The sequence below is a fragment of the Pseudoalteromonas sp. A25 genome (assembly GCF_009176705.1).
Classification (GTDB): domain Bacteria; phylum Pseudomonadota; class Gammaproteobacteria; order Enterobacterales; family Alteromonadaceae; genus Pseudoalteromonas.
On sequence record NZ_AP021846.1, the window covers coordinates 280,001 to 337,671 of the forward strand.

General features: G+C 42.6%; 53 protein-coding genes and 2 rRNA genes (2 of these 55 running past the window's edge). 32 read left to right on the plus strand and 23 right to left on the minus strand.

Translation table 11 applies throughout. The features are described from left to right. From GDK41_RS01320 to GDK41_RS01335, 4 genes are all read left to right on the plus strand, one after another. Nucleotides 1-1,237: ribosomal RNA gene (locus tag GDK41_RS01320) — 23S ribosomal RNA — on the plus strand (it extends 1,648 nt beyond the left edge of the window). Nucleotides 1,238-1,428: 191 nt separating this feature from the next. Then, nucleotides 1,429-1,543, plus strand: a 5S ribosomal RNA gene (gene rrf / locus GDK41_RS01325). Between the two features lie 171 nt (nt 1,544-1,714). After that, the gene (locus GDK41_RS01330; protein WP_152084716.1) at nt 1,715-2,329 is read left to right on the plus strand and encodes a trimeric intracellular cation channel family protein; all 615 of its coding nucleotides are present in this window, start codon (nt 1,715-1,717) and stop codon (nt 2,327-2,329) included. A gap of 185 nt (nt 2,330-2,514) precedes the next feature. After that, entirely contained in the window at nt 2,515-4,026 is a 1,512-nt protein-coding gene (locus GDK41_RS01335; protein ID WP_152084717.1) for a YifB family Mg chelatase-like AAA ATPase, read from the plus strand. Here GDK41_RS01335 and GDK41_RS01340 read toward each other — a convergent pair. Both GDK41_RS01340 and GDK41_RS01345 read right to left on the minus strand, forming a co-directional pair. Beyond that, the gene (locus GDK41_RS01340; protein WP_152084718.1) at nt 4,023-4,727 is read right to left on the minus strand and encodes a response regulator transcription factor; all 705 of its coding nucleotides are present in this window, start codon (nt 4,725-4,727) and stop codon (nt 4,023-4,025) included. The two genes, GDK41_RS01335 and GDK41_RS01340, sit on opposite strands and share 4 nt — an antisense overlap. Before the next feature lie 230 nt (nt 4,728-4,957). Continuing rightward, complete coding sequence (locus GDK41_RS01345) at nt 4,958-7,411, minus strand: alpha/beta hydrolase family protein (protein WP_152084719.1); 2,454 nt, start codon at nt 7,409-7,411, stop codon at nt 4,958-4,960. 107 nt (nt 7,412-7,518) lie between these two features. On the opposite strand from GDK41_RS01345, the gene GDK41_RS01350 reads away from it, so the two are divergent. Further along, a complete protein-coding gene (locus GDK41_RS01350; RefSeq protein ID WP_172971526.1) occupies nt 7,519-8,583 on the plus strand; it encodes a hemolysin family protein in 1,065 nt (354 codons plus the stop codon). Here the strand turns inward: GDK41_RS01350 and GDK41_RS01355 are convergent. After that, the gene (locus GDK41_RS01355) at nt 8,580-9,788 is read right to left on the minus strand and encodes an EAL domain-containing response regulator (protein ID WP_152084720.1); all 1,209 of its coding nucleotides are present in this window, start codon (nt 9,786-9,788) and stop codon (nt 8,580-8,582) included. The genes GDK41_RS01350 and GDK41_RS01355 overlap by 4 nt on opposite strands. A gap of 134 nt (nt 9,789-9,922) precedes the next feature. Between GDK41_RS01355 and GDK41_RS01360 the strand changes: the two genes are divergently transcribed. Next, on the plus strand, nt 9,923-10,936 hold the full coding sequence (locus GDK41_RS01360) for a site-2 protease family protein (RefSeq protein ID WP_152084721.1): 1,014 nt from the start codon (nt 9,923-9,925) through the stop codon (nt 10,934-10,936). A 12-nt stretch (nt 10,937-10,948) separates the two neighbouring features. Here GDK41_RS01360 and GDK41_RS01365 read toward each other — a convergent pair whose 3' ends face one another. Further along, the gene (locus tag GDK41_RS01365; RefSeq protein ID WP_152084722.1) at nt 10,949-12,268 is read right to left on the minus strand and encodes a short-chain fatty acid transporter; all 1,320 of its coding nucleotides are present in this window, start codon (nt 12,266-12,268) and stop codon (nt 10,949-10,951) included. A 195-nt stretch (nt 12,269-12,463) separates the two neighbouring features. Between GDK41_RS01365 and GDK41_RS01370 the strand changes: the two genes are divergently transcribed. Continuing rightward, nucleotides 12,464-12,703: a hypothetical protein gene (locus GDK41_RS01370; RefSeq protein WP_152084723.1), complete on the plus strand. Its 240-nt coding sequence runs from the start codon at nt 12,464-12,466 to the stop codon at nt 12,701-12,703. Here GDK41_RS01370 and GDK41_RS01375 read toward each other — a convergent pair. Further along, complete coding sequence (locus GDK41_RS01375) at nt 12,683-13,594, minus strand: AEC family transporter (protein ID WP_152084724.1); 912 nt, start codon at nt 13,592-13,594, stop codon at nt 12,683-12,685. The two genes, GDK41_RS01370 and GDK41_RS01375, sit on opposite strands and share 21 nt — an antisense overlap. Nucleotides 13,595-13,689: 95 nt before the next feature. On the opposite strand from GDK41_RS01375, the gene GDK41_RS01380 reads away from it, so the two are divergent. Next, nucleotides 13,690-14,070 (plus strand): YacL family protein, encoded by a 381-nt coding sequence (locus GDK41_RS01380; protein ID WP_232056501.1) that lies wholly within the window; start codon nt 13,690-13,692, stop codon nt 14,068-14,070. A 16-nt stretch (nt 14,071-14,086) separates the two neighbouring features. Here the strand turns inward: GDK41_RS01380 and GDK41_RS01385 are convergent, their stop codons facing one another. Further along, nucleotides 14,087-14,791: a 2OG-Fe(II) oxygenase gene (locus GDK41_RS01385; RefSeq protein ID WP_152084725.1), complete on the minus strand. Its 705-nt coding sequence runs from the start codon at nt 14,789-14,791 to the stop codon at nt 14,087-14,089. Between the two features lie 28 nt (nt 14,792-14,819). On the opposite strand from GDK41_RS01385, the gene GDK41_RS01390 reads away from it, so the two are divergent. Then, nucleotides 14,820-15,209: an acyl-CoA thioesterase gene (locus GDK41_RS01390; RefSeq protein ID WP_152084726.1), complete on the plus strand. Its 390-nt coding sequence runs from the start codon at nt 14,820-14,822 to the stop codon at nt 15,207-15,209. Here GDK41_RS01390 and GDK41_RS01395 read toward each other — a convergent pair. After that, nucleotides 15,199-16,056, minus strand: a complete 858-nt coding sequence (locus tag GDK41_RS01395) for a hypothetical protein (RefSeq protein ID WP_152084727.1) — start codon at nt 16,054-16,056, stop codon at nt 15,199-15,201. The genes GDK41_RS01390 and GDK41_RS01395 overlap by 11 nt on opposite strands. A gap of 219 nt (nt 16,057-16,275) precedes the next feature. Beyond that, nucleotides 16,276-19,095: an excinuclease ABC subunit UvrA gene (uvrA, locus tag GDK41_RS01400; RefSeq protein ID WP_152084728.1), complete on the minus strand. Its 2,820-nt coding sequence runs from the start codon at nt 19,093-19,095 to the stop codon at nt 16,276-16,278. Nucleotides 19,096-19,283: 188 nt separating this feature from the next. Between uvrA and GDK41_RS01405 the strand changes: the two genes are divergently transcribed. The 5 genes from GDK41_RS01405 (at nt 19,284) to GDK41_RS01425 (ending at nt 25,179) form a co-directional block, all read left to right on the plus strand. Then, nucleotides 19,284-19,997 (plus strand): substrate-binding periplasmic protein, encoded by a 714-nt coding sequence (locus GDK41_RS01405; RefSeq protein ID WP_152084729.1) that lies wholly within the window; start codon nt 19,284-19,286, stop codon nt 19,995-19,997. Between the two features lie 50 nt (nt 19,998-20,047). Continuing rightward, entirely contained in the window at nt 20,048-21,415 is a 1,368-nt protein-coding gene (locus GDK41_RS01410) for an MFS transporter (protein ID WP_152084730.1), read from the plus strand. 20 nt (nt 21,416-21,435) lie between these two features. Continuing rightward, a complete protein-coding gene (ssb, locus tag GDK41_RS01415) occupies nt 21,436-22,107 on the plus strand; it encodes a single-stranded DNA-binding protein (RefSeq protein ID WP_152084731.1) in 672 nt (223 codons plus the stop codon). Nucleotides 22,108-22,379: 272 nt separating this feature from the next. Further along, a complete protein-coding gene (locus GDK41_RS01420; RefSeq protein ID WP_152084732.1) occupies nt 22,380-23,342 on the plus strand; it encodes a M1 family aminopeptidase in 963 nt (320 codons plus the stop codon). Between the two features lie 220 nt (nt 23,343-23,562). After that, nucleotides 23,563-25,179, plus strand: coding sequence for an EAL domain-containing protein (locus GDK41_RS01425; RefSeq protein WP_152084733.1), 1,617 nt, complete (start codon nt 23,563-23,565; stop codon nt 25,177-25,179). On the opposite strand, the gene GDK41_RS01430 is transcribed toward GDK41_RS01425, so the two are convergent. Next, nucleotides 25,165-26,079: a 1-aminocyclopropane-1-carboxylate deaminase/D-cysteine desulfhydrase gene (locus tag GDK41_RS01430; RefSeq protein ID WP_152084734.1), complete on the minus strand. Its 915-nt coding sequence runs from the start codon at nt 26,077-26,079 to the stop codon at nt 25,165-25,167. The two genes, GDK41_RS01425 and GDK41_RS01430, sit on opposite strands and share 15 nt — an antisense overlap. Before the next feature lie 214 nt (nt 26,080-26,293). Here GDK41_RS01430 and GDK41_RS01435 point away from each other — a divergent pair, with 214 nt between their 5' ends. From GDK41_RS01435 to GDK41_RS01480, 10 genes are all read left to right on the plus strand, one after another. Further along, entirely contained in the window at nt 26,294-28,333 is a 2,040-nt protein-coding gene (locus GDK41_RS01435; RefSeq protein ID WP_152084735.1) for a formylglycine-generating enzyme family protein, read from the plus strand. 70 nt (nt 28,334-28,403) lie between these two features. Then, nucleotides 28,404-29,447, plus strand: a complete 1,044-nt coding sequence (locus GDK41_RS01440; RefSeq protein WP_152084736.1) for a rod shape-determining protein — start codon at nt 28,404-28,406, stop codon at nt 29,445-29,447. Further along, nucleotides 29,447-30,289, plus strand: a complete 843-nt coding sequence (gene mreC, locus GDK41_RS01445; RefSeq protein WP_152084737.1) for a rod shape-determining protein MreC — start codon at nt 29,447-29,449, stop codon at nt 30,287-30,289. The genes GDK41_RS01440 and mreC overlap by 1 nt, the downstream gene beginning before the upstream one ends. After that, nucleotides 30,282-30,761, plus strand: a complete 480-nt coding sequence (mreD, locus tag GDK41_RS01450) for a rod shape-determining protein MreD (RefSeq protein ID WP_152084738.1) — start codon at nt 30,282-30,284, stop codon at nt 30,759-30,761. The genes mreC and mreD overlap by 8 nt, the downstream gene beginning before the upstream one ends. Then, nucleotides 30,761-31,339, plus strand: coding sequence for a Maf family protein (locus GDK41_RS01455; RefSeq protein WP_152084739.1), 579 nt, complete (start codon nt 30,761-30,763; stop codon nt 31,337-31,339). The genes mreD and GDK41_RS01455 overlap by 1 nt, the downstream gene beginning before the upstream one ends. Next, the gene (gene rng / locus GDK41_RS01460; protein WP_152084740.1) at nt 31,332-32,804 is read left to right on the plus strand and encodes a ribonuclease G; all 1,473 of its coding nucleotides are present in this window, start codon (nt 31,332-31,334) and stop codon (nt 32,802-32,804) included. The genes GDK41_RS01455 and rng overlap by 8 nt, the downstream gene beginning before the upstream one ends. 16 nt (nt 32,805-32,820) lie before the next feature. After that, complete coding sequence (locus tag GDK41_RS01465; protein ID WP_152084741.1) at nt 32,821-36,678, plus strand: YhdP family protein; 3,858 nt, start codon at nt 32,821-32,823, stop codon at nt 36,676-36,678. A 35-nt stretch (nt 36,679-36,713) separates the two neighbouring features. After that, on the plus strand, nt 36,714-37,538 hold the full coding sequence (locus GDK41_RS01470; protein ID WP_152084742.1) for a carbon-nitrogen hydrolase family protein: 825 nt from the start codon (nt 36,714-36,716) through the stop codon (nt 37,536-37,538). Continuing rightward, entirely contained in the window at nt 37,531-38,970 is a 1,440-nt protein-coding gene (gene tldD, locus GDK41_RS01475) for a metalloprotease TldD (RefSeq protein WP_152084743.1), read from the plus strand. The genes GDK41_RS01470 and tldD overlap by 8 nt, the downstream gene beginning before the upstream one ends. A 241-nt stretch (nt 38,971-39,211) precedes the next feature. Then, entirely contained in the window at nt 39,212-39,631 is a 420-nt protein-coding gene (locus GDK41_RS01480; RefSeq protein ID WP_152084744.1) for a BLUF domain-containing protein, read from the plus strand. A gap of 53 nt (nt 39,632-39,684) precedes the next feature. Here GDK41_RS01480 and yjgA read toward each other — a convergent pair whose 3' ends face one another. Beyond that, complete coding sequence (yjgA, locus tag GDK41_RS01485) at nt 39,685-40,206, minus strand: ribosome biogenesis factor YjgA (protein ID WP_152084745.1); 522 nt, start codon at nt 40,204-40,206, stop codon at nt 39,685-39,687. Nucleotides 40,207-40,336: 130 nt separating this feature from the next. Between yjgA and pmbA the strand changes: the two genes are divergently transcribed. Next, entirely contained in the window at nt 40,337-41,686 is a 1,350-nt protein-coding gene (gene pmbA, locus GDK41_RS01490) for a metalloprotease PmbA (RefSeq protein ID WP_152084746.1), read from the plus strand. A gap of 31 nt (nt 41,687-41,717) precedes the next feature. Here pmbA and mgtE read toward each other — a convergent pair whose 3' ends face one another. The 11 genes from mgtE to GDK41_RS01545 form a co-directional block, all read right to left on the minus strand. Beyond that, nucleotides 41,718-43,076, minus strand: coding sequence for a magnesium transporter (gene mgtE / locus GDK41_RS01495; protein ID WP_152084747.1), 1,359 nt, complete (start codon nt 43,074-43,076; stop codon nt 41,718-41,720). A 175-nt stretch (nt 43,077-43,251) separates the two neighbouring features. Beyond that, a complete protein-coding gene (locus GDK41_RS01500; protein WP_152084748.1) occupies nt 43,252-43,524 on the minus strand; it encodes an HPr family phosphocarrier protein in 273 nt (90 codons plus the stop codon). A gap of 3 nt (nt 43,525-43,527) precedes the next feature. Continuing rightward, the gene (gene rapZ / locus GDK41_RS01505; protein WP_152084749.1) at nt 43,528-44,373 is read right to left on the minus strand and encodes an RNase adapter RapZ; all 846 of its coding nucleotides are present in this window, start codon (nt 44,371-44,373) and stop codon (nt 43,528-43,530) included. 18 nt (nt 44,374-44,391) lie between these two features. Beyond that, nucleotides 44,392-44,844 (minus strand): PTS IIA-like nitrogen regulatory protein PtsN, encoded by a 453-nt coding sequence (gene ptsN, locus GDK41_RS01510; protein ID WP_152084750.1) that lies wholly within the window; start codon nt 44,842-44,844, stop codon nt 44,392-44,394. A 2-nt stretch (nt 44,845-44,846) separates the two neighbouring features. Continuing rightward, entirely contained in the window at nt 44,847-45,134 is a 288-nt protein-coding gene (hpf, locus tag GDK41_RS01515; protein WP_152084751.1) for a ribosome hibernation promoting factor, read from the minus strand. Nucleotides 45,135-45,161: 27 nt separating this feature from the next. Beyond that, nucleotides 45,162-46,670: an RNA polymerase factor sigma-54 gene (locus GDK41_RS01520; protein WP_152084752.1), complete on the minus strand. Its 1,509-nt coding sequence runs from the start codon at nt 46,668-46,670 to the stop codon at nt 45,162-45,164. Nucleotides 46,671-46,726: 56 nt separating this feature from the next. Then, nucleotides 46,727-47,452: an LPS export ABC transporter ATP-binding protein gene (lptB, locus tag GDK41_RS01525; protein WP_152084753.1), complete on the minus strand. Its 726-nt coding sequence runs from the start codon at nt 47,450-47,452 to the stop codon at nt 46,727-46,729. Between the two features lie 2 nt (nt 47,453-47,454). Then, nucleotides 47,455-47,982 carry a lipopolysaccharide transport periplasmic protein LptA gene (gene lptA / locus GDK41_RS01530; protein ID WP_152084754.1) on the minus strand — a complete coding sequence of 176 codons (528 nt, stop codon included), beginning with the start codon at nt 47,980-47,982 and terminating at the stop codon, nt 47,455-47,457. Beyond that, a complete protein-coding gene (lptC, locus tag GDK41_RS01535) occupies nt 47,972-48,526 on the minus strand; it encodes an LPS export ABC transporter periplasmic protein LptC (protein ID WP_152084755.1) in 555 nt (184 codons plus the stop codon). Before lptC ends, lptA begins: the two co-directional genes overlap by 11 nt. Nucleotides 48,527-48,626: 100 nt before the next feature. Continuing rightward, the gene (locus GDK41_RS01540; RefSeq protein WP_152084756.1) at nt 48,627-49,598 is read right to left on the minus strand and encodes a KpsF/GutQ family sugar-phosphate isomerase; all 972 of its coding nucleotides are present in this window, start codon (nt 49,596-49,598) and stop codon (nt 48,627-48,629) included. Nucleotides 49,599-49,608: 10 nt separating this feature from the next. Beyond that, nucleotides 49,609-50,565, minus strand: coding sequence for a calcium/sodium antiporter (locus GDK41_RS01545; RefSeq protein ID WP_152084757.1), 957 nt, complete (start codon nt 50,563-50,565; stop codon nt 49,609-49,611). Between the two features lie 180 nt (nt 50,566-50,745). Here GDK41_RS01545 and mlaF point away from each other — a divergent pair, with 180 nt between their 5' ends. Genes mlaF through murA form a run of 7 tightly spaced genes read left to right on the plus strand, consistent with a single transcriptional unit; the run spans nt 50,746 to nt 55,425 of the window. Then, complete coding sequence (mlaF, locus tag GDK41_RS01550; RefSeq protein ID WP_152084758.1) at nt 50,746-51,588, plus strand: phospholipid ABC transporter ATP-binding protein MlaF; 843 nt, start codon at nt 50,746-50,748, stop codon at nt 51,586-51,588. Further along, complete coding sequence (mlaE, locus tag GDK41_RS01555; protein ID WP_442960204.1) at nt 51,588-52,364, plus strand: lipid asymmetry maintenance ABC transporter permease subunit MlaE; 777 nt, start codon at nt 51,588-51,590, stop codon at nt 52,362-52,364. Before mlaF ends, mlaE begins: the two co-directional genes overlap by 1 nt. A gap of 16 nt (nt 52,365-52,380) precedes the next feature. After that, nucleotides 52,381-52,923, plus strand: a complete 543-nt coding sequence (gene mlaD / locus GDK41_RS01560) for an outer membrane lipid asymmetry maintenance protein MlaD (protein WP_152084760.1) — start codon at nt 52,381-52,383, stop codon at nt 52,921-52,923. A gap of 5 nt (nt 52,924-52,928) precedes the next feature. Continuing rightward, nucleotides 52,929-53,606, plus strand: coding sequence for an MlaC/ttg2D family ABC transporter substrate-binding protein (locus tag GDK41_RS01565; RefSeq protein ID WP_152084761.1), 678 nt, complete (start codon nt 52,929-52,931; stop codon nt 53,604-53,606). Continuing rightward, the gene (locus tag GDK41_RS01570) at nt 53,593-53,892 is read left to right on the plus strand and encodes an STAS domain-containing protein (protein WP_152084762.1); all 300 of its coding nucleotides are present in this window, start codon (nt 53,593-53,595) and stop codon (nt 53,890-53,892) included. The genes GDK41_RS01565 and GDK41_RS01570 overlap by 14 nt, the downstream gene beginning before the upstream one ends. A 5-nt stretch (nt 53,893-53,897) precedes the next feature. Continuing rightward, a complete protein-coding gene (gene ibaG / locus GDK41_RS01575) occupies nt 53,898-54,155 on the plus strand; it encodes a BolA family iron metabolism protein IbaG (RefSeq protein WP_152084763.1) in 258 nt (85 codons plus the stop codon). A gap of 10 nt (nt 54,156-54,165) precedes the next feature. Next, nucleotides 54,166-55,425, plus strand: a complete 1,260-nt coding sequence (gene murA / locus GDK41_RS01580) for a UDP-N-acetylglucosamine 1-carboxyvinyltransferase (protein WP_152084764.1) — start codon at nt 54,166-54,168, stop codon at nt 55,423-55,425. 61 nt (nt 55,426-55,486) lie between these two features. Here murA and GDK41_RS01585 read toward each other — a convergent pair whose 3' ends face one another. Both GDK41_RS01585 and GDK41_RS01590 read right to left on the minus strand, forming a co-directional pair. Next, nucleotides 55,487-56,572, minus strand: a complete 1,086-nt coding sequence (locus GDK41_RS01585; protein WP_152084765.1) for a trypsin-like peptidase domain-containing protein — start codon at nt 56,570-56,572, stop codon at nt 55,487-55,489. 96 nt (nt 56,573-56,668) lie between these two features. After that, on the minus strand, nt 56,669-57,671 hold the 3' portion of the coding sequence (locus tag GDK41_RS01590; RefSeq protein ID WP_152084766.1) for a DegQ family serine endoprotease. 350 nt of this gene lie beyond the right edge of the window; the window shows 1,003 of its 1,353 coding nt (coding positions 351-1,353); its start codon lies beyond the right edge, outside the window — the gene reads right to left on this strand; the stop codon is at nt 56,669-56,671.

Consider the following 57,671-nt stretch of genomic DNA (forward strand, 5'->3'; position numbering starts at 1 on the left):
ACTAGGCAAAATCGTACCGTAACTTCGGGAGAAGGTACGCTGACATTAGGTGAAGAGCTTCGCGCTTGGAGCTGAAGTCAGCCGCAGTGACCAGGTGGCTGGGACTGTTTATTAAAAACACAGCACTGTGCAAAATCGTAAGATGACGTATACGGTGTGACACCTGCCCGGTGCCGGAAGGTTAATTGATGGGGTTAGACTTAGGTCGAAGCTCTTGATCGAAGCCCCGGTAAACGGCGGCCGTAACTATAACGGTCCTAAGGTAGCGAAATTCCTTGTCGGGTAAGTTCCGACCTGCACGAATGGTGTAACCATGGCCACGCTGTCTCCACCCGAGACTCAGTGAAATTGAAATCGCAGTGAAGATGCTGTGTACCCGCGGCTAGACGGAAAGACCCCGTGAACCTTTACTACAGCTTGGCACTGAACATTGACCCTACATGTGTAGGATAGGTGGGAGGCTTTGAAGCACAGACGCTAGTTTGTGTGGAGCCGACCTTGAAATACCACCCTTGTAGTGTTGATGTTCTAACTTAGGTCCCTTATCGGGATTGAGGACAGTGCCTGGTGGGTAGTTTGACTGGGGCGGTCTCCTCCCAAAGAGTAACGGAGGAGCACGAAGGTTGGCTAAGTACGGTCGGACATCGTACGGTTAGTGTAATGGTAGAAGCCAGCTTAACTGCGAGACAGACACGTCGAGCAGGTACGAAAGTAGGTCATAGTGATCCGGTGGTTCTGAATGGAAGGGCCATCGCTCAACGGATAAAAGGTACTCCGGGGATAACAGGCTGATACCGCCCAAGAGTTCATATCGACGGCGGTGTTTGGCACCTCGATGTCGGCTCATCACATCCTGGGGCTGAAGTCGGTCCCAAGGGTATGGCTGTTCGCCATTTAAAGTGGTACGCGAGCTGGGTTTAGAACGTCGTGAGACAGTTCGGTCCCTATCTGCCGTGGGCGTTTGAGAATTGAGAGGGGCTGCTCCTAGTACGAGAGGACCGGAGTGGACGAACCGCTGGTGTTCGGGTTGTGATGCCAATTGCATTGCCCGGTAGCTACGTTCGGAATCGATAACCGCTGAAAGCATCTAAGCGGGAAGCGAGCCTCGAGATGAGTTCTCACTTTAACTTTAAGTTAACTGAAGGGCCGTTGAAGACTACAACGTTGATAGGCTGGGTGTGGAAGCATGGTGACATGTTAAGCTAACCAGTACTAATTACCCGTGAGGCTTAACCATACAACGCCAAAGTGGTTTTGCACGTTAGAAGTTAGTATTACTAGAGTAGTGTTTTACGAATTATCAGAATTTCCGAATTTAAGAATTAAACAAGGTGAACGACGAAGCGGTATCGCGAAATTGATTCACCTTGCGCAAATGGAATGCTCGTGCGATGCACGATGTCATTAAACATTTGCACTAAGAATTTGCTTGGTGAACATAGCGTTTTGGAACCACCTGACCCCATGCCGAACTCAGAAGTGAAACGAAACAGCGTCGATGATAGTGTGGCAGCTGCCATGTGAAAGTAGAACATCGCCAAGCACCTAATTAGAGAAAGCCCGATTCGAAAGAGTCGGGCTTTTTTGCGTTTGAGGGTTGTAGGTTGTGATAAGCGCGGCACTACCCATGTTTTTACCAATTTTGAGCTCCTAAACTCGTAATTTACGAAGTAAATGAATATCCTTATTGCAAGTTGTATTGGGAATATAAAAAATGTTTGAACTTATGCATTGGTTCGACTTGCTAGGGGTTATGGTTTTTGCCATTTCGGGAACTTTAATTGCGCATAGCAAGCATATGGATGGTTTTGGTGTGGTAGTTTTGGCTACGGTAACAGGTATAGGTGGTGGTACATTACGAGATATTATTTTGGATGTTCCCGTTTTTTGGTTGCACGACACCAGCTATTTTGTAGCAATATTTGGCGCAATCTTCATTTGCATCCTACTTTTAAATAGTCATAGAGTGATCCCTCAACAAATGCTACAAATTGCAGATGCCTTGGGCCTAGCATTTTTCGCTGTGATGGGCACGCAAAAAGCATTAGATATTGGTATGCCCGATACTACTGCTATTATTATGGGAGTATTAACAGCCTGTTTTGGGGGTCTGATACGCGATGTCGTTGCAAGGGAGGTACCGCTGTTGCTAAAAGGGGAGCTTTACGCAATCACATGCATATTAGGTGGGCTGGTTTATACGCAAATGTTGAAATCGTCTTTATCTATTGAAATCGCTATGGTATCAGCTATGTCTGTAACCTTGTTGATAAGGTTATTGGCAATGCGCTACAACTTGATATTACATGTTTTTAGATATACTAATTAATACCAATTTTATTAATACATTGATCATTCTAGCGAGCTAAATAACTCATTAACTGCGTTAAATATTTCTCATGTAGAATAACTACATAGCAAAATATTTGCCTTGTTACTAAGCCATTTATCTGTCGCAATATTTGATCACCAATTTAATGCAATTGGTATAATTAAAACCTAAGGGACAAGGATATGTCACTTGCAAAAATATACACTCGAGCTCAGGTAGGCATCGATGCGCCGCAAGTCACTGTGGAGGTGCATTTAAGTAATGGCTTGCCTGCTTTTCATATTGTTGGTTTACCAGAAACTTCAGTTAAGGAAGCGAAGGAGCGAGTCCGTTCTGCGCTTACTAATTCACGTTTTTTGTTTCCGGATCAACGCATCACTGTCAACCTTTCTCCCGCAGATCTTCCAAAAGAAGGTGGTAGATATGATCTCGCTATTGCTGTTGGTATCTTAGTTGCTTCTGGTCAACTCGTCAGTCAGGAGCTTACATCCTATGAGTTTTATGGTGAGTTAGCGCTAAGTGGAGAAGTGCTTGAGATACATGCGATTCTACCGAGTGTATTGGCTGCTGAAAAAGCTCAGCGTTGCTGTTATTTGCCCACTGCCAACGACGAGTTGGCGAGTTTAGCACCCAATGTACATAGAAAAGCAGTTTGCTCTTTAGAAGCGTTGTGGTTAGATATACAGGGTCAACAAGCACTACCATTAAATATGACATACGATACTCGAGTTGTTGATCCGATAGAGCATGTCGACATGAATGAAGTGAAAGGGCAAGAGAGCGCAAAACGTGTGCTTGAAATTGCGGCAGCTGGGGGGCACAACTTGATGTTTATTGGCCCACCAGGAACCGGAAAGTCGATGTTGGCTCAGAGAATGCCAACAATAATGCCTAAATTATCTGCAAATGCTGCGTTGGAGACCGCGTCAGTGTATTCTCTTATTGGACAGCGTATAGATACTCAAAATTGGCGGAGACGCCCTTTTCGCAGTCCACATCATACCTGTTCAGCGGTCGCCTTAGTTGGGGGCTCTTCCAAGCCCAAGCCTGGGGAAATTTCATTGGCTCACAATGGAGTTCTATTTTTAGATGAGTTACCCGAGTTTGAGAGAAAGGTTTTAGACTCTTTGAGAGAGCCAATGGAAACTGGGCAGGTAACGATATCTCGTGCTGCACGGCAAGTCGATTTCCCTGCACGCTTTCAGCTGATAGCAGCCCTCAACCCGAGCCCGACCGGTAATTATGATGATAAGCGCGCCAGCGCTGAGCAGGTCTTAAAATATCTATCTAAAATATCGGGGCCGTTTATTGACCGTATAGATCTGCAGATAGAATTGCCTCGATTATCGACGACTCAATTGCAAAGCGATAATCCACAGGAAAGTAGTGCACAGATCAGAGAGCGTGTTGAGAAGGCTTATATGCTTGCGGTCAAACGGCAAAGTAAGAGTAATGCCTTGTTAAGCAACCGGGAGTTGAATGAGTTTTGCGCGCTAGCGCTGCCAGAAAAGCAATATTTGGCAAAAGCAGTGGATAAGCTGCAGTTGTCTCCTCGTTCCTACCATAGGATTTTGAAAGTTGCGAGAACAGTGTCTGATTTGAACGCAGAACCAAACATCACGCTCAATGCATTAAAAGAGGCACTGAGCTATCGAGCATTTGAGCGGCTAATAGGTAAGCTGGCAAAATATTAAGTTGATAACATGTAGCCTTTACCTCGAACCGTTACTATGCGCTTTTGATCTTTTTCATCACCAAGTTTTTTTCTTAGGCGGCCAACAAGTACATCAACAGTTCTATCATTTGGGCTCCAATCAGGCTGACCAATATCTTCTGATATTTTTTCTCGAGATGTTGCTTTACCTGCATTCGCAATTAAACATATCAATACTTTATGTTCTGCTTCTGTTAATCGAGACTCCTCACCGTGTTGGTTTAGTAACGTACGATTATCAGGGTGCAATTTAAAGTCAGCATATTCTATAAACTCTTCTGATTCATCCTCATCATTGCTTTGCGAGATACGCTTATACAGTGCACGCATTCTTAACTCTAGCTCTAGAAGGTCTACCGGTTTACAAACATAGTCATCAGCCCCTTGAGCAAGGCCGGCAATCCGATCAGCTTGAGAGTCTCTACTTGAGAGCATTATGACGCCAATATCTGTTAATGTGTTGATTTCTTTAGCGAGTTCAAGTCCATCAGTTGCGGGTAAAACTATATCAATGATAGCTAAAGAGATAGGCATATCTGTGTTGCCGGTTTGCTGGATCAGTGTAAGCGCATTAGCTCCAGTGTTATCCACTTGTATTTCAAACTCCGTTTGTGCGAAGTGACTTTGAATGCGCTTGGCTAATAAATCATCGTCTTCTACCAGTAATACTTGAATACTCATAATGTCGTTATCTATTCAATAATTACGTTTATATTAGCACTGTAAAATCATCACTGAGAAGCTTCAGATGATTTTTTTGCAATAAAAAGCGTTAAAAACAGTAAATTGAAAAAAATATGTGTATGCAGTAAGTGGTTATTTCACAAGGCTGGCGCATAAATATGCGAACGATGCGCTACTCATGGGTGAGAATGTAAGAGAGCAACACGGTATTGCTCTCTTTTTCGATACTATTTTTTGTAAATATGTTGCCACCATTGTGGCTGTTGTTTTAGGTGCATGTCAAAGTAGGCTAACATCGTATCCCACCACTGAAACCTTCTGTCGCGTGCCAGAATCTGGTGATTTGCGCCCTTATACTCAATTAATTCAACATCTTTGCCTAAAATCTTCAGAGCAGTATACATATTATGGCTTTCACCTGGAGGGACATTAGTATCTGCATCACCATGAATTAACAATAACGGAGTTTTTACCTTATCGGCATGAAAGACAGGGCTGTGTTGAGAGTAAAGCGTAGGATTATTCCAAGGGAAACTATTTTTTGATGCTTCTCCAGAGTATAGATATCCCCACCAACCTTGTCCCCAGTAAGAGGTAATGTTTGAAATGCCTGCATGGGCAATTGATGCGCTGAACATATCTGTTTTTGTGGCCAGAAGCATAGTCATAAAGCCACCATAAGATGCCCCTAAGTTACCAATACGCTTTGGATCTACGAACGAGTAGGCGTCAGTAAATGCTTTGGTTCCATCAATAATATCTTGTGCAGTATTTTCCCCCCAAGCATTCACGTGTTGAGCAGAAAATTGTTGGCCAAAACCGGTCGCTCCAGTTGGTTGCAACACATAAACGACATAACCATGAGCAGCCCATAGATTAAATGGATAGCGTCCAGTAAATGCTCTTGAAACTGGCGAGGTACCGCCATAGTAATAAACAAGCGCCGGGTAGCGTTTAGTCTTATCTAAATTATGTGGTAGATACACGCGTCCTTTTATTTCAGTACCAAGCTTATTGGTAAAGTTAAACTCTTCTAGCTGCGCAATATGGCTATTTTTATAGGCTATCTGTTGAGAGTCCCAAAGGCGCTTTGCTTTGTTGCTACTTAAAGAAACGCGTTTTAACTGTTGAGGAACAGATGCTTGAGTACCTGCTACCAAGACATCAGCCTTTTGACCATGGGTGACGTCAAATTGATCAACAACATCAAAACCTGTTTTTATATGTTTAAAATGTGATTTACTCTTGTCATATAAGTACAGCTGTCTTTTATCTTCATTGGTGACCAACATCACGACATCATCATTACTTAGCACTTGAATATTTGCGACTGCTGGATCAAACGACTTGCTGAGCGGTTTGGGTTGTTCCCCATTATTGTTTAACCAAAATAACTGACCATCGTAATTATTGGCTAGCATACCATCAGGCAACGCCTTACCGATACCGTTTGCAAAATCAGGTCCTGCAACTATATATATCCCTCGGTTTGCATATTTGGCTTGTTTGAAGGTTCGGTATGCACCAATCATTGTTTGTTGATTATCTGATAAATTGATTTCTATCAATTCTGTCAGCATATGAGGTGGTGCCTGGTAGTTTTGAGGGTTGCGGCTAACTAAAATGGTGTTGCGCTGAGCGTCGTGATCTTCAAGGGAGTGACTCAGTGTTCCTTCAGTAAGGGCACTGATCAAGCCTGAATTTATATCGAGCAGATAGACTTGGTTATTGATGCGAGCATATGACCAGCGATCTTCCAATCCGCGATAATGTTTTACTAAAGTGTGGGAGTCTTTTGGAGTGTTAGACCATGAGAAAATTAAACTGCTATCGTCGAAGTACTCAAAGTTACTCGCCCCGTCTAATTTGTCAGCAATAACGCGAGATGTCATCGTTTTTAGATCAAGGGTTTTTAACTGGTTAGCTTGTACATACGCTAACTGCTTTGAGTCACTTCGCCAGGCTACATTATTCGCTGATACACCATCTAAGCGGTAGATGGTGGAACCATCCTGCTTTTTGATTAATGTTTCTGTAATTGGCGTATTGCCATTTAAATCGCTGTAGTGCCGTTGTGTGGTGATATAGAATCGACCATTGGGTGACTGTGACAATGCACTAATCGTTGGTGAGTCAAAGAGCTGCTTGGCAGATAACGAGACTTGTTCATTGTTGTGCAGGGTTATTTGGTCATGCTCAGATTGCGGAACATAGTCAATACTTACTTCGTTCCAATTGTCTACTTGCTCCGTAATAATAATAACTTGATGGTCACCTGTGACTGCATGCAGGTCATAACTTTTTTCACCAGTTAATTGTTCGCCATTTAAGAACACGTGGGCTTTTTTGACTCCGGAGAGGTTTATTTTCCCTTGTGTGAAACGAGTCGTCGCAAAGCTAAATTTTAAAACTTGTATACCAGGCAGTGTCAGTGCGTTGATATCAGCAAGGTTTTGCCAGTCAATACTGTTGCCAAATATTGATAGCGAATCGCTTGAGCTTTTTAAGCTAGGAAGCAGGGTTTGAATAATTTTATTTTGATGCGCTGTGTTGTTTGGTTTTATATTGCTGTGAGTTGGGATTGGGCCAAGAAACTGGATTTGTTTTTCATTTAATGGTGCCGCATTCAGTTGCAATGTGAGGGCTGATGCGAGTAAAGTGGCCACAGTTCTTAAAATCATATTTGAGCCTATTGTAGGTAAAAAATTTGCCCCAATATAGCATAGATATTGGTCAAGTCAGCAAAGATACGACTAGTTGGTATTTATAGCTTGTTAAGGAGTTAAGGTTGTTTTTATTGGTTACATATATGGTGTTAGCCATAGGTATCTCGTTTTTATGCTCGGTTATGGAGGCGGTTTTACTGAGTATCACACCGAGTTATATAGCGGTACTTAAAAAAGATAAACCCAAGTTAGCTGACAGAGTTCAGCAATTAAAAGACAGCATTGATAAACCTCTGGCAGCTATTTTGACTTTAAACACGGTGGCTCACACTGCTGGTGCAGCGGGTGTTGGTGCACAAGCTGCTGTCGTTTTTTCTGACGCGGCTGTCGGGATTGCATCTGCGATAATGACATTGCTGGTGTTAGTTCTATCAGAAATTATTCCAAAAACGCTCGGAGCGACTTACTGGCGCGCACTCACTCCCGTGGTATCAGCTGCTTTAGTCTGGTTAGTGAGGGTGCTTAAGCCATTTGTTTGGCTTTCAGATATGTTGACTCGATTAATGGGTAAGAAAGAGAGTGAAGCTCATTATATTCGCCAAGAGATTGAAGCAATGGCGGAAATAGGGTCTGAAGCAGGCGCATTACAAGAAGAAGAGACACAAACTATTCGAAGCCTGCTGCGCTTTAGGCACGCAAAGCTTGAGCATGTGATGACACCAAGAACAGTGTTGTTTAAAATTCACAAAGATATGACAGTTAATGAGTATTTGTCTGAGCACGGGTCGGTGGCGTTTTCAAGGATCTTGGTTTTTGATAAAAGTGGCGATGACATTGTAGGGTTCGTACACAAAAATGATATTATGCTTGCTTATCATAGGCTTGGGGAAGAATACAAAATCGGTAAGCTGGTCAAGCCCTTGTATACAGTGCCAGAAACGCTCGACGCACCTTCATTATTTCAAACATTATTAGAAAAGCGTATTCATATTGCACTAGTTATAGACGAGTATGGAGATATCCAAGGAATTGTGACACTTGAAGATATGTTAGAGTCGTTAATGGGTATGGATATTATTGATGAACGAGAGCAGTCTACTAATATGCAGCAAGCAGCAAAAAGAAAGTGGCGAGAGCGAGTCGATGGACATAGCCACCTAATAGAGACTGACTCTGAAAAACATTAAGAATTAGAATTCATCATCCGAAGCCAAGAATGGATCCAACGGATAAATTCAGACTTGGCTTTTGGGCGGCTAATTAAAAAGCCTTGCATCAGCAAGTTATGCTTATAACGGTCTAAGTATTGTAGTTCTTCAATACGCTCAATCCCTTCTGCAACGATGCTGATTTGTTCACTTTGGGCAATGTCTATTAAGCTGTCAACAATCACTTGAGAAAAGCGATCAGAATCAATATGAGTTATTAATGATCTATCTATCTTGATTTCAGTGAATGGGAGGGTTTTTAACTGAGTGATATTTGTAAAACCAGTACCAAAGTCATCCAACGAAATTGCAAACCCTCTCATTCTCAAACGATTGATAGTTTCTAGTTGCACTGTACTATTTAAAGGCACGTGTTCTGTTATTTCTAAAATAACATCTTCAGGTTTCAAGCGACTCAACTCAAGTATTAACGCCAATTTGTTTGGGCAGTTGATATCATCTAATTGAACGGGTGATAAATTGAACGCCAAGGTAACTTTGTGTGGCAATTCAGTACGAATTTCTTTGAACTCTTCCGTAGCCTTCTCAAATAGTTGAAAGGTCACTAGGTTTATTAAATCCAAGTCTTCAGCTAGCGTGATGAATTGTTCGGGTAGTATGGTATGTGTATGCTCGGGTGTGATTATCCTAGCCAGCACTTCGATACTTTCTATCGACTTGGTTGCACGATTAACTTTTGGTTGATAATAAGGGGTGATCTGACGATGGCTTATTGCATGTAGCAGCTCGGCTTGAGTGATAGACTCAACATGTCGTTTTTCGGGCGCGATAAATGACTCGAGTTTTTTGAGGAGTCTGTCGACCTCTTTTAATTGAACTGGTTTGGAAATATTGCCAATTAAGTGTGCATTAGATTGTCGAGCTAGGTTTGCGGCAAGATCAATGATTTTTATATCCATATCTGAAATGATAATAACGCCACCTGGATATTTAATATCTCCAAGTTGGCGGATCAGCTCCATCCCATCCATTTCAGGCATGTTTAAATCTGTAAATATCGCATCGTAACGACTGGGAGCTTGCGCTATTTTTTCAAGTGCTACCGTTGCGCTGGTGCATGTGGTTATTTCATCCACTCCTAACTCTGTTAGCATTGCTTGCATCACCATAAGAATAGCTTGAGAGTCATCGACAACCATTACATGCCTAGTTGTTGCATTCATTTTAAGATCCTTTATTCAACACACACCATTACTTAAGTTTAGTACACCGTACTCAAATGTATAAGGCAAATATCGGGTTTGTCACATAGTTCATTAGTTGAGATAATGCGGGAAAAATATATCTATTTGAAATCATGACCAGAATCGAGTTCACTGTTTTAGGTAATCACTTCTTCGCATTAGTAGATAATGGGCAGCTTGTACAAGTCTTTTGTGAGCAACAAGCGTTGCCTATTGAGTCCCACTCACCCGGTATTTTAAGGTCTCGCTTTGCACAAGGTGTGGTGCAATTTGATACGGCACAATTAGCTCAGCAGCAATTAGGCGTATCTGTAAATGAGGGGCAGTGGCAGTGGATTGAGCTGCCAGCTGAACGTATTGCAGCCAAGCGCAATTATATTGGACTTGCGGCACTGGGGTTTAAACTAGTTAAAAGTGCAAATGTTGTTAAAGCTGCCCTTGCTGGGGCTTCGGTTGCCGGATATGCATGGCTTTTTTCATGGCAATTTGCACTTATGTTCGTGGCCTGTTTGGTCGTTCATGAATACGGCCATGTGCGTGCCATGCAGTACTTCAAAATAAAAACCAAAGGGATATACCTGATACCTTTTGTAGGTGGGCTGGCTGTAAGCGACGACAAAATAACGACGCGTTGGCAAGATGTAGTTATCTCTTTGATGGGCCCAGCTTTTGGCTTGTTCACGTCAGTGTTAGGTGTGGTTATTTACTATATAACAGACTTGGAAATATTTGCCGCTGTTGCGGTGCTTAGTGCCTTACTAAATTTGTTTAACTTACTTCCTATTTTGCCACTTGATGGGGGGCATGTTTTGAAAAGCATTAGCTTCTCAATGCGTTCATGGGTCGGGTTGTTAGTGTGTATGGCTGGGGTGCTTTTCGGGTTGTGGTTAAGCTATATATTTGGCTTGATGCTGCTGGTGTTCTTTTTGTTTGTTGGCAGTCTTGAAATAGTGTTTGAGTGGCGCGCACGGCATACGTCCCATTTATTACCTTTGGATAGGTACGGTCAAGTGTTCTCTGCCGTTATGTATATGCTCGTCGTTGCAGGGCACGTTGCAGTGATGATGCACTTTGCAGACTCAGAGAGTGTGATCTTAAGTCTGCCTATGAAGGTGCTTTCAAGCTAGTGAAAATAGCAGCTATGCCCAAGTGAGCATAGCTGCAATGATCACACCACTGACGATAAGCTGAATAAGACAAAACCCCATGATGTCTTTGGCTTTTAACCCTGCTATGGCGAGCACTGGTAGTGCCCAGAATGGTTGAATGAGGTTTGTCCATGCATCACCCCATGCCACAGCCATAGCAACTCTTGCAATATCAGCTTCTAGCATGTGTGCCGCGGGGAGCACGATAGGTGCTTGTACGGCCCACTGTCCGCCACCAGATGGCACAAAAATATTAACCAGGCCTGCGCTTAAAAAGCTCCAAAAGGGGAGTGTATCAGCACTACTAATAGATACGAATGCAGATGAAATCTGTTGCGCAAGCCCTGAGTCAACCATAACAGCCATGATGCCAGCATAAAAAGGAAATTGGATCACAATACCCGCGCCGCCAGTAATGGCTTGATGCAAACTCATAAGTAAGCGCGCAGGTGTTTGATGTAATAAAATGGCGAGGAACAAGAAAATAGCAATGACACTATTTAAGTTTAAGGTGCCAGCGGCAAAAAGGAAGTAGTGAACTAAATAGCCACAGCCTAACAACCCAATTAAGATCCCGAGTATCTTACTATGTTCCAATTTTTGCGCTGGGGTAAGCAAACCATTATCTTCTGGTGCTTGTTCAACAGTATCTACCAGTTTACGCTTATCAATGAGTACCTGTTGCTCTTTGGGGGGCAGTAAAAGTGCATTAAGTATCGGTAATGCGATGATTAACAGGATTAAAATTAGTAGGTTAAAGTGCGAGAATAAGGTTTCTTGAGTCGTTATAATCCCAATGCTTGTTTGTGAAAAGTGACCCTCACTGGCAATGGTCAGTGGAACTGAGCCGGAGAGACCACCATGCCAGACGATAAAACCTGAGTAAGCACTTGCAACTAGTATTCTATAATCAACCGCAACGTGTTTTGCTAAGGCCTTCGCAAATAATGCGCCAATGACTAGACCAAATCCCCAGTTGATCCAACTCGCAAGCATGGCTACGAGAGTGACCATAATGATAGCCAGTGTTGGGCTTTTTGCTTGCTTTGCCAGCTTATCCAGTGCTGCAATACATACAGGTGTGCTCGCGAGCATATAGCCTGCTAACAAAATGAGGAGCATTTGCATGGCAAAAGTAAGCAGTTTCCAAAACCCATTTCCCCAAGTTGTTATTGCCTCAACAGCAGAGAAGGGCGTGACGAGACTAGCTAAAGCGAGTACGATAAGTGTTAATAATAAAACAAAAATATATGGGTCGGGTAAATAGCGCTCTACTAAGTTACTGATTGGACGTGTGACACGGTATAGCATAGATCATCCTGATATTATTTTTTGCACAATAATAGCTAACATTTACGCCAAAAGTTAGTCTTTTAGGCTAACTTTAAAAACAGAGTGAGTGAACTTGTTTTTGTTAGTTATTGTTTTATAAGAAGTTAAAGTTGGCACGATAAGTGTATTAGACTAAGCAGATACATAATTTAGTAGATAATAAGAGAGGATACCATGGCAGGACAAGGTTCAGGTGGTAACGTAATAGCGGCGATTTGTAATATCTTTTTTCCAGGTTTAGGTCAGCTAGTTCAAGGGCGTATTTTAGCGGCGCTGATCTTCGCAATTGTTGTAGTTGGCGGGTATGCACTGTGGTTTTTAGTTGTTCCCCCGGTGATTGGTGCTGTAGTTCATTTATGGTCTATTATCGATGCAGCTAAATATACCAATTACTCAAGTTACGAGCGCCGTTAACCAAAAAGCCAGTGTTAATACGCTTAATAATGTTGACAGTACCACGCTACTTGCCAGCACCGATTGCTGGCATTGTAGTTGGCGCGCAACTAAATATGCATTGACCCCAAGTGGTGATGCACTCATTAAAGTTAACACGGCAACTTGTTTTGAAGGCAGTTGCATTCCCCAGCTAGCCAGTGCGAATACGGCACTAGGAAGCACCATGAGTTTAATAACACTAATACCCAAAGCCCCCCGCCAAGCCCCTTTTAATGCGTAATTATTTAAGCTTGCGCCCAATGCAAATAGTGCCCCAGCTATCGCTGGTTCAGCCAACAAATGTAGCCCTTCTTGGAATGCTAGAGGTAGTGCAATGCCTGCGTAATTGCAAATTAATCCAGTGCTTATACTCAGCACAATGGGATTAAATAATAACGGCTTAAATGCTAAAAGAACGCGACCATGGAAGTTGCTTGCGAGTAAAAAAGTACAGCCGAACAATAACGCACTGTGAAACGTGATGATCACAAACACCATAGCCCCATAGTCAGCCCCCAAGCTGGCAATAATAATCGGCAAACCAACCAGTACGGTGTTGGAGTAAGTACCTGCTAAGGCTAGTGTCGCGCTGTCAGCATTGCTTTGTTTTACTATAAATTTTAAGGCGGCAAAACTAAAAAAGTACGCCGCAAGTACCGGGACATAAAAGCTTAGCATGACCGAACTTGATAACGCTTGGCTAAGGTCGGCTTGATACATACTAATAAACAAAAACACGGGTATGGCAAGGTTGAATATGAACTGCCTAAGGCCATCCAATGCAGATGTACTCAATATATTGAGCTTTGCGCAACTGTAGCCAACAAGCACCACAAATATAATAGGAAACAAAATGGAAAATGCAGTCATGATGGAAGCCTTGGTTAGAATTTGAGGGCATTATCATGGTTTGAATGGCATGTCTCAAGGGGAACAACGTATAATAGCGCTAAAACGTAACGAGTGTGAGTTGTATTTTGGAATATCAATTTATCAAAGATCCTGTCACTGGGTTTCGGGTTAAAATAAGTGATGAGCACATGCTAGTGGGTCGTTGGTTGAATGAGGAATTGCCTTTTGAGCAAGTTAATTCATTGCTTAATTCTGCCAAAAATTTATCCAAAGCTAAGCCCGCATTGGTTATCGAAGGTAAAGAAACTCGCCTCACCTTGTCACATGAAGAGGCATTATTTGAGTCTCACGCTTTGTTTCATCAATCGGATGAATTAATTCGCTATGCAGATGATGCACTAGAGCTTGATGAGCATGGTCTAGTTAGCGGCTGCGGCTATGAAGACTTTTTAGAACTATTACAAGCATGGCATCAATTTATTAATCGTAATTGATGCCATCTATGATTGCTTAGCTTGTGGGCGCGCCATATATTTGCTCCGCGCGATTAAATAGTATCCAAGACGTTAAGATATATTTGTCATTTGATATGGGCTTATTCCCACGGTGCGTATGAGTAAAGTAGCCGGGTGCTATTACCATGCTACCTTTTTTGGGCGCTATTTTCTTCTGTTGGTAATAAAATTCAGTTTCGCCGCCCTCGGAGACATCATTTAGATAGAACATGAATAACAACACACGATGAAGCGCCTCATTATGCCCTTGCTGAGGGTATACTTCACTATGCCAATATGGATAACCCCCTTTATTAACCTCATACTTTTGCGCTTGTATATTGCCTAAACGAAATAACTGCTGGGTGAGTAGAGGAAGCTGTGGTTTTCCTACCTCTTCAAAATTCTCGAAGGTAACATCGACAGGTTTACCTGTTTTTGGGTGATATACTTTTAACCCAAATGCACCAATGATCATAAATAAGTGCTCTTCGACGTATTTAAAAACATGTTGGGCTGTAACTTGTTGAATGTGTTGCAGCGGCTGGGCATATTCTGGATGTGAGTTTAAATACAGATCTTGGCTAACTTTTTTGCTAAGGTCGACCCCCCCAGAGGTGATCCCTTGTTTGAGGTGTGGGCTTTTTTCGAATAGGTCGATAAATTGATCACAAAACTCAGCGCTTAGGGCGTTGTCATAAACGCGTATAAAATCTGTCATTATTTTACCTAAATTTATTGGAATTATTATGTTGTCTGAAAAACTGATGCCGCGATTTAGCGAAACCGATGTTCTTGGTCATATAAACAATACCGTACTACCCGTATGGTTTGAAGCCGCTAGAGTACCTATTTTTAAAATATTCACACCCGATCTTAATCCACATCAATGGAAGTTGATTGTGGCTAAAGTAGAAGTTGTGTTTAAAGGCGAGTTATTTTATGGGCAAGAAGTTGAGGTCAAAACTGCTATTGAACACATTGGTAATAGCTCTTTTGTTATATTACAACAAGCTTGGCAGCATGGTGAGTGTTGCGCTGAGGGTAAAACCGTCATGGTCAGATATGACTTTTCAGCTAAGCGCGCACAATCTCTATCAGAAGATGAGCGCACTCAGCTTACTCCATTTATGGTGTAGTGTTTGATTTAAATTGATGACCAATCGCAGCTGAAATACAGGGTTTTACTTGATAGGTGTAATAAAAATCTTCAGCCGAACCTTGCTTGCTCACTTCTAATATTTCATAGTCATTGAGTTCAATGACTCGACTGCCGGTGGTATGTTCACAACGTGATTTGCTATCGGCCTCATTGTCGAAGATAAAATTCGCTAGAATTCGCTTAACTTTATGCTCATAAGCACTGGATTGTTGGCTGAACTGCTCTGTTGCTTTATCTAACTCAGCCATCGAGCGGGCAAGTTCAGGATCATTTTTCATGGCGCTCGTGATTTTTTCCTGCGGGTTGGCTGCCACATTCACAATCAAGTCACTCTCGAGGCCATTAATGATGTTCGCCGCTGTGGTACTCACACCATTTAGCGCACCTGTATAAGTGGCTAGTAATGCTAATTGAGCTAACAAATATAAACCTGCACCAAAACGCACGAGCCCCGTCATGAACGGAAAACGATAGCCGGGAGGATGCCATAAAGCGTGTAAACCAAAAGGCCTGAGCAGAAGTAAGACAAAAAGATACAAAGGGATGGTGAATTGAATAATCAGTAACACGACTAAGCTTGTGATAAAAAACCACACCGGAATAGATAATAGCACAGCAAAGTTGTGTGTATATGGCAGGTAGTCTGCACTTACACCTGTAATATCATTCACTTGCCCCGAAGATTGCACCAAGGCGTAATTGGCAACAAACGCATAAAAGAGCAAAATCATGGCTCTGCCAGGTAAGCTATCCCAAATTTTAATAAACTTAGGCCAAAATTCGCTTAACATTGCAATTAAAGCTAAAGCAGTGATGAGTATCATCAAAGCACTGCTGTTTGCTCCCTCATGCAGAAATAATAGGCTGCTGATGATAGCTAATAAGTAGCATTTCTGTGCAAGATTCAAGGAGTGCCAAAACGATATTAAGCGGTTTTGATACTGCTTTAGCTTGTCGGTAAGCGTTGTATAATGCGGCAGCTTTTTTATCATCGTGATAAATAGAAAAGTAAGGGATGCAGTTACACTACATCCCTTCAATAGTTAAAGTAAAGGTTTCAGATATGTTCCTGTATGAGACTCACTATACTGTGCGACTTCCTCCGGTGTGCCTGCGATGAGGATCTGTCCGCCACCGGCACCGCCTTCTGGGCCTAAATCTACAATCCAATCAGCGGTTTTTATCACATCTAAATTATGCTCAATAACCACCACGGTATTGCCATGATCACGCAATCGATGCAATACAACTAATAACTGTTGTATGTCATGAAAATGCAGACCAGTAGTTGGCTCATCAAGAATATATAGTGTTTTACCCGTATCACGTTTAGAAAGCTCTCTGGCTAGTTTAACCCTTTGAGCCTCACCACCAGAGAGTGTTGTTGCTGCTTGCCCTAGGCGAATATATGACAGCCCAACATCCATTAAAGTGGTGAGCTTGCGATTGATAGCAGGGATCTTATCGAAAAACTGTTGGGCATCCTCCACGGTCATTTCTAGCACCTCATGGATGTTCTTGCCTTTATACAGCACCTCTAATGTTTCTCGGTTATAGCGCTTGCCAGTACAGATATCGCAAGGAACGTATACATCCGGTAAAAAGTGCATTTCAACCTTGATAACACCATCACCCTGACAGGCTTCACAGCGTCCGCCTTTTACGTTGAAGCTAAAACGACCCACTTTATAGCCGCGAGAGCGTGCCTCTTGAGTACCCGCAAACAGCTCACGAATGGCGGTGAAGATCCCTGTGTAGGTTGCGGGGTTAGAGCGTGGTGTACGACCAATTGGGCTTTGATCTATATCGATTACTTTATCAAAGTGATCTAGGCCCTTAATCTCTTTATATGGTGCCGCTTCTGCCGTTGTTGCACCATTAAGTTCAGTGTGAGCTAGTTTGAATAGGGTGTCATTGATCAACGTCGATTTACCAGAACCAGATACACCGGTAATACAAGTCATCAAGCCAAACGGAATGCGTAAGTCGACATCTTTTAGGTTATTACCCGATGCGCCAAATAGTTCTAACCACTTATCATTGCATTCATGGCGTTGCTTAGGCACTTCAATGGCTTTAGCGCCACTTAAATATTGGCCTGTGAGTGAGTCTGGGTTGTTTATTATGTCATCGCGTGAGCCTTGCGCGACTACGTGCCCACCGTGCACACCTGCACCGGGACCAATATCGATAATATGATCAGCTGCCCTAATTGCATCTTCGTCATGCTCTACAACAATTACGGTGTTGCCTAAATCTCGTAGGTGAGTCAACGTACTCAAAAGTCGGTCATTATCTCTTTGGTGCAAGCCTATGGACGGTTCATCAAGCACATACATCACCCCAACTAAGCCTGCACCAATTTGACTGGCCAAGCGAATACGCTGCGCTTCACCACCAGATAAAGTATCTGCACTGCGCTCAAGTGATAAGTAGTTGAGTCCAACATTAATCAGGAATGACAAACGGTCACGTATTTCTTTGAGGATTTTTTCGGCAATCTGCGCTTTTTGGCCTTGCAAAGTAAGCCCATCAAAAAAGTGCATTGCCTCGCCGATACTCATAGTCGTTACATCGGGTAGTGTCGTTTGACCAATAAAAACATTTCGGGCTTCTTCACGCAAACGAGAGCCGTGACAGCTGGGGCATGATTGGCTAGTTTGATATTTACTTAATTCTTCGCGCACCGAACTAGACTCGGTTTCACGGTAGCGGCGATTCATATTATTAAGTACGCCTTCAAACTCGTGATTACGTGTAATTAAATCGCCTCGATCGTTACGGTAGTTAAAGGCAATTTTTGTCCGTCCTGACCCCTCTAGAGTGACTTTTTTAGCCTCGTCGGGAAGTTTTTGAAAAGGCACTTCTAAATCAAACTGGTAGTGCTCTGCCACCGCTTGAAGCATTTGAAAATAATAAAAACTGCGTTTATCCCAGCCCTTAATTGCGCCACCACTTAAGCTCAGCTCTGGATTTTGTACCACTCTATTTGGATCGAAATACTGACGAACACCCAAACCGTCACAGCTTTGACAAGCACCTGCTGGGTTGTTAAATGAAAAGAGTCTAGGTTCGAGCTCTGTCATTGCGTAGCCACAGGTTGGACAAGCAAAATTCGCTGAGAAGATTAACTCTTCGGCGTGAGGGTCGTCCATATTTGCAATGACTGCAATACCTGATGATAGCTCAAGGGCTGTCTCAAACGACTCTGCTAAACGTTGCTGTAGTCCCTCTTTTACTTTAAATCGGTCAACAACCACTTCGATAGTATGCTTTTTATGTAATTCGAGCGTTGGCGGATCAGACAAGTCGCATACCTCGCCATCAATCCTAGCCCGTATGTAGCCTTGACTTGATAATTGTTCTAACAATTTAACGTGCTCCCCTTTGCGGTTCTTCACAACGGGTGCTAGCAGCATTAATTTGCTACCTTCAGGTTGCTCTAGCACAGAGTCGACCATTTGGCTGATGGTTTGTGCCGCTAGGGGTAAATCGTGAGTAGGGCATCGGGGTTCGCCAACCCGCGCGAACAGCAGTCGTAAATAGTCGTAAATTTCAGTGATGGTACCAACGGTAGAGCGAGGGTTATGAGAAGTAGACTTTTGCTCAATAGATATAGCAGGAGAAAGACCCTCAATATGATCGACATCTGGCTTTTCCATTAATGATAAAAACTGCCGGGCATAGGCAGACAGCGATTCTACATATCTTCTTTGGCCCTCGGCATAGAGGGTGTCAAATGCCAATGACGACTTTCCTGAGCCTGAGAGGCCCGTGATAACAATTAACTTATCACGCGGAATACTAAGCGAAATATCTTTTAGGTTATGCGTTCGAGCGCCCCTGACTTCTATTTTATCCATTTTGACCTAATTACAAGTTGAGTGGCAACGATTGTTAGCGCAACAGTATCGCATACTTTGCCGAAAATTAACGTATCTTTGCTAAACGAACTAAACTGGGTAATAGGATCAGTTCTAGAGTTATCTGCAAAATGCGTGTCATACAGCCATGTATAATCGGGCTATTGTTTTTTTTAAGCACTCTAGCGATGGCTAAGACTTTGCCATGCGAGCTTATTGTACGTTTTGAAAACTATTCAGCTCAGTCTCTGCAAGATGAGCAGATGCGGTGGCATGGCTTAGATGTTGATTTTGCAAAAGCCTTACTAGACGAGGCAGGATGTGGGTATCGCTTTATCAGTATACCTTGGGGAAGAGCATTAAAAATGCTTGAAATGGGTGAAATTGATTTAATGCTCAGCGTATCAAAAACGGCGCAAAGAATGCGTTTTGCCTATTTTATAGGGCCTCAAAGAGAAGAAAATATCGTTTTCGCTTTTAATGCTCAAAGACCGTTTTACGTGCAGTCTTTGGAAGAGCTATTTTCACTGCCAAGGCCTGTTGCTATTCAGCGAGGTGCATATTATGGGGAAGCCTTTGAAGCTCGCATGAAGCAAGAGTCTGATTCCGAAGACAAGTTTATTTATGTACCTGATAACCAGTTAAAGCTCAATCTACTACGTCACGGACGGATCTCAGGATTTTTAGAAGAAAAATACAACATTGTATATCAAAGAGAGTACAACCCTGATTTCGTTGAAATTGATATTGCACCTTTCGTGGTAAATGTTGAACCCGTTTATATTGCTTTGAGCAAACAAAGTGTGAGCAAGTCGGTTATTGATAAGTTGACTAGGGCGTTTAAGCGTCTTAATGAATCAGGAAAGTTCGAGCAAATATTAAAAAAGTATAAGTTGGATTGAGTTTTTTGATAGACTGTGGCGCGCTTAAGTGAGCTATAAAAACGGGTACTATGTCTAATCAATCATTAAATCTTCTTGAAAAACGCGCTGCGTTATCATTAGCGAGTGTCTTTGCGTTTCGTATGCTAGGCCTTTTTATGCTTATGCCTGTGTTGGCTATTTATGGTCAGTCGCTTGAGCATGTTTCACCAATGTGGATCGGATTGGCAATCGGCGCTTATGGTTTAACACAAGCTTTATTACAAATTCCGATGGGGTGGTTGTCTGATAAATTTGGGCGTAAACCGATTATTATTGTTGGTTTGGTCATTTTTGCGATTGGCTCCGTAATCGCTGCGCTTGCAGACTCAATATATTGGGTTACTGTTGGTCGAGCGCTACAGGGAATGGGGGCTATTGCTAGTGCGTTACTTGCTCTAGCGGCTGATTTGAGCCGAGATGAGCAGCGCCCAAAAGTAATGGCTGTTATTGGCATGTGTATCGGCTTGAGTTTTGCGTTTGCTATGTTGCTAGGGCCGATGGTTGCTGCCGCATTCGGTATTTCTGGGGTCTTTTGGTTAACAGCGATACTCGCATTGTGCGGGATAGTCATTATTCTATTTGTAGTACCGAGCGCGGTGAACAAAGCACCAAAAGGCGATACTATTGCAACGCTAAGTGATATTCGTAAATTAAGTCGTCATCCACAGCTGCTGCGTTTAGATATAGGCGTGATGTTGTTGCATTTATCGCTAACAACATTGTTTGTTGTTTTACCTGGGCAACTCATTGCAGATGGGTTAGTTGCCGAAGCGCATTGGAAGCTCTACATCCCTGTATTATTGCTAGCATTTGTATTGATGGCCCCTTTGATGATTGTGGCAATTAGAAAGCAAAAAGAACGAGAAACATTTTTGGCAGCAATTGGCTTATTAGTGATCAGCACGGCAAGTTTAATGATGTGGGCTAACTCCGTAATCGGTATTGCTGTTTGTATGTTATTGTATTTTATAGCGTTTAACTTCTTGGAAGCGACCATGCCGGCGTTGGTATCTCGTATAGCGCCAGCATCACAAAAAGGGTCTGCGATGGGAATTTTCTCGTCAGGACAGTTTTTTGGAGCTTTTTTAGGCGGAATTTTAGGAGGTTACATTGCTCAATACGGAGAAGCGAACTCAGTGTTTGCGGCAGTAGCCTGTGTTGGGGTAATATGGCTATTTATTGCATGGCGAATGCAGATCCCACCGAAAAGCAAAATTATTAGCTTAATCACTGAGCTGTCAGAACCTCAGCAAGCAGAAGTTTTGGCTAATAAGCTGGTTGCTCTGCCCGGTGTGCTCGAAGCGATTGTCGTAAGTGAAGAAAATCGCAGCTATCTGAAGATAGATGATAAAAAATTTGATTTAAACCAAGCTAAGCAAATACTTGGCTTGCATTAATAGTGTGAGGAGAGGGTGCCATGGCACGCGGTGTAAACAAAGTTATTTTGGTTGGTAATCTAGGACAAGATCCAGAAGTACGCTATATGCCAAATGGCAATGGTGTTGCAAATATTAGTATTGCCACTACTGACAGCTGGAAAGACAAAAATACAGGCCAGTTGCAAGAACGCACCGAGTGGCACCGAGTGGTGCTGTTTGGCAAGCTAGCAGAAGTAGCAGGGGAATACTTACGAAAAGGTTCACAAGTTTATATTGAAGGCCGTTTACAAACTCGTAAGTGGACAGATCAAAGTGGTCAAGAAAAATATACGACTGAGATAGTTGTTGATATGGGTGGCCAAATGCAAATGTTGGGCGGCCGTAATGAGCAGCAAGGCAGTGCACCATATCAAGGTGGTCAACAGCAAAGTAACTATACTCAGCAACAGTATAACCAAGCACCACAACAGCAGCAGCAACAGTATGCACCTCAGGCTCAAAGTAACCAGAGCCACTCGCAGCAACAAAGCAGCGGATATGCGCCTGCACAACAAAGCAATCAAGGCCAAAGTGGTGGTTTTGCGCCTCAGCAACCACAACAAAGTGCGCCACAGCAGCAAGGCGGCTTTGCACCAAAACCGGCGCAATCAGGCGGCGCATCTAACCCGATGGAACCACCTATTGATTTTGATGATGATATTCCGTTCTAATTGGTGTGGAAAGTTTTACGTATCAATAATTTAGTATATAAAGGCCTGTTTTTTACAGGCCTTTTCATTTCTAATAAAGCGATTATTGTTCGCTCCTCAAAAAGTAATAGTTATCCGCCCAACTCACTACTATTTCGGATGTCAGTTATAGCGGTTGTGGTGTCATGGCTGTCGGTTAGCAAATATCATACAGTGGTGTCTCAATCTTAACCTTGATGAAGTCCCATTCGTATTTCACAAGGCATTTCAAGCAATTTAACAGGAATTAGTTGATGCTAAAGAGCGTAATATTACGATGTGGGAGTTATATTTTTATATTACTTGCTTCAATCATCACACAAGCTACAGAAGTCTCAAAAGTTGTTCAGTTGGAACATGTGACTATTCATTATCACTTTATGGACAATGTATCAGTTAAAAAGGAGTTGGAGATTAACGGGTTAACGAATCAAGCTTTTGCTGCTTATACAAAATTGTTTGGCGGTCTGCCTAGAGATTTAAAGGGGAAAGAATATTCTGATATCACCATTCATGTGAATAAAGGGAAGTATTTGGGAGGAGAAGCTGATCCTAAACTCATTATGCTTTCATGGAATGAAGGTAAAGCATTCGGATTTGCAACATGGCAGACGATATTGCTGCATGAATTGTTTCACTTATGGAGTGGTGAATCTATTCGTTACCAAGATGGGCAAGAGCATTGGTTTAATGAGGGTTTTGCTGAGTTCTATGCCTACAAGAGTGCCGTTGAATTGGATTTGATATCCTCGAATGAAATGCTGGCTATGGTATCGTCGGTTATAGGGTATTACTTCAGCGCTTCTAGGCTTGGTGATATTTCCATGAGAGAGGCGGGGAGAACAAATAATACAAAGTTTGACAATTACTTTCTTGTATATAGCGGTGGTTGGCTTGTGGCTATGGCACTTGACCATGATATTAGGAAAAGAACTAACAATAACAAAAGTATAGATAATCTAATGCAGTGGTTATATAGCAATTTCCCTAGAGATAAGCGGCGCTATACCCAAAAAGATATCATTGAGGGTATTAGGCTAACTACTGGACTTAATTATACTAAGTTTATTGATTCGTACGTAGATGGACATGCCATACTCCCTGTATCAGAGTATTTACCGATAAGCGATGCGCTGTGGGCTCTCACTTTGAACAAGAAAAATAAAAGTGATTTTAGTGTGTTATACGAAACGTTAGGCATTACCGAATATGAGTAACGCTTTAGATAAATGTAGCTTGCAACAATGGCACTTACTCTTGCGGTAAAGCGCCTTTGCAAAAATGACTTATACTGTATCTTTTATTTTATACTCATTGGGTTATTTTTTATCTCAATAAAAAAACCCGCCAAGCAGTGTGCCACCTTGAGTTTTGCCTACTACTGTACAACACTTAATCTATGTAAGCGTTGCAAGGTTGTAGAAGGTATAGTTAAACGTGCAGTTATTTTTTAAATCACTCAACTGGCGTATGGTTGCAGTGGGCTTAGCGGTTATAGTTGCTTTAAATATCTTATTGCTACATTTATTGCATTTACAGATACATCAGCGTGCAGAGGCTGTTGTGCAAAGAGTGGCTAAGTTGCCAACTGAGCTCAGAACTGAAACGAACATTGCCGCGATTGCGCAGCAGTTCAAGTTTGAGTATGTACCTGATGATGCACCACTACCTGAAGAGGCCTCTCAGTTCTCGGCGGCGGGTATCTCCCTCAATTTGGTGCACCCTGCACCTTATCAAAAGCATGCTTATATCATTTTATTTTTCAATATATTATTTTTTGGGCTGTTGGTTTTTGTCTATCGCTGGTGGCAAGTTTATCGCGTTAGACCTAGGCGTTTTTTGTCTGATAATAAATTAGACAGTCACGATAACTCAATTTTGAGCACGGTTGATCCAAAAGCTGCCGATAGCAGCTTGTTCAAGGTATTTTTATTGATCAGGTGGACCATCAAGCTTGAGCCTGGGCTTGATGAAAAAAGTCATTTCAGTGTCGCGATTCATAAGCATTTACCAAGTTCGATGAAATGTTCAGTAAAGTATTTAAATTCTGGCGCCTTGGCTGTTACTTTCGAGAATATAGCTTGGGGGGATGTGATAGAACTAGGGAAAAAGCTTCATGAGGTCATGTTTCGCACGCTTCGTTCACTTAGGGGGGATCTGTCCCGTAAGCAGATCAAAGTAGGTGGCTGTTTTTATCAAAATGAAGCTGAACAAGCGAATGTGTACCAATTAGCGAGGGCAGCGCTAGAAATAGCTAATAATAATGTGTGGCAACATGTCCATATGATGCCATTAGATAAAACGCATGAAAATGCCATGCAAAATAGTGAAGATGACTTTGTTCGCTGTATCAAAAATGGGCAGTTTGTCTTGTTTTTCCAGCCCTTATTTGGGTTTGAGCAGCAAGATATTATTCAAAGTGAGGTGTTGTTGAGGGTAAGGCATGCGCAACTAGGGCTCATCGCTGCTAAGCAGTTTATTCCTCAATTGCACAGCAAAGACAACCTAGAAACACTTGATAAGACCATTTTGAGTAAAGCTATAAGCATTCTTTCGAAAGAGCCTCACAAATCGGATGTGAGCATTAACCTTCATATCGAAAACTGGGTAGACATTGATTTTATACATTGGTTGATTGCGCAAATTAGAGATACAAACCAGATCAAAAAGCTGACCTTTGAAGTATGTGCTGATGATTATTATAAGTATCATCAGCAAATTAATGTTCAGCAGCTGTTTTTTACAGGCGTCAATGTAGCGTTAATTATTGATCATGTTGAATCACCGCTGATTGTAAATATTTTACGCGAAAACCAATTGATCTCGGCTGTAAAGTTAGGGTTTGGACTTGTGCACAAAGTCCATCTAAGTACACAACAACAAAAAACCATTAAACAAATAGTTTATCAAGCAAAAAGGTTAAAGGTGGCGGTTTATGCTGTTGGTGTTGAGAGCCAAGCAGAATTAGATTGTTTGAAGTCTTTGGGGGTAGATGGCGCTCAGGGTTATTATTTTGCTGAGTTGCTCCAGCAATTAGAGCTAGTGAGATATTAATTTTCGATACCGCAAACCATCTAAGCCCTGCAATCCACCGGTATGTATCGCTGTAATATGACTGCCAGGTGCAAAAAAGTCTTGTTCTAGTAAATGCCACAAAGCGTAGAATAGTTTACCGCTATAAATAGGCTCCAGAGGAAGATTGTAGTTTTTTCGCATTGTCTGACAAAACTGCCAAAGTTCAGCAGAGAATTTACCATATCCTCCATCATGAAAGTCACACATTAATTGCCAGTTCGACTGATTGGCAGCTTTAGGGGCTAGGCGTAAAATATCGCTATTTAAATACTCTGCTTGTTTTAGTACTGCGATACCAATTATTGACGTTTTGCAAGAGCTTGCATTAATTAACCCTGCGAGCGTGCCGCCGCTGCCTGTTGCACACATAATATAATCACTTTTTGGTAAACTTTGAGCAAGCTCTTTAAGACCAAGCATGGCAAATTGATTGCTGCCTCCTTCTGGGATTAAATGGCAGTGTGCGAACTGCTGTTGTAGTTCGTTCAAATAGCTTTCTTGGTACCTTAAGCGATAAGTTGCTCTATCGACGGTGTGTAACTTTACACCACAAGCGCGTGCCATCCGAATAGTTGGATTGTTTTCATCTAAATGTGGCCCCCTTATTATTACATTACCTTCAAGGGAGAATAGTTTGCAGGCCATACTCACTGCGTAAAGGTGGTTCGAGAAAGGGCCAGAAAAAGTTAAAAACGCGGCTTTTCGCTCCTGTTGCATCTTGATTAGATTGTATTTTAGTTTTCGCCATTTATTTCCCGCTATGTGAGGATGATGTAGGTCATCCCGTTTGACAGTAAGCGTAATATTTTTTTGTTTTAATAATGGGTGGCTTATTACCTGTAACGGGGATTCGGGAAAATCAAACTGGTTAAAACTCATACTAATTTCTGGTTTGAATGGCGATGTTGAGATAATTCTAACAGCTATCTTGTAAAATATGTGCAGATTACTAGCAACGTTGTGGTTAATAGTTGTAAACTCAGATATTAATGGCGCAAAGCTTGTGTTTTGCTTTGTAAGTACATAGCATTAAGAACTAACTATAAAAAAATAACAAAGACCAATAATTGCCGCGTTTTTGGGAATGGAATATATGCGAATAGCTCCTTTATCTTTTTTTGTCTCTGCCACATTGATGGCTGCCTGTGCGACATTCAACGTAACGGCGCAAGACACAGCAACGGTGAATGCCATTGAATCAGAACTTTCGGTGAAACAAGCTGAATTAGATAATTACACGCAAATATTGGACAAGCACTTAGGTGAAGAAACGAGGTTACAGTCGCAATTAGACTTACTGAGAAAGCGTTCAACTGATTTGGATAAAGAAAAAAACCAAGCGTTAGATGCGATGAATGATCTTTATCGTCGCTTAATCGATGACCCAACAATTGACATTTCAAAAGCGCAAGCCCGGTATAAAGAAGCGGTTTCGGAACACAAAAAAAATAAAGATGATATTACGATGCAGCTAGCGGCCATAGCTTCACATCGAAAAGATATAGAACAAATCAGAGTAACTAAACACACTTTAATTAACACATTAGAAAGTTTAAAAGACCAATTGAGTACAGCGCGTGTAGAACGTTTACGCAACGAATTCACGCGTGAAGGTACATTAGAAGTTGACCATACTATCAATTGTAAGCGTACTGAAACATTGGCTGCTTGTGAGCAACGAGGGCAGCAAATGGCGTTGCAAAAAGCGACCAAACGTTTCGTTGATCAATTATTTGCGAACTTAACCGAGCAGCGTCTTGTTGAACCCAAACGGAATCTAGCAGGGGCGCAAGTTCAAGTGCTCAATAGCCATGTCGTGAGTAGTGCGTTTAGTGGGCAAGGTAACTACAGCGTGAACTTGAGTGTGAGTATGCGTGGTGATGTTAATAATAGTCGACTGTGTAGCTTGATAAGTATAGATAATAGATTTTGTGCAGAATATGGCACGCCAATGGCGGGGTCTGTCGGAACTTATCAAGCGAATTACCCTGCTGTATACAACGACAGTCAATTAAATTTCTCTGAGCAAACTACCACAGTGCCAAGTCGTGTACAGGTATCTAGGCTTAACGTAGAACCAACCATTGAAGTAACGCAATCAAGTGCGCAGGCCATGCCGGAAAAAAAAACTCCGGCCATGATCCCCGTCACTTTACGCTCTAATGTGTATGATGATGAAGTTTTTATTAATGGGGTGAGTTATGGCTCAACGAAGCTTTCAGTAAAGCTTCCTGCTGGTACATATGATGTTGAAATACGAAAGCTAGGATATAAGCCTTATAAAAAGCGAATGACTATTCGCAAGGCACAGACAATTAACGCAAAGCTGGTAAAAAAGCCTGAGTCGATTGCTGTACCGACACCAAAAAGCGAGCAAGGCAGTACTGAAACTACACCAAAAGTTATCTCGCAAACACCAAAAAATGAAGTGGTGATTGTTCCGGCAGGTTCATTCAAAATGGGTGACTTGGTTGGGAATGGATTAGCGAATGAACGCCCTGTTTTGGAAAAGGTGCTTAGTAACTCTTATGGGATGCAAAGCACGGAAGTGACCGTCGGTGAGTTTAGGATGTTCATTGAAAGTACGGGGTATGTTACTGCTGCGCAAAAAAGTCGTGGTTGCGCGTATTACAAAGACGGTGAGCCTGTTTGGGAGCTAGATTATAATTGGCAAGCACCAGGCTACGAGCAAGCAGAGAATTTTCCTGTTGTATGTGTGTCGTATGAAGATGCTAAAGCTTATGCGAATTGGCTCTCTGCAGAGCAAGGTGAACAATTTAGACTGCCTAATGAAGTTGAGTGGGAATATGCCGCAAGAGCTGGCACTAAATCTGAATACCCATGGGGTAATGAAATCGGCAAAAGCTTAGCTAACTGCGGTTGGTGTGGTAGTGAGTGGTCCAATAAAAGTGCAGCGCCAGTGGGAGAGTTTCCTCCTAATTATTATGGACTGTATGACACTGTAGGTAATGTGTGGGAGTGGACACAAAAACGAGCATCTCAAAGTGGTGTTACGGTGCGTGGAGGTGCTTGGAATTTTGCGCCAAGCCTAGCGCGAGTGTCTACTCGATTAGAGTTAGCTACAGATTTTCGAGCAAATTACATCGGTTTTCGTTTAGTACGAGAGCGGTAAGAACAGTATAACGATGGGTGATGCTTTGCATCACTTAATATAAAGTATTTCTTTAAGGTTACCCAGCCTCATGTTTAAAAAATTACGCGGATTATTTTCCAACGACCTATCTATTGACTTAGGTACAGCTAACACTCTTATTTATGTAAAAGAAGAAGGCATTGTGTTAAATGAACCTTCAGTTGTCGCGATTAGACAAGAGCGCGCGGGAGGGCCTAAAAGTGTTGCTTCTGTAGGTACAGCAGCTAAACAAATGCTGGGCCGTACCCCAGGCAATATAAAGGCAATTCGACCAATGAAAGACGGTGTAATTGCTGACTTTTATGTGACTGAAAAAATGCTACAGCACTTTATAAAACAAGTGCACAATAATAACTTTATGAGACCAAGCCCACGTGTTTTGATTTGTGTGCCGTGTGGCGCAACACAAGTAGAAAAACGGGCTATACGTGAATCTGCGATGGGAGCAGGAGCCAGAGAGGTTTATTTAATTGAGGAACCTATGGCAGCCGCGATAGGTGCCGGATTGCCAGTATCTGAAGCAACAGGTTCTATGGTTGTTGATATTGGTGGTGGTACAACTGAAGTTGCTATTATTTCTCTCAATGGTGTGGTCTATTCATCATCTGTACGCATTGGTGGCGACAAATTTGATGAGGCTATTATTAACTATGTACGCCGTAACTTTGGTAGTTTAATTGGTGAGGCAACAGCTGAGCATATTAAACATGAAATCGGCTCTGCATTTAGAAGCGATGAACCTATTTCGATTGAGGTAAGGGGTCGTAATTTAGCAGAAGGGGTGCCTCGCTCATTTACACTAAACTCTCATGAAATTCTTGAAGCGTTACAAGAGCCGCTAATGGGGATCGTTAGTGCGGTTATGGTGGCGTTGGAACAGTCTCCTCCAGAATTAGCGTCGGATATTTCTGCACACGGTATGGTATTAACTGGCGGTGGTGCGTTGTTGAAAGATTTAGACAGACTACTTATGGAAGAAACAGGCATTCCAGTTGTTGTTGCTGATGATCCGCTTACGTGTGTTGCCAGAGGTGGCGGTAAGGCTCTGGAAATGATTGATATGCACGGTGGTGACGTATTTAGCTACGACTAATGAATTTACTATTTGGCCGCACGGTATCACTGCAACTGCGCTTAACTGTTGCAGTGATGCTAAGTATTATATTAATTGTTGGAGATCGCTTCACACAAGGCGGAGACATGATCAGGACTAGCTTGCATACTGCGGTTAGTCCTTTGTTGTATTTAGCGAGTATGCCCTACGAAGTTTTTAATAGTGGTGCTAAAAGCCTACAAACTCGTGAGCAGCTGAATGAAGAAAATAGCACACTAAAGCATAAGCAGTTATTACAAAGTGAGCAGCTGCAACAGCTGCAGTTTTTACAACAAGAAAACAAAAAACTCAGGGCATTGTTAAATGCATCTGCAAGAGAGAAAAATACGCGACAAATCGCGCAAGTAATATCAGTTCATTCTAATCCCTATAGTCATCAAGTTGTGGTAAATCGTGGCACAATAGACGGGGTTACAGAAAGCCAGCCTGTTATCGATGAAATGGGCTTGGTAGGACAGTTAACTCAAGTGGGGACTACAACATCACGCGTACTTTTGATGACAGATATTACCCATGCTACACCCGTTAGGATATTACGTAATGATGTACGTACTGTTGTTGAGGGGATTGGCAAGATTAATAAGTTGAAGCTGTCACATGTACCCCATAGTTTAGATGTTCGAATTGGAGATGTTTTAGTGACCTCCGGGCTTGGTGGTACGTTTCCAGAGGGGTACCCCGTTGCTGTTGTGACAGAGCTCAATCGTGATGAAGGTTTGCCCTTTGCACAGGTATACGCAGAGCCGATCGCACAGTTAGATAGGGTTCGTTTGTTATTGATTTTAGGGCGGACTTCACAAGAGAGCTTAGATAATGATTAAGCGCTATTATTTTCTTATTGCTTTTAGTGTTTTTCTTGCTTTGGTGATGGCGTTAATGCCGTTGCCTATTTCTGCTGAACCGTTTCGTCCTGATTGGGTGTTGCTGGTCCTTATGTATTGGTCTTTGGCTGTGCCACACCGTGTTAATATTGGTTGGGCATGGGTGGCTGGTTTGCTCATGGATCTAGCTATTGGTGCTCCTTTGGGGGTTAATTCGTTAACCTACTCCATATGTATCTATATCACAGTCAGCAACTTTCAAAAAATACGTAATTTTTCAATTTGGCAGCAGGCGATGTTAGTGGGTTTGTTCTTAACGCTTTATCATTTACTGTTGTTTTGGTTAAACCATTTTTTACTTGACGTGTATTTTAGTCCCCATTATTTGTGGCCTGCTTTTACTGGTATGTTATGTTGGCCATGGATCTTTTTATTACTAAGAAAGTACCGTCGTCAGTTTAGGATCCGTTAATGCCCCTAAGTTTGTATTTAGCTTCTGCATCGCCCAGACGTAAGCAGCTCTTAGCTCAACTTGAATATGAGTTTGTTCAATTTTCAGTTGATGCTGACGAAACACAGCTATCTAATGAATCACCTCTAGAATATGTTGAGCGCCTAGCACGATTAAAGGCCGAGTTGGGGGTTCAAAAAGGTTATAATGACCGGCCTGTACTAGGTAGTGATACGGTAGTCGTTATTGATGATATCGCTTTAGGTAAACCAAAAGATAAGTCAGATTTTTTAAGCACAATGGAAAGACTCTCAGGCCGTACCCACCAAGTATATACCGCAGTCGCGTTAGCTGATAGCACGCACACGTTAAGTTGTGTGGTGGCGACCGATGTCACTTTTAAAATGTTAAGTGAGCGAGAAATTGATCAGTATTGGCTAAGTGGTGAACCATTAGATAAAGCTGGTGGCTATGGTATTCAAGGGATAGGCGGAAAATTTGTTACGAAAATGTCGGGTAGCTACTTTGCGGTAATGGGTTTACCTTTATATGAAACTGAGCAACTAATTAAAGAATTTACCGAAGGCTATTATGAGTAGTGAATTATTAATAAACGTCACGCCAAGCGAAAGTCGCGTGGCGCTCATTGAAAATGGCGTATTACAAGAAGTGCAAGTAGAGCGCATAGGTAATCTTGGTATTGTTGGTAATATCTATTTGGGTAAAGTGAGCCGAGTGTTGCCTGGCATGCAAGCAGCCTTTGTAGATATAGGATTAGAAAAAGCTGCATTTTTACATGCTTCCGATATAGTCAACAGCGCATCTTTTGAAGAGGGCGTTGACGAGCAGCCAGTTAAAAAAGTACAAGATATCAGAGAGCTTGTTAAGCAGGGCCAATATATTATGGTCCAGGTGGTGAAAGATCCCCTGGGCACAAAAGGGGCTCGATTAACAACAGACATAACAATTCCCTCGCGTTATCTTGTGTTTATGCCAGATGCAACTCATGTGGGTGTCAGTCAAAGAATTGAGACTGAAGAGGAGCGAGCGCGTCTAAAAGAAATAGTGTCTGAGTACAATGACGAAAATGGTGGCTTTATCGTTCGTACGGCAGCTGAAGGGGCGAGTGAGGCTGAGCTTAAGCATGACGCAGAGTTTTTGAAAAAGCTTTGGCGGAAAATCGTTAGTCGACGTAAAAAGACCAGTAAAGCAGCCATTTTGCATGAAGATCTGACACTGGCATTTAGGACCTTAAGAGACTACGTTGGTGAAGATATGGAACGGATCCGCGTTGACTCAAAGCTGACATATCAAGAGCTTAAAGCTTTTACTGAAGAGTTCGTGCCGCTGTTAGGAAAAGCGTTAGAATATTATCCTGGCGAAAGGCCTATTTTTGATTTATTTGATGTTGAAAATGAAATCCAAAAAGCGTTGCACCGAAAAGTTGAGCTGAAATCTGGTGGGTACTTGATCATCGACCAGACTGAAGCAATGACGACTGTGGATGTTAATACTGGCGCATTTGTTGGCCATCGCAATCTAGAAGAAACTATTTTTAACACGAATGTAGAAGCAACTTCTGCTATTGCAAGGCAGTTACGATTACGTAACCTAGGTGGGATCATCATTATTGATTTTATTGATATGGTTTCTGATGAACATAAGCGTCGCGTGCTACACTCGTTAGAGACTGCTTTGGCAAAAGATAGGGCCAAAGCAAATATTAATGGTTTGTCAGCCTTAGGTTTGGTTGAAATGACCCGCAAGCGCACCAGAGAAAGCCTTGAGCATATTTTGTGTGACGTTTGCCCAGCGTGCGCAGGAAGAGGTTCATTAAAAACGGTAGAAACGGTTTGCTATGAAATCTTACGAGAAATAGTTCGGGTCAACCGAGCTTATGACGCCGATAAATTTATGGTTTATGCCTCACCCGCTGTGAGTGAGGCGCTCATTAATGATGAATATCATAATTTAGCTGAATTGGAACTCTTTATTGGAAAACAGGTCAGTATTCAAACGGAAAGCTTATATAGCCAAGAACAGTTTGACGTCGTAATGATGTAAGGTGACGTAGTGCCCAATGCAAGTTAAAACCTTTTGTTTCTTTTGTATACGTAAAATTTGGCAGGTGTTTGCCATCACACTTGTCACACTTGCGGTCCTGGTTTCCGTTATCAAGTACAGCTTGCCGTATGCGAATGATTACCGTGAGCGTATCGAAGACATTATTCATCAGCAGTTTGGGGTTAATTTAAGTTTAGGCTCAATTAGTGCTAGCTGGGAAAGTAATGGCCCAGCCCTGGTATTAGAGAATTTAACCTTTGTAGATAACGAAAGTTCACCGATTGCATTATCAATTCAGAAGACCAGCTTACAACTTAATGTACTGGAGTCTTTGAAAAATTGGCAGATCCGCTCAAATTATTTTGTGATTGATGGTTTTTCTGCACAGGTTAACCTAGCCGAGCTTGCTCAAGCCAATGATAATGAGCAAAGTCAAGAATTTGAGCAGCAATCGCTCATCGAAAGCTTGTTTTTGGGTGAAACAGGGCACTTTTCAATCCAATCAAGCCAGCTAAACCTACGCACAAAAAATGGCTTTATTCATACCTTATTGCTTAATGACTTAACGTGGCAAAATAGCCCTGAAAATCATAAGGGTGAGGGAGAAGTGGCGATACCTGGGTTGCAGCAAGGGCGTTTTTCAGCGCGTATTGCACTCACAGGCAATACATTAAGAAATTTAGCAGGACAGGTTTATTTACAAGCACAAAATGTTGATGTTGCTGAGTGGCTCACAGAGCAGCTTTCAACTCAGCAAAAGCACATTTCTACAGAGTTAAATGGCGAACTGTGGCTGGCGCTGAGTGATGGTCAGGTACGAGATGTCACCATCAATGCATTACCTAGTAAAGTTCAGTGGATTGATGCTCAGTCACCGCATGAGTTCACCTTGTCACGAGGGCAAGTGCAACTCGTACCGAACGAGGGAGTTTGGAAGTTACGCAGCTCTGAGCTATTGCTTAATTTAGATAACACAAACTATACCCCAGTGAAGTTCGAAGGGCAGTTTGGTGAACAGGGACGCTACTTTTGGTTCGAGGATGTGAATGTTGGCTTGGTGAAGGAGCTTTCACAGTTACTACAGCTAAATGAAGTTGATACACTCGCGAATGTAAATGTTCAAGGTCAACTGCAAGGGCGTATAGCTTGGTCGCCAGCAACGTCATATCAAGTTTGGTTAAATGTGGAAAATTTAGGGTGGTCGCCGTTTAGTGGTGTGCCTGGTTTATCTAAGGCACGCGTTGAGTTGCTATGGCAAAGCACAGGTGCTGCCATTAATGTGTTTAGCGAGCACTCGGCACTACTATCAGAAGGGATGTTTAAAAAGCCACTGGAGTATGAGCAACTCAATGCACAGCTGCAGCTCTACCAACAAAATGATGTTTGGCACATTACTAGTGATTCCTTATGGTTCAATAATCAAGAGCTGACCGTTGCTGGAGAAATGCATCTTGCTTTAAATGAGAACCCTAAGCTCGATTTATATGCGGAAGTATTAGGGGGGAATGCGAAAACAGCTTCAAATTACTACCCTCGAACAGTTATGTCAGAAAACCTAGTAGAGTATCTTGAAAGAGGTGTTCTAGCTGGGCAACATCGCAAGAGCCAGGTTTTATTATCCGGTGTATTAGATGCATTTCCTTTTGATAATGGCAAAGGCCAATTTGAGGTGTTGTCTCATATTAGCCAAGCTGATTTTTTGTTTGCGCCAGATTGGCCTGCGGTTAAAAACGCAGACGTTACACTGCACTTTGCAAATGAGCGCATGGACATTTATGCCAATGAGGGGGAGTTAATAAACCAGCAGCTTAGTAGCCCTGTGGTGGTGACTTTACCTAACCTTAATCAAGCAGACAACCTTTACGTTACGATTGACCACGAAACCAACGCACAAACACTATTACCATTTTTTAATGCAACTCCACTGAAAGAACCGCTTGTGAATGTGCTAGAAGTTGTTAAAGGTGAGGGTAGGGTAAGCGGACAAGTGAGCCTAGATATTGATCTTAATAGCTTGGATGTGCATGCCTCAGGAAAGATAGATTTAAATAGCGCAGACATTTTCTTAGCGCAACCAGGCATGCAGTTATCTAACGTTGATGGTATTTTGCATTTTGAGGATGACCGTATAGAACTAAAGCAAAGTACTGCTACTTGGCTTGGTATGCCGTTGAGTATTGATGTCTTTGGAGACGGTGATAGTGATCAGTATGAAGTTAATGTTGATACCGTTTTATCGGCACAGGCAAGTAAGCTCATTCCACATACCCAAGGCTTGCTTGATGGCCTTGTTGAGGGGGAGAGTCAGCTCCGTACACAGGTTAAACTTCAGTTTATGGAACAAGGGTTTAATTACAATGCTCAGCTACATGCTAATTTGAAAGGTGTAACGAGTCATTTTCCTATCCCATATCAAAAGCCTAGTGAAGAGGAATGGGTGTTGAGCGCTCAAATTCAGGGTGATGATATTTCTAACCTCATTACTGCTAATTTAGCGGAGCGATTATTTTTCAATGGTATCTTGGACAATCAAACTGGCAAGCTCAGCCAAGCGCAACTAATTGTGGGGCAGGATAATAAAGGGTTAGTCGTTGGCAGCGGTTTTCATGTCGCGATATCACAGCCAAATATGGAGGTTGAACCGTGGCTTACGTTTATCGACCGTTTGATTTCTTTGCCGAACTCAGAAGATACTTTGTTGCCTGAGTTAGAAATGATAACTGCGCAGTTTGCTAATATACACGTTGCAGATATCCCGTTTACAGACTTAGAAATGCGTTTATTTCCAAGTAGCGATGGTATGACAATGAGGCTCAACGCCAAAGAGCTCAGAGCGACTATCTTGCTACCTAGGCGGGGCTCAAGCCGTCCGATACTTGTTGATACAGACTATTTACGCGTTAATTTCAAAGAGCAAGCAGAGCAAACAGAGAAAGCAAAGGTTGCTGAGCTTGATTGGTTGACGCGGATCCCAGCTATTGAATTCAATTGTGGTGATTGTAAATTAGGTCGTTACCAGCTTGATAAAGTGACTGCATCACTATTTGGTGATGCTAAGCAGTTGACCGTGTCAGAGTTAGTGGTGGACAAAGGCGATCATGTATTGCGCGGGCAAGGCCGCTGGGTAGATGGGCAAAGTTACTTTGATGGGATCTTAAATAGCAAAGATATTGGTGAGCTTTTTGATGAGTTTGATCTCACCTCAACGATTAAAGACTCTCGCGCGAATGTCGGGTACCAACTTAATTGGCAAGGGGCCCCGTATGACTTTGATATTGCAACTCTAGGCGGGGAAATTAACTGGGAGCTGGGGGAAGGACATTTAACAGAAGTCAGTGATCAAGGAGCCCGTGTATTCTCTTTGCTGAGCTTGGACTCGTTAATTAGAAAGCTCAAACTCGACTTTAGAGATGTATTCTCAAAAGGCTTTTTTTATAACCAAATGAAGGGCAGTATTCAATTAGATAAAGGGATCGCCTACACAAAAGATACTAAACTGGATGGTGTACCTGCCGACTTGAGTATTCAAGGTTATGCCAACCTAAATACACTTGAAATTAATTATGATTTGGCTGTTGCGCCGCAAGTGACATCCAGTATTCCTGTTATTGTGGCTTGGATGGTCAACCCAGTATCTGGCTTAGCTGCTTTGGCATTGGATAAAGTTATACACTCTGCAAGAGTGATTTCTGAAATCAAATTCAAAGTAACAGGGACAATGAGTGAACCAGTGGTACAGGAAGTTGATCGTAAAAGCCGTGAAGTGGAAATTCCTCAAGCAGCTCAAAATGAACCGCCTAACCCTGAAGTAGAAAGCGCACCGTTTAAGCAAATATCATCCAGCAATGAAGGTGCTATTCCAGTATCGGGGTAGCCTACTTGCTCAAATGAGTATATTGGAGTCGCTATATGCCAACCTCGCGAGTGATCGCAGTACAAATGTGCTCGGTTATGAAACCTGAAGACAACTTCTTACAATTGAAGCATTGGCTTAGTCAATGTGAGTTTAATTTCCCTACATTAGTTTGCCTGCCAGAAACATGGTTGGCATTTATGAAAACTGCAGGGCAATCTTTCGAGTTATCAAAGCATTATGAGTATTGGTTGACCAAGCTAGGGCAGCTATGTCGAGAGTATAATATTTGGCTTGCTGCAGGGACGATGCCCGTTAGCAATGGTTTGGATAAATATTATGCAGCAAGTTTTTTGCTGAACGAACAGGGAGAGGTGGTTGCTCGGTACAATAAAATCCACTTGTTTGACGCCGATGTTGCTGATGGTAGTGGAGGGTATCGAGAGTCCAAATCAACGGTGCCCGGTAGCGATGTTGTGGTTGTTGATAGTCCATTTGGCAGGATAGGTCTGAGCGTATGTTATGATCTGCGCTTTGCAGGACTATATCAAGTGATGCGTCAATTAGGCGCTGAAATTTTTTTAGTACCAAGCGCTTTTACAACCGTGACAGGGCAAGCGCACTGGACTCCTTTGTTGCAGGCTCGAGCGATAGAAAATCAATGCTATATCGTTGCGGCTGCGCAATTTGGTGAACATGAAAATGGCCGCAAAACGTATGGACATAGCCTAATATTATCACCATGGGGTGAAATTATGGCTGATGCACAACAAGCGCTGGGGAGCATAAGTGCAGAACTAGACTTAACGCAACTGCATAAGCTTCGAGCCGATATGCCAGTACAGGTCCACAACAGATTTAAGAGTGAGTTTTATGAATAATGTCGAACAGCGTTTACTAACAGACAGCCAGCTCAATAGAGAGCAATTAGAGAAAACTTTAAGCTATATTCATCAACATAAAGTTGATTATGCTGATTTGTATTTTCAATCTAGCCATCACGAAACTTGGGTACTTGAGGATGGCTCAGTAAAAGAGGGCAGCTACAATATTGAGCGTGGTGTGGGAGTCAGGGCTGTTGCTGGTGAAAAAACGGGGTTCTCATACTCTGACGCGATTAACTTAGAAGCACTTAATAAAGCTGCGTTGGCAGCAAGAAGTATTGCTCAGGCTGGAGAAAGCAAAAAAGTGCAAGTGCTTAGTGAGGCGGCAATTACAACTCAGTTTGCCCCTGCACACCCTATCCAGAGTATGACCGATGCTGACAAGGTTGCTTTACTAAGAGAAGTAGAAAGCGCCATCCGAGATTTAGCTCCTGATGCCCAGCAAGTTGTTAGTTCTATCGCCGCTGTCTATGAAGAGGTGTTAATTGCAGCAAGCGATGGCACTTTCGCGACGGATATCAGGCCTTTGATTCGATTAAACTGTTCAGTACTGCTAGAGAAAAATGGTCGCCGAGAGCGAGGTAGTGCGGGTGGCGGGGCTCGCCTAGATTATGGTTACTTCAAGGAGTTAGTGAATGGCAAACCACGTTGGCTTGAATATGCACAAGAAGCCGTTCGCCAAGCTAAAGTAAATTTGCAGGCGGTAGATGCTCCCGCGGGGACGATGCCCGTTGTGTTGGGGGCAGGGTGGCCTGGTGTGTTACTACATGAAGCTGTGGGGCACGGTTTGGAAGGAGACTTTAACCGCAAAGGTGCGTCAGCATTCAGTGGAAAAGTGGGTGAAAAGGTTGCGTCTAGCCTTTGTACTGTTGTCGATGATGGCACGATGCTAAATCGTCGCGGCTCACTGAATATAGACGATGAAGGTACCCCGGCAAAGCGCAATGTATTAATCGAAAATGGCATCTTAAAAGGTTATATGCAAGATAAGTTAAATGCCCGTCTGATGGGAGTACAGCCGACAGGGAATGGGCGTCGTGAATCTTACGCTCACCTGCCAATGCCAAGGATGACAAATACGTATATGTTGCCAGGCAGTGATAGTAAAGCAGATATTATTACCAGTGTTAAAAAAGGTATATACGCTCCAAACTTTGGTGGGGGGCAAGTAGATATCACATCGGGCAAATTTGTATTTTCAGCATCAGAGGCTTACCTCATTGAAAATGGTAAAATTACCCAACCTATCAAAGGGGCAACGTTGATTGGTAATGGACCAGATGTGATGAATAAAATATCTATGGTGGGTAACGACTTAGAATTAGACAGAGGTGTTGGCGTTTGCGGTAAAGATGGTCAAAGTGTCCCTGTTGGAGTGGGTCAGCCTAGTTTAAAAATTGATGAAATCACGGTTGGGGGAACATCTTGAGATTGAGATCGTTACCCTTGAGTTAGGCCAGAATGTGATCAGGCTAGCCTAGCTCAGCAGTGACTACAAATGTGACTTATGTGGTTTGTACACGGTGAATGCTTTTATTCCCGCAGTGCCGATGATTTAGGTTGAGTCATAGCCACAAGAGAGAAACCTCTATTTAGTGATAATTACTCGTAATTTGGTACTTTTGAATTACTCTTTAATTTCTACTTAGCCAAATTTAAGAGTAATGGATATGTTTTTAACTAGGTTAATTTATGCAAGCACGATTGGTGAGCACTTTTCACAACACACAATAGAAGATATTCTGGAAACAGCCCGTCACAATAATGTTAAGCACAATATAACCGGCGTATTGTGCTTTAATTGTAGTTACTTTTTACAATGTTTAGAAGGTCCTAGAGCGGACGTTAATGAAACGTATAAACGAATTTTGAATGATGACAGGCATCACAATATTGTGATGCTAGATTATAGAGAAATAGATTCTAGGGAGTTTTCAGATTGGACTATGGGTTACATACCGAGCTCTACTATCTCTATCCCAATTAACTTAAAGTTCTCCGAGGCATCTGAATTTAATCCATATGCAATGTCAGGAGCAAGTGCGTATATGATGTTACTAGAATTAAAACATTCAGTACCAACGCTTTAATTCTAGTGGGGATATAAAATACCAACCTAAAAGCTGGTATTTTATATCAATGCCTATGGCATGATTGCTTCTTTAATATATTGAAATAACTCTTTATAGCCCTTAGCGGGCTTTTGAGTTTTGAACTCTTTACTGGCTTGCCTAACTAGTTGACGCATTTTTTGACGTTCGAGTGTCGGATATTGTTCAAGTAGCTCGTTGATTTTGCTATCACCTTGTTCAATTAACTCGTTTCGGATCAACTCCACTTTGTTAAGCAACACATCGGCTTGATTATTTTTATTGAGCATAACTGCGATGGCAGCTTCAATATCTTCTACATTTTCCGTTAATCGTAATGTTTTGGTTATGTAGTTTATATGACGCCTGTAGGCCTCTGACTTTTGGCGGATCTTGTCAGCAACGACCATAGCTTCCAGTAAATCATCCGTTAAAGGTAGCTTGTCGCGCTGCTTTTTGGGCATGCTTGCTAAGTCTTGTGCCAGTTGTTGATATTGCTGTGCATCTCGTTTGAGTTCACTTTTAGAGACGTAAATAATTTCTTCTTCGATGTCAGGTTTGTTTTGCTTAGCCATGATCTATTCAGGTTTACCGATTTATACCTCAGTATACCAATTTTATAGCATAAATGCTTTGTCATAATGGGGCGAACGTTTAGATGTGTGTTAGCATTAAATAAGCGTTAAATTACAAGAGATAGAAACGATGGTGCAATCTCAGCAACACCCAATTTATAATCAAATAGACGATGTTAAACAAGCTGTTTCAGAAGCGTTAAGTCACGCAAAAAAGCTTGGAGCAACGGCTGCTGAAGCGGCAATGTCCAGCACATCGGGTTTATCTGTCAGTACTCGCATGGGAGAAGTTGACACGATTGAGTTTAACCAAGATGGGGGCTTAGGAATTAGTGTTTATGTTGGCAACCATAAGGGAAACGCATCCACTGCGGACCTAAGCCCTGCGGCAATTAAAACGGTCGTAGAGAAAGCGATAGACATTGCAAAGTTTACCTCAGATGATCCTTGCAATGGCGTGGCTGATAAAGAGCTACTAGAAATGTCTCCACCCGATTTAGACTTATTTCACCCATGGGAAGTTACGCCGCAAGAAGGCATCGCATTGTGTTTAGAAGCAGAGAAAGCAGCGTTAGATTCAGATAAGCGTATTGTAAACTCCGATGGTGCAAGCTTTTCGAGCCATCAAGGCTTGAGAGTATATGGTAATAGTCACGGGCTTATAGCGGGCTTTCCTCGTACCCGCCACACATTAAGCACGGTTGTGATAGGTAAAGACGGTGAGCAAATGCAACGTGATTCAGCTTACACAATTTCTCGAGAGAAAAAAGGTCTAAAAGCAGCCAGAGAGATTGGTTTAGAAGCTGCAGAAGCAACTTTAGCGCGGTTGAACAGCCAAAAGCTTTCAACGATGAAAACGCCCGTTGTATTTCGTGCCGATATTGCAAATAGCTTATTTGGTCACTTAGTCTCGGCCATTGGTGGTGGGGCTTTATATCGCAAGTCTAGCTTTTTACTGGATCACCTAGGCAAACAAGTTTTTAACTCGTGTGTCAACGTGGTTGAGCGCCCCCATTTACTCAAAGGGCTCGCCTCAAGTCCATTCGATAGTGAAGGTGTAAAAACGGTCGACCGAGATATTATTCACGGTGGCGAATTGCGTACGTATTTATTGGCCAGTTATGCTGCTCGCAGGCTTGGTATGAGTGCAACTGGACATGCAGGTGGGATCCACAATTGGCTTGTACAACAAACACATGATGATTTATCTGAGCTCTTAAATGAAATGGGAACAGGACTGTTGGTTACGGAACTAATGGGCCAAGGAGTGAGCACGGTAACGGGGGATTATTCACGCGGTGCTGGTGGTTTTTGGGTTGAAAATGGACAAATTCAATATCCTGTTAGTGAAATTACAATCGCAGGTAATTTGAAAGATATGTTTCAAAATATTCAAGGGATTGGTGGTGATATAGAGTACAGAGGGAGTGTGCAAACAGGATCGGTACTCATAGAATCTATGCAAGTAGCAGGAGCTTAGTTTAAAAGGAGCAATCGCTCCTTTTTTACATTTAAACCAAGAACCAAGTTGCGGTACCAAGAAAAGCGAATATCCCAACAATATCAGTGACGGTGGTGAGTACCACGCTGCCTGCAAGGGCTGGGTCAATGTTCATACGCTTTAAAATAATTGGGATACTGGCTCCAGCAATACCTGCTGCGAGTAAGTTCATGAACATTGCAAACGCGATAACGGCACCAAGTACAAAGTCCCATTGCCATAAGGCGACAACCCCCGCGATTAAAATTGACCACAAAATGCCATTTAGTGCGCCGATAGCCAGCTCTTTACCAAGGATAAAACGTTGGTTAGTTTGATTAATATGACCTAGTGCAATACCACGGATCACTAGCGTTAATGTTTGGCTGCCAGCCACACCACCCATACTGGGCACTATGCCATTTAATACCGCGAGAAACGGTAAAATATCAAGGGTGCTTTCAAAAAAGCTTGCCACAAAAGCAGCTAACAAAGCAGTTAATAAGTTTATCCCAAGCCAAATAGAGCGCTTTTTAGAGCTTTTGAATACGGGAGCAAAGGTATCTTCCTCGTCATCAAGACCCGCCATGCTCATTAAACTATGCTCGGCATCTTCGCGAATAACATCAACTATATCGTCAATGGTTATACGACCAAGCAAGTGAGCATTATCATCAACCACCGCAGCTGAAATCCAGTTATGACGTTCGAAAAGCTGCGCCACTTCTGTTTCATCCATGGTGATGGGAATTGACTCTTTATCGGTATCCATTAATTCACTGACAAGCTTATCGGGTGAGTTGGTCAGTAAACTGTTCAGTGATAGGGCGCCTATGAAGCAATTGTCTTTATCTACGACATAAAGGTCATCGGTTCCATCTGGTAATGCTCCTCTGAGGCGTAAATAGCGTAATACAACATCCAAAGATACATCAGGTCGTATAGTGACCGTGTCGGTATTCATTAGAGCGCCAGCAGAACGCTCTTGATAGGATAAGGCTTGCGTTGCACGCTCACGATCCTGTGAATCCATAGCGCCAACAACGTCTTGATAGACGGTTTCAGGCAAGCTACGTAATACTTCACCAAGGTCATCGTCGTCCATGTCTTCGGTGGCTGCAGCGATTAGCTCAGGTTCCATCTGAACAATAATGCTCAGACGTACATCTTCAGAGAGTTCTTCGAGAACATCACCCTGAATATCGGGATCAACGAGTTGCCATAGCTGACGGCGAACTTTGTGTGGAGACGACTCTAAAAGTAAAGCTGTATCACAAGGAGCGGTTTCAGCTAGAATGCGCCTGACTTGAACAAACTGCCCACTATTTAAAGCCTGCGTTACTTGTTGCAGTTGTTGCAGTGTATAGTCTTGTTCAAGGGCTTCTGGCATAGGCTTCCTTCAATATAATCGTTTTTATAATGTCAGTGCCTAAAGGAATAGCTGAAGAGCCAGCCAAGATATGATTTGAAAAGTTAGGCACACTTCACGTTTTAGAGTTTAACGTAAATTTTGACAGCTTACCAAGCCCTAGGAGAATTTTAATTATTTATAAGGGTAAGCTAACTTATTCTTGTTCATAAAACTTTTGTGCGATTAACTCTCCAACAGCTTGCAGTGCACCTTGCGCATCAGGGCCATCACAAACCACTTTAACTTCTTTACCCTGACTACTTTCAAGTAGGAGTAAAGCCAAAACGCTATTCCCTGCGGCAGATTTTTCATCTTGATACAGAGTGATTTGCGCATCAAATTTAACAGCCAACTGCGCTAATACAGAGGCAGCACGCGCATGCAAGCCGCATTTATTTTGAATTAAAAAAGTATCTTCACAACGCATAGGTTACGTATCTTGTTCTCTGTGGCGGATCTTAATGTTGGAATGGGTACGAGCAAAACTCTCGCCGATTGTTTGCGCTAAGTAAACAGAGCGGTGTTGACCGCCAGTGCAGCCAATAGCAATGGTTAAGTAACTGCGATTATTACGCTCTAGATGAGGCAACCAAGTTTGCACAAAGGTTTGAATTTGCCAGGTGAATTTTTGCACAATGCTGTGGCTCGCCAAATAGTCTTTAACAGGCTGATCGAGTCCCGTTAATGGCTTAAGTTCTGGTTCCCAGTGTGGGTTTGGTAAAAAACGTGCGTCAAACACGTAGTCTGCCTCTTTTGGGATGCCATGTTTAAAGCCGAAAGATTGAAAAGTGACAATAAGTTGTTTGTCTTTTTTACCTAAAATGCGCTCACGTATGGTCTCTGCAAGTTGGTGTACGCTGAGTTCACTGGTATCAATTAACACATCTGCACGGGTTGTCAGTACGTCAAGTAGCTTTTTTTCTTCGCGTATGGCTAAGTCCAATGGAAGATCATGCATGGATAGTGGGTGTAAGCGCCGTGTTTCAGAGAAGCGTCGAATGAGCGTGTTATCGTCACTATCTAGATAGAATAGCATTGGGTTAGCAAACCCAGGGAGGTACTCTAAAATATCATTAAAATCTTGCTGCTCTTTTGGTAGGTTACGTACATCGATACTAACAGCGATTTTGTCGTAGTTATCCGATACGCTGCGCACTAAAGAGGGTAATAGATTGACTGGGATATTATCGACACAATAATAGCCTAAGTCTTCTAATACGCGCAACGCTACTGATTTACCTGAACCAGAGCGACCGCTAATGATGATTAATTCCACTATGCTTCTCCTGGTCACCTAATCTGCAGAGGCTATAATGGCATAAAGTTCCTCATCATTACCAGCGTTCCTTAACTGCTTACAAAACTCTTTGTTATTTAATTTCTCAGCAATCGCGGCTAAGGTCTTCAAATGCTGCTCATTATCGCCATCTGGCACGATGAGTGCGAGGAAGATATCCACTGGTCTATTATCAATAGCATCAAAGGGAATGCCTTGTTGGTTAACCAGTAACATTGCAGTGACCTGCTCTATGCCATCAATCCGGCCATGTGGAATCGCAATACCTTTACCTATACCTGTACTGCCCAGCTTTTCTCTGCTCATTAAAGCATTAAGAATATCATGGGGGTTCAAGTGAGGAAGTTGCTCGTGCGCCAGCTCGCTGATGTATTCGAGAACACGTTTTTTGCTATTAAAAAGGACTGCAGCTTTGGTGCAGTCCTTGTTTACTATAGAGCTTAATTTCATGATTAGTGTCGAATAAGCTTCTCTTTGTGCTTAATAACTTGACGGTCCAATTTATCTATTAAACCGTCGATTGCAGCGTACATGTCTTGATGTTCGGTTGAAGCAAAGAGTTCTCCACCATTAACGTGCAAAGTAGCCTCAGCTTTTTGTACAAGCTTTTCAACATCTAAGATTACATGCACATTGTTAATATGATCAAAGTGCCTTTCTAGCTTCGCAAACTTGTTGTTTACATAGTCTCTTAATGAATCGGTGATTTCTACGTGACGACCAGTTAAATTTAGTTGCATAAGCATTTTCCTTCTTTGGTAATACGTCTAAATCAGGCTTTTGCGCTGATTGGACGGTGGAATGGCTAACGACTCCCGATATTTTGCTATGGTACGTCGGGCCACCTTAATTCCTTGCTCCGCTAATATATCCGCAATCTTACTATCGCTTAATGGTTTAGCTGTATTTTCTGCGGCAATTAGCTTCTTGATAAGTGCTCGAATCGCTGTTGAAGAGCACTCACCTCCGTTTTCTGTACTAACATGGCTTGAGAAGAAATATTTCAACTCAAAAATGCCCCTGGGTGTGTGCATGTATTTTTGTGTGGTAACACGAGAGATAGTGGACTCGTGCATTTCAACCATTTCAGCCACATCGTTTAACACCATAGGTCGCATTGCTTCTGGGCCATGTTCAAAGAATGCCTGTTGTTGTTGAACAATGCAATTAGTAACTTTCATTAATGTTTCATTTCTGCTTTCTAAACTTTTAATGAACCATTTTGCTTCTTGTAAGTGTGAGCGAATAAACTGACTATCAGTGCTGGATTTAACCGAACGAGACATGGCTGCGTAATGGTCGTTAACACGGATTTTTGGCATACAGTCAGGGTTGAGCTCCACAACCCAACGGCCCTTTACTTTTTTAACAGAAACGTCAGGAATAACATACTCTGATTCTTCTCGAATAATACTAGAAGCGGGCTTTGGGTTGAGTGTATGAATTAAAGTCATGACCTCTTTCAAATCATTCTCTTTGAGCTTTGTTTTTTTCATCAAGGTTCGGTAGTCACGACTAGCCAATAAGTCGATGTGCTCATTGAGAATCATTTTGGTTTCATTTAACCAAGGGGTATTTGGGTCAAATTGATTGAGTTGTATGCATAAACACTCTTGTAGTGTGCGAGCACCTATTCCAATTGGGTCAAATAGCTGGATCCGTTTCAGTACAGCCTCTACTTCATCAAGCTCAATCGGCTCACCACTGTTGCCATCATTTAAGCTCTCTAGAATGTCTTCAGTACTGAGAGTCAGCGTACCGTTATCATCAATTGCTTCAACTATCGCTACAGCAATACCCCGATCAGTGGGACTAAATGGGGTTAGCTCTAGTTGCCACATTAAATATTCATGGAGTGTTTCAGTTGTTTCACCTTGATATATGGTTTCGTCTTCGGGCATTGGGCCGCTGCTTGCAGCAGGGGCGGCACTCATATACTCATCCCACGTGACATCCATGGCAAGCTCATCACTGAGTGTTTCTTTGGTTAGCGCTGAATCAGAGTCCATTTCATAGTCACTGATGGCCTCAACCTCTTGATTGTCCGTTTGTGTATCATCACGACTGTCATCTTTACCATTTTTTTCTTGGTCACTGCTATGGGTCTCTGGATCAGAGTCCGACTCATCGACTTCAAGAAGCGGGTTGCTATCCAGCGCTTCTTGAATTTCTTGCTGTAAATCCAGCGTGCTCAACTGCAGTAGGCGAATAGCCTGCTGTAGTTGCGGTGTCATGGTAAGTTGCTGCCCCATGCGCAGCTGTAATGATTGCCTCATGTACCTTTAACAATCCTTCTTGTTCTTTGTTATTAGTGTGACTAAGCGTACATTAACTATAGCTTGAATTGCTCACCAAGGTAGACATCTCTGACCGTTTGATCCGCTAAAACATGTTCAGGGGTACCAGAAGCGATGAGTTCTCCGTGTGATACAATGTAAGCTTTTTCACATACATCAAGGGTTTCTCGAACATTGTGGTCGGTAATAAGTACGCCTATGCCTCTATTTTTTAAATGCTCAATAATTTTCTTTATATCTAACACTGAAATAGGATCAACACCAGCAAAAGGCTCATCTAACAGGATAAATTTTGGATTTGCGGCTAAAGCGCGAGCAATTTCTACCCTGCGACGTTCACCACCTGATAATGCCATACCTAAGCTGTCTCTGATATGTTGAATATTAAATTCATCGAGCAGTTCATTTAAAACCTGTTCACGAGCTACTTTATTGAGAGAATTACGAGTCTCCAGTATCGCCATTAAATTTTGATAAACTGTCAGTTTTCTAAAAATGGATGATTCTTGTGGTAAATAGCCAATACCTAATCGAGCACGGTTATGCATCGGCAGTAAAGTGATGTCGTGGTCGTTAATACACACAGAGCCATGATCGCTAGGAACCAGCCCCACTATCATATAAAAACTAGTCGTTTTCCCTGCGCCATTGGGGCCAAGTAGGCCAACGATACTGCCAGCTTCAACGCTTAGGCTGACATTTTTAACAACTTGTCGTCCTTTATAGCTTTTCGCCAATGCGGTTGCAGTTAATACACTCATAGTTAGTTACCTTGGCCAGCTTGTTTGGCTTTTTTTTCAGGGACCAATATAGTGTGTACGCGAGCACTATCTTGTTCACCACGCTCGGCGCTAATCAGTTGCTTATCCATGTCGTAGGTGATTGCTTGTGCTTGAATAATCTGTCCTGCTTGGTTGATGGTTGCATTCCCTTTTATTTCTAAGGTGCGGTTGGCAACATCGTAGCGTATTTCCATAGCGCTGGCTGACAAAGTCGTTCCATCTGGTTGTTTTTCGCTAAAGCGCGCAGGTGAGCCTGTAGCAACGAGTAACTGCTTGTTGTCGCCGAGTTCTTCGCGGCGGTGTACCTCGAGCCTATCTGCATTGATTGTTCGGTTACCGTGAATAATTTCAACATTTTGCTCAAAAATGCCAATATTCGTTTTAAGCTGAGCTTGTTGCTTGCCTGCTTTGATAGAAACTTCATTCGCCATGGTCGTTTGTTGAGCAAAACTTGGCTGGCAGAGTATTGTTCCTAAAAGTATGGCAGTGATAAATAGTTTATTGGTCATAATAAATGGTTCGAGTGTGGTTTATTAGTTCAATGATATCAGTATTCAAATCAGCATTGAGGCCTTTACCGGTAATTTTTAAACTTGGGCCGGTGATCTCAACTGGCCGCTCTGATTGCATCAGCCGTTCGTCTATTTCAACACGAATGTTGTCCGCTTTTATTAGCGTTATCATTGCACCGGAAGTTAAATTTTTAGCTTCTACGTTGCCTTCTAACATTAATGTATTATTTTCATACAGTGTGGCCTCGGTAGATGAAATCAGCCAGTTCTGTGGTCCGTTATATAGTGTAAATACTGGCATCGTAAAATGGCTAAAGCCAAGCTCTTGATAAAGCTCCATTTTATCAGCGGTTACAGTATAACTACGAATTCCTGCTTCATTATATGAGGTTTGCTCTAGTTGTGTTGCAATATAATCTGGTTTGGCGATAACATCACTTTGATTGCGTACTTTGGGGGTTGTTTGTGTCAAGTAAGGGTACCAAAGCCAGAGCATTGCAGCGATAAAGACGACAAACAGGGCAACACGGTTGCTACTCATATATCAGCTCTCCTGTGCTGCATACTACAGTAGAGGTGATAAAATGAATCAACAATGAACCAAGGTAATCTTCAGTTTCAGCCGCTACCGCTGTCGTCATTTATAATACTCCCGCCCGCAATAAATCTTGAGTATTGAGCGCGCCAATAGGGCGCTTGTTGTCATCTATGACAACTAAACCATTGATTCGTTTCGTTTCCATTATATTGAGTGCTTCTGCGGCTAACATATCCTCACGCGCAGTTGTACAATTAATGGTCATCGCTTTATGGATGGGTGTTGTGTGTAAATCAATTCGTTGTTCGATAATGCGCCGTAAATCACCGTCAGTGAAAATGCCAACAAGCCTTTCTTGTTCATCTACCACAGTAGTCATTCCAAGGCCCTTTGCAGACATTTCAAATAATGCATCTTTGATAGTACTTAGATGTGAAACCACAGGTACCTGATCTGCTTTATGCATAATTTCACTTAAAGTTAACAGTAAGCGTTTGCCAAGTGCGCCTCCTGGGTGAGACAAAGCGAAATCATCAGCAGTAAACCCTTTGGCTTCTAGCAATGCAACAGCCAAGGCATCTCCCATCACGAGTGTTGCGGTGGTGCTGGCTGTAGGGGCTAGTCCAAGAGGGCAAGCTTCTTGCGACACAGCCACACATAAATGGATGTCAGATAGTTTAGCCATCGAAGATTGAGGGTTACCAGTCATGGCGATGGTTTTTGCCCCAATGCGTTTTATCACTGGGATAATATTGAGTACTTCACTGGTCTCGCCAGAGTTTGAAATGAGTAATACAACATCATGTTTTGTGATCATACCAAGATCACCATGGCTTGCTTCGCCTGGGTGAACAAAAAATGCGGGCGTGCCCGTACTTGCAAAAGTGGCTGCAATTTTATTACCGATATGGCCAGATTTACCCATACCCACCACTATCGTTCTTCCCTGACAGTCATAGATTGCTTGGCATGCCTGAGCAAAGTATTGATCTATATGCTGGCCTATTTCCGCGATGGCCTGTTGTTCAATCGCTATGACTCGTAGTGCGGTATCAGTAAACTGCTTTGATAACATGATGAAAACCCTAGATAATGTAGAACATATAGCCAATAAATGCCGTGAGTAAAAGGCCACCTTCAATGCGGTTAATACGGCGACTGCCAGTAAAGCTCAAACTCATCAAAACCAAAGCAAATGTAGCGCCCAGCATGATATAGATATCTCGTCCTGCAATATCAATGTCTATATCAGAAGGGTTGATTATCCCTGCAATCGATAAAACGGCTAGTATATTGAAGATATTAGAGCCAATTATGTTACCAAGCGCAAGATCATCTTCTTGTTTAAGTACCCCAGCAATACAGGCCGCGAGTTCAGGTAAACTGGTACCAATGGCAATGATCGTTAGACCAATTAATAAATCACTCATACCAAAGTACTTGGCAATATCTACGGCTGCATCAATTAAATAGCTAGAGCTTACAGGCAATACAATCATCCCCACAATGAGCCAAAATAAAGCTTTGCTGGTGGGAATGTTGTCAGGCACTTCATCACAGGCTTCACTAATCAAGGGGTCTGCATCGGCTCCACCTTTTTTAGTAATGACGATTAATATTAGCAAAAAGCAAATAAATCCTGCTAACAAAGCGGCACCTTCGAGTAAGCTAAAGTGATTGTCACTAACGATAAACCAAGCAGCTAAAGAAACCATTATCAGTAACGGCATTTCCCTTTTTAAAATGCCTGAACTGACCGATAGCGGTCTTAACAATGCGGTAATTCCGAGTACTAATAAGATATTAGCTATATTTGAACCAACGGCATTACCTACTGCTGTATCTGTTTTATCTGCCAGTGCGGCTTGGGCTGCAACCATCATTTCTGGTGCAGATGAGCCCATTGCTACGATAGTTAAACCAACAATGAGGGTTGGTACTCCAAAGTTACGAGCCAGTGCTGCAGCACCAAAAACGAATCGATCTGCACTCCAGACTAGGGCAGCGAACCCTAGAACAAGAACAACAAAAGATAAAAGCATAAAAAGCGAGGCCATTGTTAAAGTTACAATGACGCAAATAGTATCAAATGCATACTCAAAAGTATAAGCAAAAGAGGTGTTTTAGTTATTATGTAGCGCGTTGTTCAAGCACTCATTAGACATGATATATTACAAAATTTTACGAAATCCTTTTTCCTAAAGAAGGCAAAAAAACGTATCATGTCACAATTAGTAAATGTAGATCTGGAGAGCGACTTGTCGCAAGCAATTGTAGAGGTCAAGGATGTAACTTTCACCCGGGGTGATAGAGTCATCTATAAAAACATGAGTTTCTCCGTACCAAAAGGAAAAATTACCGCCATTATGGGCCCCAGTGGTATCGGTAAAACTACCATGCTGCGTTTAATTGGTGGTCAGTTAAAACCTGATAACGGCGATATATTATTCGAAGGGCAGAGTATTCCAAGCATGTCTCGTAAAGCGCTTTATGATGTGCGAACCAAAATGAGTATGTTATTTCAAAGTGGCGCACTGTTCACTGATATGTCGGTTTTCGATAATGTTGCGTTTCCACTACGAGAGCATACCCAGCTCAGTGAAGATTTGATCCGTTTAGTTGTTTTAATGAAACTACAAGCCGTAGGCTTACGTGGTGCTAAAGATTTAATGCCCTCAGAGTTGTCAGGTGGTATGGCTAGGCGAGCAGCACTCGCCAGAGCAATAGCATTAGACCCTGAATTGATAATGTATGATGAACCCTTTGCTGGACAAGACCCAATCTCAATGGGAGTGTTAGTGAAGCTAATAAAGTCACTTAATGAAGTTTTGGGGTTATCATCTTTAATTGTGACACATGATGTGAATGAAGTTTTGAGCATTGCAGATCATGTCGTGATCATTGCAGAACAAGGGGTTATTGGCAGTGGTACACCGCAGCAGATGCAGCAGCACGAATCCGATTTAGTGCAACAGTTTCTCAAAGGCCTATCTGATGGACCTGTTCCCTTTCATTATCAAGCACAAGACTATCAAGATGAGCTACTATCAGGGAGTCAACGGTGATAGATTTCTTTCAATCAATAGGTCATAAAACGCTTAGCCGATTTGCATCAGTAGGCAGGGCAACGCGTATGTTAATTGGCGCACTAGTGAGTGTGCCAGACTTTAGAAAAGGGCCTGCATTGCTAATTCGCCAGCTTTACATGGTTGGGCATCAGTCGTTGCTTATAATCATGGTATCTGGATTGTTTATTGGTATGGTTTTAGCGCTTCAGGGCTACACAGTACTGGTGGGCTATGGCGCCGAAGATAGCTTAGGTCCGCTGGTAGCGTTGAGTTTGCTAAGAGAGTTGGGGCCTGTTGTTACTGCATTGCTGTTTGCAGGTCGAGCTGGGAGTGCTTTAACGGCAGAGATTGGCTTAATGAAAGCAACAGAGCAGCTCTCAAGCTTAGAAATGATGGCGATTGATCCACTGAGAAGAGTTATTTCGCCACGCTTTTGGGCTGGCTTTATTAGTATGCCTTTGCTCGCATTGATTTTTTCAGCAGTTGCAATCTTAGGAGCACATCTGGTCGGAGTTGACTGGCTGGGTGTTGATTCCGGCAGTTTTTGGTCAATTATGCAGTCTCAGGTGTCTTTTGAAAAAGATATCTTAAACGGGATGATCAAAAGCTTTGTATTTGCGCTTATCGTGACATGGATTGCGCTGTATAAGGGTTATGACTGTATTCCAACATCAGAGGGGATCAGTAAAGCAACGACTGAAACAGTAGTCCACTCTTCATTGGCAGTTTTAGGTTTCGACTTTTTATTAACTGCTGTGATGTTTTCAGGTTAAAAGGTTTTAAAAACAAATGAATACACGGAAAATTGAAATATTAGTAGGCTTGTTTGTGGCACTGGGTGTAGCCGCATTCGCCGTATTGGCTTTAAAAGTGGCAAACTCAGGTATCTCTGGTAGTGGTGAAACTTATACACTTAATGCCAAGTTCGAGAATATCGGCTCTTTGAAAACTCGTGCACCTATAAAAGTAGGTGGTGTGGTTATTGGTCGTGTAGAAGGGATCAGCATTCACCCTCAAGAATTTGTTCCTGTTGTTGCTATGAGTATCGACTCAAGTTACGAGTGTCAGTTTTCGGATACGTCATCTGTCTCTATTCTGACTTCGGGGATCTTAGGTGAGCAATATTTGGGTATTTCTCCTGTGATAGCGTCTGACTCTGCTAAGCAAACTTGTCTGGGTAACGAAGTGACCAATGCAAGTTCTGAACTAGACGATTTGTTTGGTGTACAAAGCAAGGCATTAAAAGATGGTGATCTAGTGACAGATACCAAGTCAGCACTGGTTTTGGAAGAATTAATCGGACAGTTTTTATTTAACCAAGGTAGTGAGTAATTGTCATGTTAGGAAGAGTTTTAATTGCTATTGCGGCGCTGTGGTTCAGTTCGATTAGCTCGGCGAACGAGCCGGTTGACTTGAATGACCCATACAAAATGGTACAGCAAGTTGCGGATAATACGTTTAAGCGTATCACCAGAGATCAAGAGGCGATCACCGAAAGCAAAGAGCACCTGCGTGTCATCGTTGAGCAAGAGTTATTACCTTATATTGACTATAAATATGCGGCATATCGTGTATTAGGTAGTTACATTCAAAAAGTAAGGAATATCTCAAACAAAGAAGAAAAGGCGCAAGCCATTGAGCACATTAAGCAATTCATAGAGGTGTTTAAAAACTATCTGGTGGCAACCTATGCGGGTGTATTCACGCAATACACTAATCAGCATGTTGAGTTCTCTCCCGCGAAAGACTTTGCCGGTGACCAAGTCGCCATCGTAAAAACAACGATTGTAGAACCAGGCAAGCCTGATATCAAAATTGATTTTAAAGTGCGCAGAGACTCAAATAATGAGTGGCGTGCTTATGATATGATGGCTGAAGGAATTAGCTTGTTAGATGCAAAGCAGTCAGAACTACATGGTATTCTGCGTCAGCAGGGTATAGAGCACGTAATTGAACTTTTAGATAAAAAAAGCCGCTTACCTGTGCAGTTTAGGGGGGATGATGGCAGCAAGTAAAGTTCAGTTCAAACAGCTTGAGAATGATCTTGTTCAAGTTAGTGGTGAATTGACGAGAAATAGCCTAAACGATGAACGACTTCTTAACCAACAGATAGAAAACGTGCAGTCAGTGCGTTATTTTGACCTTTCTGAGGTTTCTAGGGTTGACACAGCGGGCTTAGCTTGGTTAATTCACTCTTTAGGTAAATTGCAGCAGCAAGGCAAACGTCTTGAGCTTAAAAATATACCTACCCAGCTCCATAATTTAATGGCGCTCGGGCAGGTATCGAACTTATTTGAGTGAGTCTAATGGAAACAAACCAAGTCGAAACTTTATTAAAAGAAACCCTATCTTTAGAAGAAGTCATAGTAAAAGCCAATGGTAGTCACTATGAGGTGATAGCGGTAGGGGAGTGTTTTGACGGGTTGAGCCGCGTTAAAAAGCAACAGCTGGTTTATGGTCCCCTAATGGCAAGCATCTCTGATGGGACAATCCATGCTGTAAGCATTAAAGCATTCACGCCAACAGAGTGGCAAAGAGAACGCAAATTCATTTTACCGCAATAACGGAGTCACAATGGATCAATTTGTTATCCAAGGTGGCACTACTTTGGCGGGTGAGGTCACAATTTCAGGTGCTAAAAATGCAGCTTTGCCGATTTTATTCGCTGCTTTGCTAGCGGACGGCGTCAGCCACTTTTCCAACGTACCGCAACTAAGAGATATTGGCACTACCGAAGCGCTGTTAAAAACGTTAGGTGCGGGCATTAAATGGCAAGGCGATGTGCTGCAAGTAGATGGCAGCACAGTAGATAAAGTGCTTGCACCATATGAGTTAGTAAAACAAATGCGTGCTTCAGTGTTAGCGCTGGGGCCATTACTTGCGCGTTTTGGTGAGGCGCAAGTTTCTTTACCTGGTGGGTGTGCGATTGGGGCGAGGCCCGTTGATATTCACATTCGTGGCCTTGAAAAGATGGGCGCGACTATAAGTGTTGATAATGGTTACATTAACGCACAAGTAAATGGGCGCTTAAAAGGCGCTGAAATTTACATGGAAATGGTGAGTGTTGGCGCGACCGAAAATTTACTGATGGCTGCCACTTTGGCTGATGGTATAACGGTATTAGAAAATGCTGCACGAGAGCCAGAGATAGTTAATTTAGCTGATTGTTTAACCGCTATGGGGGCGAAGATCACAGGTGCCGGAACAAGCCGTATTGAAATTCAAGGCGTTGAAAAATTGAACGGCTGTGAGCATAAAATTTTACCTGATAGAATAGAGACTGGCACATTTTTGGTTGCTGCGGCAATGGCCAAAGGTGAAGTGCTGTGCAAAAACACCGATCATGTCAGTTTAGAGCCTGTGTTAGATAAGCTACGCGCTGCGAATGCGCTGGTTGAGGTTAACGGTGATAGCATTTATTTAGATATGAGAGAGCGTAATCTGGCTGCTGTTAATATCAAGACTATGCCACACCCTGGTTTTCCAACGGATATGCAAGCGCAATTTACGGCATTAAACGTGGTCGCTCAAGGGAGTGCAACGATAACGGAAACCATTTTTGAGAACCGTTTTATGCATGTGCCTGAATTACAACGTATGGGTGCCAATATTCGTTTAGAAGGTAATACCGCGATTTGTGGTGATACAGACAAGCTCAGTGGCGCTCAGGTTATGGCAACCGACTTAAGGGCATCTGCGAGTCTTATTCTGACCGGTATTGTGGCAAGCGGAGAAACGATTGTTGACCGTATCTATCACGTTGATAGAGGTTACCAACGTATTGAAAACAAGTTGAGTCAGTTAGGTGCAAAAATAAAGCGCAGACACAATTAACTTTATCAGCATAAAAAAAGCGCCGGTCTGGCGCTTTTTTTATGCTGATAAAGTCTGGTACTTAATTGGCTCTGGTCTCAAGCTCGGCAACAACTAGCGTGAAAGTTCGCAGTTCATCACCTCGATACACTTCAAACTCTAGGCGGGTCCCAGGACGCGTATTGCCAATAAACTTTAAAGTACGTTGTGGGTTGGTAACAGGTTCTCCAGCAACTTTTACAATGATATCGTTCTCTTGCATGCCTGCTTGCCAAGCTGGTCCAAGAGGGTCTAAATCACTGACTCTTAATCCAACAATACGCGTATACAAGTCTGTTACTTCTTTTCCGGTACTATCCACGGCTGCGCCTCTAAAGCCTAAATAACCGCGCACAACTCGACCGTCAACAATCAGCTTTTGCATCACTTCTTTGGCAAGTTTGTAAGGCACCGCAAAAGAAATACCTTGTATGTCTATATTGTAACGCGTACGAAATTGAGCTGATGTGATCCCAACAAGTACGCCGTTGGAATTTACAAGTGCACCGCCTGAATTACCCACATTAACCGCTGCGTCCATTTGTAAGAGGTTATTGTACGGGCTGTCAGTAAGTGTTTGCTTACCGGTTGCACTTACAACTCCTTGTGTAATGGTCTGCCCCAAGTTAAGAGGATTACCTATAGCAAGTACGACATCGCCAACACGTGGGCTGAAGTTGTCATCTATGGGGATCACAGGAAGGTGTTGTGCATCAATTTTTAGCAGTGCCAAATCTGTAATGGTGTCAAAGCCGATAACTTGTACATCGTTAAAGCGTCTGCCATCTGTGAGTATCACCATGATTTGGTCGGCGTCATTTACTACGTGGTAGTTAGTTAATATATAGCCATCATGTGACATGAGCACACCAGAGCCCAACTCTTGCGTGGTATTGGTGCGCATGTAACGGGGAACCGATGAAATACTTTCAGAGAAAATAGTCACCACTGCCGGGGCTGCTTTTTCTACGGCATCAGCAAAACTCATATGGTTACTGGTGTAGTGTCTTGTCATATCAAATTTTGGCAATACCGCATTTTTTAAATTTGGGGAAAACCAAATAATAAAAAAAGCAATACACAGTCCAGCAATAAGCGGCGGAAGTAAAAAGCGAATAAGTTTTAGCACAAGCGCGGTCTTTTTAGTTCTAAAGGTTTAATCATGCACAAAGAAAAACACAGCGGCAAGTGCCGCTGTGTTTTTTAATACAAACTTCTAATTATATTATTGAATAAGCAAGAAGACAGAATCTCTTCCGCGTTTGATACCCAATACAATATTGCCTTGGATATCTTCGATTAAACTGCTCATATCGCGGATCGTATCTACTCGCTTGCGATTTACTTGCATGATCACATCGCCTTCTTCCAAGCCTACTCGAGCTGCAGGAGAGCGAGGTTCAACGGAAGTAACCACAACGCCTTTATTGCCATTGCGCTCGCCACTTTCAAGTACGGCACCACGCAGCATAGGATGAACTTTGTCAGCTGGCGCTTGCGCTTCACCTTGACCCTTCAGTGTCACTTCTATTGTGCGTTTACGGCCATCGCGATAAATGCCAAGTTCAACAGTTCTTCCTTCACCTATCGTCGCGATTTTACTCGCTAACTCTGCAAAACTTTGAATATCATCACCATTAACACTGGTAATAACATCGTTGGCCAATATACCCGCCTCGGCGGCCGCCGAGTCTTTGATGACACGTGCAACATAAGCACCTTGTTTAACGTCAAAGCCCTGTGCTTTAGCAATACCAGCATCAAGCGTACGACCTTCGATACCCAAAGAGCCGCGGCGCACTTGACCAAACTCAACAATTTGGTCAACTAGGTTTTTCATCATGTTAGAAGGAATGGCAAAGCCTATCCCCACGTTGCCTCCAGACGCGCCTAAAATCGCTGTATTGATACCAATTAGCTCACCTCGTAAGTTAACCAGCGCACCACCAGAGTTACCTTGGTTAATAGCAGCATCTGTTTGGATGAAATCTTCATAGCCTTCAATGTTTAAACCGCTACGTCCGAGTGCACTGATGATCCCAGATGTAACCGTGTGACTGAGGCCAAAGGGGTTACCTATAGCCACCGCAAAATCGCCGACACGTAATTTATCTGAATCTGCCAGTTTTACTTCGGTTAATTTTTCGCCATCGATTTCTAGCAATGCAATATCAGACTCTTTGTCTGTTCCAACCAGCTTAGCTTCAAATTCACGGCCATCTTCAAGG

Coding starts and splice junctions, on each gene's coding strand:
- GDK41_RS01440 (WP_152084736.1), top strand. CDS start 28,404: ATGTTTAAAAAATTACGCGGATTATTTTCCAACGACCTATCTATTGAC.
- tldD (WP_152084743.1), top strand. CDS start 37,531: ATGAATAATGTCGAACAGCGTTTACTAACAGACAGCCAGCTCAATAGA.
- GDK41_RS01410 (WP_152084730.1), top strand. CDS start 20,048: ATGTCTAATCAATCATTAAATCTTCTTGAAAAACGCGCTGCGTTATCA.
- GDK41_RS01480 (WP_152084744.1), top strand. CDS start 39,212: ATGTTTTTAACTAGGTTAATTTATGCAAGCACGATTGGTGAGCACTTT.
- GDK41_RS01335 (WP_152084717.1), top strand. CDS start 2,515: ATGTCACTTGCAAAAATATACACTCGAGCTCAGGTAGGCATCGATGCG.
- mreC (WP_152084737.1), top strand. CDS start 29,447: ATGAATTTACTATTTGGCCGCACGGTATCACTGCAACTGCGCTTAACT.
- GDK41_RS01430 (WP_152084734.1), bottom strand. CDS start 26,079: ATGAGTTTTAACCAGTTTGATTTTCCCGAATCCCCGTTACAGGTAATA.
- ibaG (WP_152084763.1), top strand. CDS start 53,898: ATGGAAACAAACCAAGTCGAAACTTTATTAAAAGAAACCCTATCTTTA.
- GDK41_RS01520 (WP_152084752.1), bottom strand. CDS start 46,670: ATGAGGCAATCATTACAGCTGCGCATGGGGCAGCAACTTACCATGACA.
- GDK41_RS01395 (WP_152084727.1), bottom strand. CDS start 16,056: ATGATACTCATCACTGCTTTAGCTTTAATTGCAATGTTAAGCGAATTT.
- GDK41_RS01500 (WP_152084748.1), bottom strand. CDS start 43,524: ATGCGTTGTGAAGATACTTTTTTAATTCAAAATAAATGCGGCTTGCAT.
- GDK41_RS01365 (WP_152084722.1), bottom strand. CDS start 12,268: ATGCTATACCGTGTCACACGTCCAATCAGTAACTTAGTAGAGCGCTAT.
- GDK41_RS01360 (WP_152084721.1), top strand. CDS start 9,923: ATGACCAGAATCGAGTTCACTGTTTTAGGTAATCACTTCTTCGCATTA.
- rng (WP_152084740.1), top strand. CDS start 31,332: ATGAGTAGTGAATTATTAATAAACGTCACGCCAAGCGAAAGTCGCGTG.
- hpf (WP_152084751.1), bottom strand. CDS start 45,134: ATGCAACTAAATTTAACTGGTCGTCACGTAGAAATCACCGATTCATTA.
- GDK41_RS01465 (WP_152084741.1), top strand. CDS start 32,821: ATGCAAGTTAAAACCTTTTGTTTCTTTTGTATACGTAAAATTTGGCAG.
- GDK41_RS01570 (WP_152084762.1), top strand. CDS start 53,593: ATGGCAGCAAGTAAAGTTCAGTTCAAACAGCTTGAGAATGATCTTGTT.
- GDK41_RS01385 (WP_152084725.1), bottom strand. CDS start 14,791: ATGACAGATTTTATACGCGTTTATGACAACGCCCTAAGCGCTGAGTTT.
- yjgA (WP_152084745.1), bottom strand. CDS start 40,206: ATGGCTAAGCAAAACAAACCTGACATCGAAGAAGAAATTATTTACGTC.
- GDK41_RS01340 (WP_152084718.1), bottom strand. CDS start 4,727: ATGAGTATTCAAGTATTACTGGTAGAAGACGATGATTTATTAGCCAAG.
- ssb (WP_152084731.1), top strand. CDS start 21,436: ATGGCACGCGGTGTAAACAAAGTTATTTTGGTTGGTAATCTAGGACAA.
- GDK41_RS01390 (WP_152084726.1), top strand. CDS start 14,820: ATGTTGTCTGAAAAACTGATGCCGCGATTTAGCGAAACCGATGTTCTT.
- ptsN (WP_152084750.1), bottom strand. CDS start 44,844: ATGAAATTAAGCTCTATAGTAAACAAGGACTGCACCAAAGCTGCAGTC.
- GDK41_RS01405 (WP_152084729.1), top strand. CDS start 19,284: ATGGCTAAGACTTTGCCATGCGAGCTTATTGTACGTTTTGAAAACTAT.
- GDK41_RS01330 (WP_152084716.1), top strand. CDS start 1,715: ATGTTTGAACTTATGCATTGGTTCGACTTGCTAGGGGTTATGGTTTTT.
- mlaF (WP_152084758.1), top strand. CDS start 50,746: ATGTCACAATTAGTAAATGTAGATCTGGAGAGCGACTTGTCGCAAGCA.
- lptB (WP_152084753.1), bottom strand. CDS start 47,452: ATGAGTGTATTAACTGCAACCGCATTGGCGAAAAGCTATAAAGGACGA.
- GDK41_RS01435 (WP_152084735.1), top strand. CDS start 26,294: ATGCGAATAGCTCCTTTATCTTTTTTTGTCTCTGCCACATTGATGGCT.
- GDK41_RS01375 (WP_152084724.1), bottom strand. CDS start 13,594: ATGACTGCATTTTCCATTTTGTTTCCTATTATATTTGTGGTGCTTGTT.
- GDK41_RS01355 (WP_152084720.1), bottom strand. CDS start 9,788: ATGAATGCAACAACTAGGCATGTAATGGTTGTCGATGACTCTCAAGCT.
- GDK41_RS01565 (WP_152084761.1), top strand. CDS start 52,929: ATGTTAGGAAGAGTTTTAATTGCTATTGCGGCGCTGTGGTTCAGTTCG.
- GDK41_RS01345 (WP_152084719.1), bottom strand. CDS start 7,411: ATGATTTTAAGAACTGTGGCCACTTTACTCGCATCAGCCCTCACATTG.
- mreD (WP_152084738.1), top strand. CDS start 30,282: ATGATTAAGCGCTATTATTTTCTTATTGCTTTTAGTGTTTTTCTTGCT.
- uvrA (WP_152084728.1), bottom strand. CDS start 19,095: ATGGATAAAATAGAAGTCAGGGGCGCTCGAACGCATAACCTAAAAGAT.
- GDK41_RS01545 (WP_152084757.1), bottom strand. CDS start 50,565: ATGCTTTTATCTTTTGTTGTTCTTGTTCTAGGGTTCGCTGCCCTAGTC.
- GDK41_RS01470 (WP_152084742.1), top strand. CDS start 36,714: ATGCCAACCTCGCGAGTGATCGCAGTACAAATGTGCTCGGTTATGAAA.
- GDK41_RS01540 (WP_152084756.1), bottom strand. CDS start 49,598: ATGTTATCAAAGCAGTTTACTGATACCGCACTACGAGTCATAGCGATT.
- murA (WP_152084764.1), top strand. CDS start 54,166: ATGGATCAATTTGTTATCCAAGGTGGCACTACTTTGGCGGGTGAGGTC.
- lptA (WP_152084754.1), bottom strand. CDS start 47,982: ATGACCAATAAACTATTTATCACTGCCATACTTTTAGGAACAATACTC.
- GDK41_RS01370 (WP_152084723.1), top strand. CDS start 12,464: ATGGCAGGACAAGGTTCAGGTGGTAACGTAATAGCGGCGATTTGTAAT.
- mgtE (WP_152084747.1), bottom strand. CDS start 43,076: ATGCCAGAAGCCCTTGAACAAGACTATACACTGCAACAACTGCAACAA.
- GDK41_RS01420 (WP_152084732.1), top strand. CDS start 22,380: ATGCTAAAGAGCGTAATATTACGATGTGGGAGTTATATTTTTATATTA.
- GDK41_RS01455 (WP_152084739.1), top strand. CDS start 30,761: ATGCCCCTAAGTTTGTATTTAGCTTCTGCATCGCCCAGACGTAAGCAG.
- mlaD (WP_152084760.1), top strand. CDS start 52,381: ATGAATACACGGAAAATTGAAATATTAGTAGGCTTGTTTGTGGCACTG.
- lptC (WP_152084755.1), bottom strand. CDS start 48,526: ATGAGTAGCAACCGTGTTGCCCTGTTTGTCGTCTTTATCGCTGCAATG.
- pmbA (WP_152084746.1), top strand. CDS start 40,337: ATGGTGCAATCTCAGCAACACCCAATTTATAATCAAATAGACGATGTT.